Origin of the sequence: Bacteroides sp. MSK.20.12, from assembly GCF_019052435.1 — a bacterium.
Classification (GTDB): Bacteria; Bacteroidota; Bacteroidia; order Bacteroidales; family Bacteroidaceae; genus Bacteroides; species Bacteroides xylanisolvens.
On sequence record NZ_JAHQVH010000001.1, the window covers coordinates 115,344 to 173,014 of the forward strand.

The 57,671-nt window shown below is 41.6% G+C and carries 47 protein-coding genes (2 of these 47 cut by a window edge); 11 read left to right on the forward strand and 36 right to left on the reverse strand.

The genetic code is table 11. The features are described 5' to 3' along the window. Positions 1-1,075, reverse strand: the 5' portion of a protein-coding gene (locus KTR06_RS00425; RefSeq protein WP_217289840.1) for a M3 family metallopeptidase. It extends 986 nt beyond the left edge of the window; the window shows 1,075 of its 2,061 coding nt (coding positions 1-1,075); its start codon is at positions 1,073-1,075; the stop codon falls past the left edge of the window. A gap of 172 nt (positions 1,076-1,247) precedes the next feature. Continuing rightward, a complete protein-coding gene (gene gap / locus KTR06_RS00430) occupies positions 1,248-2,258 on the reverse strand; it encodes a type I glyceraldehyde-3-phosphate dehydrogenase (RefSeq protein WP_004301776.1) in 1,011 nt (336 codons plus the stop codon). A 142-nt stretch (positions 2,259-2,400) separates the two neighbouring features. On the opposite strand from gap, the gene mscL reads away from it, so the two are divergent. Together mscL and guaA are read left to right on the forward strand one after the other, a co-directional pair. Beyond that, entirely contained in the window at positions 2,401-2,847 is a 447-nt protein-coding gene (gene mscL, locus KTR06_RS00435) for a large-conductance mechanosensitive channel protein MscL (protein ID WP_117810492.1), read from the forward strand. Between the two features lie 131 nt (positions 2,848-2,978). Beyond that, positions 2,979-4,502, forward strand: coding sequence for a glutamine-hydrolyzing GMP synthase (guaA, locus tag KTR06_RS00440; RefSeq protein WP_004316174.1), 1,524 nt, complete (start codon positions 2,979-2,981; stop codon positions 4,500-4,502). A 94-nt stretch (positions 4,503-4,596) separates the two neighbouring features. Here the strand turns inward: guaA and KTR06_RS00445 are convergent, their stop codons facing one another. Beyond that, positions 4,597-5,265 carry a Crp/Fnr family transcriptional regulator gene (locus tag KTR06_RS00445; RefSeq protein WP_004316175.1) on the reverse strand — a complete coding sequence of 223 codons (669 nt, stop codon included), beginning with the start codon at positions 5,263-5,265 and terminating at the stop codon, positions 4,597-4,599. Positions 5,266-5,402: 137 nt separating this feature from the next. On the opposite strand from KTR06_RS00445, the gene KTR06_RS00450 reads away from it, so the two are divergent. After that, positions 5,403-6,002, forward strand: coding sequence for a MarC family protein (locus KTR06_RS00450; protein WP_008650877.1), 600 nt, complete (start codon positions 5,403-5,405; stop codon positions 6,000-6,002). A 140-nt stretch (positions 6,003-6,142) separates the two neighbouring features. Here the strand turns inward: KTR06_RS00450 and KTR06_RS00455 are convergent, their stop codons facing one another. Further along, positions 6,143-6,799, reverse strand: coding sequence for a rhomboid family intramembrane serine protease (locus tag KTR06_RS00455; protein ID WP_217289841.1), 657 nt, complete (start codon positions 6,797-6,799; stop codon positions 6,143-6,145). 213 nt (positions 6,800-7,012) lie between these two features. Here KTR06_RS00455 and KTR06_RS00460 point away from each other — a divergent pair, with 213 nt between their 5' ends. The 3 genes from KTR06_RS00460 to KTR06_RS00470 are packed head-to-tail and all read left to right on the forward strand — an operon-like array spanning position 7,013 to position 11,704. Beyond that, complete coding sequence (locus KTR06_RS00460) at positions 7,013-8,950, forward strand: glycogen debranching enzyme N-terminal domain-containing protein (protein ID WP_118408222.1); 1,938 nt, start codon at positions 7,013-7,015, stop codon at positions 8,948-8,950. Between the two features lie 16 nt (positions 8,951-8,966). Continuing rightward, positions 8,967-10,232: a glycosyltransferase family 4 protein gene (locus KTR06_RS00465; protein ID WP_008645642.1), complete on the forward strand. Its 1,266-nt coding sequence runs from the start codon at positions 8,967-8,969 to the stop codon at positions 10,230-10,232. A gap of 17 nt (positions 10,233-10,249) precedes the next feature. Continuing rightward, the gene (locus tag KTR06_RS00470) at positions 10,250-11,704 is read left to right on the forward strand and encodes a glycoside hydrolase family 57 protein (RefSeq protein ID WP_217289842.1); all 1,455 of its coding nucleotides are present in this window, start codon (positions 10,250-10,252) and stop codon (positions 11,702-11,704) included. A 375-nt stretch (positions 11,705-12,079) separates the two neighbouring features. On the opposite strand, the gene KTR06_RS00475 is transcribed toward KTR06_RS00470, so the two are convergent. Then, on the reverse strand, positions 12,080-13,819 hold the full coding sequence (locus KTR06_RS00475; protein ID WP_004316706.1) for a DUF4270 domain-containing protein: 1,740 nt from the start codon (positions 13,817-13,819) through the stop codon (positions 12,080-12,082). A 21-nt stretch (positions 13,820-13,840) separates the two neighbouring features. Further along, positions 13,841-14,674 (reverse strand): glycogen/starch synthase, encoded by an 834-nt coding sequence (locus KTR06_RS00480; RefSeq protein WP_008020874.1) that lies wholly within the window; start codon positions 14,672-14,674, stop codon positions 13,841-13,843. Positions 14,675-14,816: 142 nt separating this feature from the next. On the opposite strand from KTR06_RS00480, the gene panC reads away from it, so the two are divergent. Further along, a complete protein-coding gene (panC, locus tag KTR06_RS00485; protein ID WP_008020875.1) occupies positions 14,817-15,662 on the forward strand; it encodes a pantoate--beta-alanine ligase in 846 nt (281 codons plus the stop codon). An 18-nt stretch (positions 15,663-15,680) separates the two neighbouring features. Continuing rightward, a complete protein-coding gene (panD, locus tag KTR06_RS00490; protein ID WP_004316702.1) occupies positions 15,681-16,034 on the forward strand; it encodes an aspartate 1-decarboxylase in 354 nt (117 codons plus the stop codon). Between the two features lie 144 nt (positions 16,035-16,178). Here the strand turns inward: panD and KTR06_RS00495 are convergent, their stop codons facing one another. The 23 genes from KTR06_RS00495 to KTR06_RS00605 all read right to left on the reverse strand — a co-directional run bounded on the left by KTR06_RS00495 (position 16,179) and on the right by KTR06_RS00605 (position 43,953). Next, positions 16,179-18,479, reverse strand: a complete 2,301-nt coding sequence (locus tag KTR06_RS00495) for a bifunctional dihydroorotate dehydrogenase B NAD binding subunit/NADPH-dependent glutamate synthase (RefSeq protein WP_009039679.1) — start codon at positions 18,477-18,479, stop codon at positions 16,179-16,181. 158 nt (positions 18,480-18,637) lie between these two features. Further along, entirely contained in the window at positions 18,638-19,912 is a 1,275-nt protein-coding gene (serS, locus tag KTR06_RS00500) for a serine--tRNA ligase (protein ID WP_004316699.1), read from the reverse strand. A gap of 250 nt (positions 19,913-20,162) precedes the next feature. Further along, positions 20,163-20,426, reverse strand: coding sequence for a 50S ribosomal protein L27 (rpmA, locus tag KTR06_RS00505; RefSeq protein ID WP_004316697.1), 264 nt, complete (start codon positions 20,424-20,426; stop codon positions 20,163-20,165). Positions 20,427-20,447: 21 nt separating this feature from the next. Beyond that, the gene (rplU, locus tag KTR06_RS00510) at positions 20,448-20,765 is read right to left on the reverse strand and encodes a 50S ribosomal protein L21 (protein ID WP_004316691.1); all 318 of its coding nucleotides are present in this window, start codon (positions 20,763-20,765) and stop codon (positions 20,448-20,450) included. Between the two features lie 193 nt (positions 20,766-20,958). Beyond that, on the reverse strand, positions 20,959-21,597 hold the full coding sequence (locus KTR06_RS00515) for an HAD-IA family hydrolase (protein ID WP_008645652.1): 639 nt from the start codon (positions 21,595-21,597) through the stop codon (positions 20,959-20,961). Between the two features lie 38 nt (positions 21,598-21,635). Further along, complete coding sequence (locus KTR06_RS00520; protein ID WP_004316688.1) at positions 21,636-22,520, reverse strand: TraB/GumN family protein; 885 nt, start codon at positions 22,518-22,520, stop codon at positions 21,636-21,638. A 26-nt stretch (positions 22,521-22,546) separates the two neighbouring features. Then, positions 22,547-23,059: a C40 family peptidase gene (locus KTR06_RS00525; protein ID WP_085931296.1), complete on the reverse strand. Its 513-nt coding sequence runs from the start codon at positions 23,057-23,059 to the stop codon at positions 22,547-22,549. A gap of 62 nt (positions 23,060-23,121) precedes the next feature. Further along, positions 23,122-23,829 (reverse strand): ABC transporter ATP-binding protein, encoded by a 708-nt coding sequence (locus KTR06_RS00530; RefSeq protein ID WP_008645654.1) that lies wholly within the window; start codon positions 23,827-23,829, stop codon positions 23,122-23,124. 38 nt (positions 23,830-23,867) lie between these two features. Then, positions 23,868-25,361, reverse strand: coding sequence for a DUF5687 family protein (locus tag KTR06_RS00535; RefSeq protein WP_004316684.1), 1,494 nt, complete (start codon positions 25,359-25,361; stop codon positions 23,868-23,870). A gap of 24 nt (positions 25,362-25,385) precedes the next feature. After that, positions 25,386-28,223: a pitrilysin family protein gene (locus KTR06_RS00540; protein WP_074910195.1), complete on the reverse strand. Its 2,838-nt coding sequence runs from the start codon at positions 28,221-28,223 to the stop codon at positions 25,386-25,388. Positions 28,224-28,304: 81 nt separating this feature from the next. Then, on the reverse strand, positions 28,305-29,105 hold the full coding sequence (gene kdsA / locus KTR06_RS00545; protein WP_004316678.1) for a 3-deoxy-8-phosphooctulonate synthase: 801 nt from the start codon (positions 29,103-29,105) through the stop codon (positions 28,305-28,307). A gap of 117 nt (positions 29,106-29,222) precedes the next feature. Beyond that, positions 29,223-30,149, reverse strand: a complete 927-nt coding sequence (locus KTR06_RS00550) for a diacylglycerol kinase family protein (RefSeq protein ID WP_004316677.1) — start codon at positions 30,147-30,149, stop codon at positions 29,223-29,225. Positions 30,150-30,206: 57 nt separating this feature from the next. Continuing rightward, on the reverse strand, positions 30,207-31,127 hold the full coding sequence (gene miaA / locus KTR06_RS00555) for a tRNA (adenosine(37)-N6)-dimethylallyltransferase MiaA (protein ID WP_008020907.1): 921 nt from the start codon (positions 31,125-31,127) through the stop codon (positions 30,207-30,209). Positions 31,128-32,003: 876 nt separating this feature from the next. Continuing rightward, positions 32,004-34,658 (reverse strand): TonB-dependent receptor plug domain-containing protein, encoded by a 2,655-nt coding sequence (locus tag KTR06_RS00560; protein WP_217289843.1) that lies wholly within the window; start codon positions 34,656-34,658, stop codon positions 32,004-32,006. 21 nt (positions 34,659-34,679) lie between these two features. Next, entirely contained in the window at positions 34,680-35,885 is a 1,206-nt protein-coding gene (locus KTR06_RS00565) for an ABC transporter permease (protein ID WP_217289844.1), read from the reverse strand. A gap of 106 nt (positions 35,886-35,991) precedes the next feature. Continuing rightward, positions 35,992-36,636: an ATP-binding cassette domain-containing protein gene (locus tag KTR06_RS00570; protein ID WP_074707536.1), complete on the reverse strand. Its 645-nt coding sequence runs from the start codon at positions 36,634-36,636 to the stop codon at positions 35,992-35,994. A 20-nt stretch (positions 36,637-36,656) separates the two neighbouring features. Then, positions 36,657-38,204, reverse strand: a complete 1,548-nt coding sequence (locus tag KTR06_RS00575) for a DUF4836 family protein (protein WP_217289845.1) — start codon at positions 38,202-38,204, stop codon at positions 36,657-36,659. A gap of 40 nt (positions 38,205-38,244) precedes the next feature. Continuing rightward, on the reverse strand, positions 38,245-38,943 hold the full coding sequence (locus KTR06_RS00580; RefSeq protein ID WP_212134683.1) for a 16S rRNA (uracil(1498)-N(3))-methyltransferase: 699 nt from the start codon (positions 38,941-38,943) through the stop codon (positions 38,245-38,247). 8 nt (positions 38,944-38,951) lie between these two features. Next, positions 38,952-39,545, reverse strand: coding sequence for a bifunctional nuclease family protein (locus KTR06_RS00585; RefSeq protein WP_217289846.1), 594 nt, complete (start codon positions 39,543-39,545; stop codon positions 38,952-38,954). A gap of 13 nt (positions 39,546-39,558) precedes the next feature. Beyond that, positions 39,559-40,809, reverse strand: a complete 1,251-nt coding sequence (locus KTR06_RS00590) for a nucleoside permease (RefSeq protein ID WP_008020916.1) — start codon at positions 40,807-40,809, stop codon at positions 39,559-39,561. A 523-nt stretch (positions 40,810-41,332) separates the two neighbouring features. Then, on the reverse strand, positions 41,333-42,511 hold the full coding sequence (locus KTR06_RS00595; RefSeq protein ID WP_217289847.1) for a class I SAM-dependent rRNA methyltransferase: 1,179 nt from the start codon (positions 42,509-42,511) through the stop codon (positions 41,333-41,335). Positions 42,512-42,616: 105 nt separating this feature from the next. Beyond that, positions 42,617-43,285 carry a 3'-5' exonuclease gene (locus KTR06_RS00600; protein ID WP_217289848.1) on the reverse strand — a complete coding sequence of 223 codons (669 nt, stop codon included), beginning with the start codon at positions 43,283-43,285 and terminating at the stop codon, positions 42,617-42,619. An 8-nt stretch (positions 43,286-43,293) separates the two neighbouring features. Further along, the gene (locus KTR06_RS00605) at positions 43,294-43,953 is read right to left on the reverse strand and encodes a DUF5063 domain-containing protein (protein WP_008645659.1); all 660 of its coding nucleotides are present in this window, start codon (positions 43,951-43,953) and stop codon (positions 43,294-43,296) included. A 126-nt stretch (positions 43,954-44,079) separates the two neighbouring features. Between KTR06_RS00605 and KTR06_RS00610 the strand changes: the two genes are divergently transcribed. From KTR06_RS00610 to trxB, 3 genes are read left to right on the forward strand one after another with little or no spacing between them, the layout of a single operon-like run. Then, positions 44,080-46,572 (forward strand): DNA translocase FtsK, encoded by a 2,493-nt coding sequence (locus tag KTR06_RS00610; protein WP_074910188.1) that lies wholly within the window; start codon positions 44,080-44,082, stop codon positions 46,570-46,572. A 19-nt stretch (positions 46,573-46,591) separates the two neighbouring features. Further along, positions 46,592-47,239: a LolA-like putative outer membrane lipoprotein chaperone gene (locus KTR06_RS00615; RefSeq protein WP_074910184.1), complete on the forward strand. Its 648-nt coding sequence runs from the start codon at positions 46,592-46,594 to the stop codon at positions 47,237-47,239. Positions 47,240-47,275: 36 nt separating this feature from the next. Further along, entirely contained in the window at positions 47,276-48,226 is a 951-nt protein-coding gene (trxB, locus tag KTR06_RS00620) for a thioredoxin-disulfide reductase (RefSeq protein ID WP_074910180.1), read from the forward strand. 195 nt (positions 48,227-48,421) lie between these two features. Here the strand turns inward: trxB and KTR06_RS00625 are convergent, their stop codons facing one another. The 7 genes from KTR06_RS00625 to KTR06_RS00655 form a co-directional block, all read right to left on the reverse strand. Next, positions 48,422-50,851 carry a glycoside hydrolase family 20 protein gene (locus tag KTR06_RS00625; protein ID WP_217289849.1) on the reverse strand — a complete coding sequence of 810 codons (2,430 nt, stop codon included), beginning with the start codon at positions 50,849-50,851 and terminating at the stop codon, positions 48,422-48,424. Positions 50,852-51,007: 156 nt separating this feature from the next. Next, on the reverse strand, positions 51,008-52,297 hold the full coding sequence (locus tag KTR06_RS00630) for a thioredoxin domain-containing protein (RefSeq protein WP_217289850.1): 1,290 nt from the start codon (positions 52,295-52,297) through the stop codon (positions 51,008-51,010). Positions 52,298-52,317: 20 nt separating this feature from the next. After that, the gene (locus KTR06_RS00635) at positions 52,318-53,478 is read right to left on the reverse strand and encodes an aspartyl protease family protein (RefSeq protein ID WP_074910167.1); all 1,161 of its coding nucleotides are present in this window, start codon (positions 53,476-53,478) and stop codon (positions 52,318-52,320) included. A 1-nt stretch (position 53,479) separates the two neighbouring features. Next, the gene (locus KTR06_RS00640) at positions 53,480-54,619 is read right to left on the reverse strand and encodes an aspartyl protease family protein (RefSeq protein ID WP_074707512.1); all 1,140 of its coding nucleotides are present in this window, start codon (positions 54,617-54,619) and stop codon (positions 53,480-53,482) included. Positions 54,620-54,629: 10 nt separating this feature from the next. Continuing rightward, positions 54,630-56,336 (reverse strand): S8 family serine peptidase, encoded by a 1,707-nt coding sequence (locus tag KTR06_RS00645; protein ID WP_074707510.1) that lies wholly within the window; start codon positions 56,334-56,336, stop codon positions 54,630-54,632. Between the two features lie 31 nt (positions 56,337-56,367). Beyond that, entirely contained in the window at positions 56,368-57,372 is a 1,005-nt protein-coding gene (locus tag KTR06_RS00650) for a TlpA disulfide reductase family protein (protein WP_074707507.1), read from the reverse strand. Positions 57,373-57,404: 32 nt separating this feature from the next. Continuing rightward, on the reverse strand, positions 57,405-57,671 hold the 3' end of the coding sequence (locus KTR06_RS00655; RefSeq protein WP_081354168.1) for a hypothetical protein. It continues 744 nt past the right edge of the window; only the last 267 of its 1,011 coding nucleotides appear in the window; the start codon falls outside the window, past its right edge; its stop codon occupies positions 57,405-57,407.

Consider the following 57,671-nt stretch of genomic DNA (forward strand, 5'->3'; position numbering starts at 1 on the left):
TTTCTTCATTGATATTGAATTTTTTGTCTTTCAGTTTGTTTGAGTAATAACTCCAGTCCCAAGGCATTACAACGAAATCATCTCCCTGCTCTTCGCGGGCCAGTTCTTGAATTTCTTTGTATTCTTGTTGTGCGGTAGGAGCGTATGCTTCCAGCAGTTGGTTGAGCAGCTTGTATACAGACTCACTGTTTTCAGCCATTCTTTTCTTTAGCGTATATTCCGCATAATCTTTGTATCCCAATAGCTGGGCTATTTTCATACGTGTATTGGCTATATTTTTTACGATATCGATATTATTGAATTCGTTATCGTGCGTACATTTTGTATTGTAAGCCATATACAATTTCTGGCGTAAATCACGATTGTCGGAATACGTCATGAAAGGAACGTAGCTTGGAGCATGAAGCGTGAACGCCCATCCTTCTTTTTCTTCGCTCTTGGCTGTTTCAGCAGCAGCTTCTATGATAATTTCGGGTAATCCGGCGAGACTTTCCTTTTTTGTCAACAGCATCTGATAGGCATTTGTTTCTTTCAGGTTGTTTTCACTGAAAGTAAGCGTCAGTTTACTCAACTCGTTAGTCAGGCGGCGGTACTCTTCCCGCGCTTCTCCTTCCAAATTGGCACCATGACGAACAAAACTGTTGTATGCATTTTCCAGTAACTGTTTTTGTTCCTGTGTCAGTTGCAAAGTCTCTTTTTGGTTATACACTTCCTTCACACGTGCGAATAGCTTTTCGTTCAGTGTGATATTATTGCTGTGTTCACTAAGCAACGGCATAATCTTTTGAGCGAGTTCTTGTAGATCGTCATTCGTTTCTGCGCTCAACATATTACCGAAGACGGCAACTACTTTGTCCAGTAATTCCCCTGACTCTTCGAAAGCTTCTATTGTATTGGTGAAATCAGCCTTTTCCGGATTCTGTATGATAGCTTCTATTTCAGCATTTTGCAACCTGATTCCTTCCAGAATAGCAGGTTCATAATGTTCTGTTTCAATCCGGTCAAACGGCACGGTTTCGTGTGGCGTATGGTATTGCCCGTAGAAAGGATTCTGGGCATTTGTTATATTGTTCATAGTGCAAACTAGTATCAATGTTATTAATAATCTCTCCATAGAGGTACAAAGCTACTAAAATTGTAGCTTATTCAACGGATAACACGTTGCTTTTTAACAATATATAAAATGAAATGTATAAAAAAACCGCTACGGTTTCCCGCAGCGGTTTCTATATTGTTCAGACTTCTAATTAAGCGTTAACTGATGCCATGTGAGCGATCAAGTCAAGAACTTTGTTAGAGTAACCGATTTCGTTGTCATACCAAGATACAACTTTAACGAAAGTATCAGTCAAAGCGATACCTGCTTTAGCGTCGAAGATAGAAGTACGAGCGTCACCCAAGAAGTCAGAAGAAACTACTGCATCTTCAGTGTAACCCAGGATACCTTTCAATTCGCCTTCAGAAGCTTCTTTCATTGCAGCGCAGATTTCAGCGTAAGTAGCCGGTTTAGCCAAGTTAACTGTCAAGTCAACTACAGATACGTCCAAAGTCGGAACACGCATAGACATACCAGTCAATTTGCCGTTCAATGCAGGGATTACTTTACCTACAGCTTTAGCAGCACCAGTAGAAGAAGGAATGATATTGCCAGAAGCAGCACGACCACCTCTCCAGTCTTTCATAGAAGGACCGTCAACTGTTTTCTGAGTAGCAGTTGTAGAGTGAACTGTAGTCATCAAACCGTCAAGGATACCGAACTTGTCATTCAATACTTTAGCGATAGGAGCCAAACAGTTAGTAGTACAAGAAGCGTTAGATACGAATTGAGTACCTTTTACATATGTTTTTTCGTTTACACCGCAAACGAACATCGGAGTGTCATCTTTAGAAGGAGCTGACATTACAACATATTTTGCACCAGCTTCGATGTGAGCCTGAGCTTTGTCTTTGCTCAAGAACAAACCTGTAGATTCAACAACGTATTCTGCACCTACTTCATTCCATTTCAAGTCAGCCGGATTTCTTTCAGCTGTGATACGGATAGCTTGACCGTTAACGATCAGTTTGCTGTTTTCAACATCTGCTTCGATAGTACCGTTGAACTGTCCGTGCATTGTGTCATACTTCAGCATGTAAGCCAAGTAATCAACCGGGCAAAGGTCATTGATACCTACGATTTGAATATCGTTTCTCTCCATTGCAGCGCGGAAAACGAAACGTCCGATACGTCCGAATCCATTAATACCTACTTTAATCATTTTGTTTAAACTTTTAAGGGTTTTATAATATTTGTTCAAATATCTCTCGACCTGCGCACTTGTTTTATTTTCAAATGCGGTGCAAAATTACAAAAATGTTTTTATATTCGCATATTAAATTCACATTAAATATTGAAAAAAGATGGGAAAGAGTACATTTTTACAGGACTTTAAGGCGTTTGCCATGAAAGGTAACGTCATAGACATGGCTGTCGGTGTTGTTATTGGTGGTGCGTTTGGAAAAATCGTATCATCATTGGTTGCTAATGTTATTATGCCTCCGATTGGTTTATTGGTTGGCGGTGTGAACTTTACGGATTTGAAATGGGTGATGAAAGCGGCAGAGATCGGTGCTGACGGTAAGGAGATAGCTCCGGCTGTGACATTGGATTATGGTCAGTTTCTGCAGGCCACCTTTGATTTTCTGATTATCGCTTTTGCTATATTTTTATTTATACGTTTGATTACGAAACTGACAACTAAAAAACAGGCAGAAGTAGCAGCTGCTCCTCCAACTCCTCCTGCGCCAACGAAAGAAGAAGTTTTGTTGACGGAGATACGTGATTTGCTGAAAGAAAAGAATAGTTGATTCTAATTAAAATAAAGGAGATTTCGGGTGTAAACTTGTGAATCTCCTTTATTTTTCTCTTCATTATTAATATAGATTGCGTACTTTTTTCTACTTTTGCAACTCAATTTATTCAAAATCCAACCATTGATATGCAGGAAAAAATAATAATTCTTGATTTCGGTTCGCAGACAACACAGCTCATAGGCCGCCGTGTACGTGAATTGGATACGTATTGTGAAATCGTTCCTTATAACAAATTTCCTAAAGAAGACCCGACTATTAAAGGAGTCATTCTCTCCGGAAGCCCTTTTTCGGTTTACGATAAAGATGCTTTCAAAGTAGATTTGAGTGAAATTCGTGGTAAATATCCGATATTGGGTATTTGTTATGGTGCACAGTATCTGTCATACACCAATGGCGGAAAAGTGGAACCGGCCGGAACGCGTGAGTATGGACGTGCTCATTTGGCTTCTTTCTGCAAAGATAATGTACTGTTTAAAGGAGTGCGTGAGGAGTCGCAGGTGTGGATGAGTCATGGAGATACGATTACTGCTATTCCTGATAATTTCAAGAAAATAGCTTCAACAGATAAAGTAGAGATTGCTGCTTATCAGATAGAAGGGGAGCAGGTATGGGGTGTCCAGTTCCATCCGGAAGTATTCCATAGTGAAGACGGAACTCAAATCCTGAAGAACTTTGTGGTAGATGTTTGCGGCTGCAAGCAAGATTGGTCGCCGGCTTCTTTTATTGAGAGTACGGTTGCCGAACTGAAAGAACAGTTGGGTGATGATAAGGTTGTTCTCGGTTTGAGTGGTGGAGTCGATTCATCGGTTGCGGCAGTGCTGCTGAATAAAGCTATCGGCAAGAACTTGACTTGTATCTTTGTAGATCATGGTATGCTGCGTAAGAATGAGTTTAAGAATGTGATGAAAGACTACGAATGTCTTGGTTTGAATGTGATTGGCGTTGATGCCAGCGAAAAGTTCTTTACGGAACTGGCTGGTGTGGCCGAACCGGAAGCTAAACGTAAGATTATAGGTAAGGGTTTCATCGATGTGTTCGATGTAGAAGCTCATAAGATCAAAGACGTGAAATGGTTGGCTCAAGGTACAATCTATCCGGATTGCATCGAGTCATTGTCTATCACGGGTACAGTGATAAAGAGCCATCATAATGTAGGTGGACTTCCTGAAAAGATGAATCTGAAATTATGTGAGCCACTTCGTTTGTTGTTTAAGGATGAAGTTCGTCGGGTAGGTCGTGAGTTGGGTATGCCGGAACATCTGATTACCCGCCATCCGTTCCCGGGACCGGGGCTGGCAGTGCGTATTCTGGGTGATATTACTCCTGAAAAAGTACGTATCCTGCAGGATGCTGACGATATTTTTATTCAGGGATTGCGTGACTGGGGATTGTATGATAAAGTATGGCAGGCAGGAGTTATCTTGTTGCCAGTACAGTCTGTAGGCGTGATGGGAGATGAACGTACGTACGAAAGAGCAGTTGCTTTACGTGCTGTGACATCTACAGATGCCATGACAGCCGACTGGGCGCATCTGCCTTATGAATTTATGGGTAAGGTATCGAATGATATTATTAATAAGGTGAAGGGAGTGAACCGTGTAACCTATGATATCAGTTCTAAACCACCAGCAACCATTGAGTGGGAATAATAACACTTTATAATCTAAAAATAGCCTCAATAGGAATTCCTGTTGAGGCTATTTTTATGATGAATAGGTCTTTTTATAATGAGCCAGTCCGTATCTATTCGCTTACCAGCTTCTGTGCATCCGGAATAAGAATCTCTTTCCGACGTAATTCTAATAATCCTTTGTCTTGTAGCTCATTGAGCGCTTTTGAAGTATTCAGCCGGGTGTCATCTAAGTAGCGGGCAAGATCGTCCATCTTCATTTTGAATATCTTTTCTCCCTGAATCTTTTCACAATGCAACAGAAAAAAGCGAATGATTTTCTCTGTTAAATCCTGTGTCGGCTCTTCCCATAAGCGGGAGTAAAGATTTTGTGCCCGGTTACTTACGATATTCATATAGTTGAGCCGGAATATTTCATATTTGAACAGATCGCTAAGTACAAATGCTTTGCTGATACTGACAGTATGCGCTTCTGTATGTGCCACATAAGCAGAAGTGTAATGGGTGTTCATGCCAAACAGCGACTGTGGTTCCAGCAGGTAAGGTGCTTCCATCTGTTCAATGACGGTGTATATATTTTCTTTGGAATTTGTGACGATAGAAACTTCGCCTTTTAACAGGAAGCAGAGTTGTTTACACGGACTACCACTCTCAATGATAGTTTCTCCTACTTTATGCTTGATAAAGTGTAGCTTGACCTTATCCAGAATACTTGTGAAATCTTCATGACAAAGACCTTGAAATAAAGGCAATTGGAGCAAAGTGTCGAACATTGTTTCCATATGTTGTAATCTCTTGTTAATCGTACAAATTTACTCATAATACAACACTGCTGTCAACATCTGACCGTTCTTTTTGTTTTTTTTATTGTTTGAATGCATAAAAATAGAGTATATTTGCAGAAAAAAAGGAGGAAATTATGTTCGCAGGCTTCAATTGGCAACAGATGATTAGTGCGTTTATCGTACTTTTTGCCGTGATAGACATTATCGGCTCTATACCTATTATAATTAACCTGAAAGAAAAGGGGAAAGATGTGAATGCAATGAAAGCTACCGTCATCTCTTTTGCTTTGCTGATCGGATTTTTCTATGCGGGAGATATGATGCTGAAACTCTTCCATGTAGATATCGAATCGTTTGCAGTTGCCGGTGCGTTTGTTATCTTCCTCATGTCTTTGGAGATGATTTTGGATATTGAGATTTTCAAAAATCAGGGTCCTATCAAAGAAGCTACTTTGGTGCCGCTTGTCTTTCCTTTGTTGGCAGGTGCCGGAGCTTTCACTACTTTGCTTTCTCTTCGGGCGGAATATGCCAGTATCAATATCATTATAGCTTTAGTATTGAACATGATCTGGGTTTACTTTGTAGTGAGTATGACTGGTCGTGTAGAACGTTTCTTGGGAAAAGGTGGTATCTATATTATTCGTAAGTTTTTTGGTATCATCTTATTGGCTATTTCTGTAAGGTTGTTTACGGCCAATATAACCTTATTGATTGAAGCGTTGCATCGGTCTTGATTAGGCTTAATCCTTCTTGTTAAATTGAATACTATTGTATCGGTTGTGCCATCGTGTTGGCACAACTGTGACATGCCTCTGTCACAAGCGTGCCACTTCGATGGCACAAGTCTGCCAATATGGGTGACATGAGTTGGCATTTATAGCGTTTCTTCTGCTGCTGTTGCAGTTGTTACTTCTTCTTCTGTATTTTCTTCCTCTTCCATTTCATCTGCAAAAGGTTCCGGCCGTTGCGGTCCGTGATTTACGAAAACGAAAGCGCAGAGCGTTCCCATAATTCCTCCGCTAAGATGTCCTTCCCACGACATATTGGTAGGGGAGAAATAAGGAAACATATGCCATATAATTCCTCCATATAAAAAGGTGACAAGTAAAGAGATGGCAATGAGTGGAACATATTTGCGGAGAATACCACTGAAAAAGAGAAAGAAGGCAAAGCCATAGATCAGTCCGCTGGCACCGATGTGCCATCCCGGTTTTCCGATCAGAAAAGTAAGTAGTCCGCTTCCGAGCCAAATGAGAATAAAAATTTTACCGGCTATTCCCCGGTAAAAGTAAAAAAGACACCATGACAAGAAGAATAAAGGGATTGTATTTGCTAATAAATGACTGAACCCGCTGTGTATCAGCGGATGGGTTAAAATGCCGGTCAGTCCCCGTTTCTCCATAGGATATACCCCCAAGCGAGAGAAGTCCCAGTCCATTCCGACTTCCATAATCTTGAGTATATAGAGAATAAAAATAAGGAACAAAGGCTTTGCTGCAGCCAGCATGATACGCTGAATATCTTGCTTCATGACATTCTTTTCTTTAGATATTTTACGCAATACTACGAATATTTGCACAAAATCTGAAAATAAAAAGCCTTTTTATTTTTGTTTTTATCTATAATTTGTACATTTGGGCGTTATACCTATTGTATATGCTGCTACAGCCAATATATACGGTATGTAACAATAAATAGATATACGATATAATGACCAATAATTAACCTTTAATAATGCACAACTATGAGTTATTTACGATTTGACAAGACCCTCATGACGAATCTGGAAGAATCTCTTCAGAGAGAAATCCTCCGGACGAACAAAGCAGGAGCTTATCATTGTACGACGATTGTTGATTGTAACACACGCAAATATCACGGCCTGTTGGTAATTCCAGTTCCCAATCTCGACGATGAAAATCATGTGCTGCTATCTTCTCTTGATGAAACGGTAATTCAACACGGTGCGGAGTTTAACTTGGGGTTGCACAAATATCAGGGAAACAACTTTAGTCCTAACGGACACAAGTATATCCGTGAGTTTGACTGTGAGCATATCCCGGCAACGACTTACCGTGTCGGAGGTGTAGTCCTCCGCAAAGAAAAAATCTTTGTACATCATGAAAATAGAATCCTGATTCGTTATACTTTACTTGATGCGCATTCGGCTACAACCCTGCGCTTCCGGCCGTTCCTTGCTTTCAGAAGTGTACGTGAGTACACTCACGAAAACCCGCAGGCAAGCCGCGAGTATCAACTGGTGGAAAATGGTATTAAAACCTGTATGTATCCCGGTTATCCGGAACTTTATATGCAGTTGAATAAGAAGTGTGAGTTTCATTTCACGCCCGACTGGTATCGGGGGATTGAATATCCGAAAGAACAGGAACGTGGATATGACTTCAATGAAGACCTTTATGTTCCCGGCTATTTCGAAGTGGATATAAAGAAAGGAGAGAGTATTGTATTCTCTGCCGGAACTTCAGAAGTAACTCCTCGTAGACTGAAACAAACATTTGAGGCTGAAGTAGCTGATCGTACCCCACGTGATAGCTTTTACCACTGTCTGAAAAATTCCGCTCATCAGTTCCATAACCAACAGGAAGACGAACATTATATTCTTGCCGGTTATCCGTGGTTTAAATGCCGTGCTCGTGATATGTTTATCGCCTTGCCTGGATTGACGCTTGCACTTGATGAGATTGACCAGTTTGAGGATGTGATGAAAACGGCGGAAAAGGCGATTCGTAATTTTATTAATGAAGAACCTGTAGGATACAAAATTTATGAAATGGAGCATCCTGACGTTTTGCTTTGGGCTGTCTGGGCTATGCAGCAATATGCCAAAGAGACTTCCCGCGAACAATGCCGTCAGAAATATGGAGAACTTCTGAAAGATATTATGGAGTTTATCCGTCAGCGAAGACATGAGAATCTTTTCTTGCATGACAATGGATTACTTTTTGCCAATGGTACGGATAAAGCGATTACATGGATGAATTCTACTGTGAACGGGCATCCGGTGATTCCTCGTACTGGATATATTGTTGAATTTAATGCGTTATGGTATAATGCACTGCGTTTTATCGCTGATTTGGTGCGTGAAGGTGGTGATGTGTACTTGGCAGATGAACTTGATGCACAGGCAGAAGTGACAGGAAAATCTTTTGTCGAGGTATTCCGTAATGAATATGGTTATTTGCTTGATTACGTAGACGGTAATATGATGGACTGGAGTGTACGTCCTAATATGATATTTACCGTAGCGTTTGATTATTCTCCTTTGGATCGTGCGCAAAAGAAACAGGTGCTCGATATTGTGACCAAAGAGCTGCTCACTCCGAAAGGAATTCGTTCGTTGAGTCCGAAGAGCGGTGGATATAATCCGAACTATGTAGGTCCGCAGATACAACGGGATTATGCTTATCATCAGGGAACTGCTTGGCCTTGGTTGATGGGATTCTATCTGGAAGCTTATCTTCGAATTTATAAGATGAGCGGGTTGTCATTCGTTGAACGTCAGCTGATTAGTTATGATGATGAGATGACAAGCCACTGCGTTGGTTCCATTCCCGAGTTGTTTGATGGGAACCCGCCCTTCAAAGGACGTGGCGCAGTATCGTTCGCGATGAATGTAGCAGAAATACTGCGTGTCTTAAAGCTACTGTCTAAGTATTATTAAAAAAGGAGGAACGAAGATGAAAGTTTTAATGTTTGGATGGGAATTCCCTCCCAAAATATATGGTGGTCTTGCGGTTGCTTCTTATGGAATAACTAAAGGATTGAGTCTGCAAGGTGATATGGAGACGATTTTCTGTATGCCTAAACCTAGCGGCGAAGAAGAGAAGTTCTTGAAAATAATCGGTATGAATCAAGTACCCATCGTGTGGCGTGATGTTCACTATGACTACTTGAAATCACGTTTGTTGGAGATGACACCGGAAGAATATTACTCTTTCCGCGACCATATCTATGCCGATTTTTCTTATATGCATGTGAATGATTTGGGATGTATGGAATTTGCAGGTGGTTATCCCGGGAACTTGCACGAAGAAATTAATAATTTCTCGATCATTGCCGGAGTAGTAGCCCGTCAGCAGGAGTTTGATATCATTCATGCGCATGACTGGCTGACTTACCCTGCCGGAGTACATGCCAAAATGGTTAGCGGAAAGCCGCTTTGCATCCATGTGCATGCTACGGATTTTGACCGTTCTCGTGGCAAAGTCAATCCTACTGTTTATTCGATTGAGAAGAATGGTATGGATCATGCCGATTGTATCATGTGCGTATCCGAGCTTACTCGTCGCACTGTTATTAACGAGTATCATCAGGACCCCAGAAAGGTATTTGCAATGCATAATGCTGTTTATCCATTGTCGCAGGAACTGCTGGATATTCCGCGTCCCGATCACTCAAAAGAAAAGGTGGTCACTTTCCTCGGACGTATTACGATGCAGAAAGGACCGGAATATTTTGTAGAAGCTGCTGCGCTTGTATTGCAGCGTACTCGTAATATTCGTTTTGTAATGGCGGGGTCGGGCGATATGTTGAATGCCATGATTAACCTGGTGGCCGAACGTGGTATTGCCGATCGATTCCACTTCCCGGGCTTCATGAAAGGCAAACAGGTATATGAGGTTTATAAGAACAGTGATGTATTTGTCATGCCGTCTGTCTCTGAACCTTTCGGTATCGCTCCGCTGGAAGCTATGCAGTGTGGAACACCTTCCATCATTTCTAAGCAATCTGGATGTGGCGAGATTCTTGATAAGGTGATAAAAACTGACTATTGGGATATTCATGCGATGGCTGACGCTATCCATTCTCTGTGTACCAATCCGTCTCTTTTCGAATATCTCAAAGAAGAGGGAAAGAAGGAAGTAGATGGGATTACGTGGGAAAAAGTCGGCTTGAGAATCCGTGCTCTCTACGAGTCTGTGTTAAGAAACTATGGTAAATAACAAAACAATAAATAAAAATGAGAACTATCTGTCTTTATTTTGAAATACATCAAATTATCCATTTGAAACGTTATCGTTTCTTCGATATTGGTAATGACCATTATTATTATGATGATTATGCCAACGAAACGGGTATGAATGAGGTCGCTGAACGTTCGTATATTCCTGCTCTCAATACATTGATTGAGATGGCGAAAAACTCGGGGGGGGCTTTTAAAGTAGCGCTTTCTATCTCGGGAGTAGCCTTGGAACAATTGGAAATTCATGCTCCGGCAGTCATTGATTTATTGCACCAGTTGAATGAAACTGGGTGTTGCGAGTTCTTATGTGAGCCTTATTCTCATGGCTTGTCTTCACTGGCCAACGAGGATTGCTTCCGTGAAGAAGTACTTCGTCAACGTGATAAGATGAAACAGATGTTTGGTAAAGAACCGAAAGTGTTCCGCAATTCTAGTCTGATTTATTCTGATGAAATTGGTGGATTGGTAGCTTCTATGGGCTTCAAAGGGATGTTGACGGAAGGTGCTAAACATGTGTTGGGATGGAAGAGCCCGCATTATGTTTATCACTGTAATCAGGCTCCAAGTCTTAAGCTCTTGTTGCGGGATTTCAAACTCTCTGACGACATCAGTTTGCGTTTCTCTAATTCAGATTGGGCGGAATATCCTTTGTTTGCCGATAAGTATATTAATTGGATCGATGTATTGCCACAAGAAGAACAAGTCATCAATATCTTTATGGAATTGAGTGCACTTGGTATGGCTCAACCGTTATCTTCCAATATTCTTGAATTTATGAAGGCACTGCCTGAATGTGCAAAAGCTAAGGGAATCACGTTCTCTACACCGACGGAAATCGTAACGAAGCTGAAATCAGTGTCGCAGCTTGATGTTGCCTATCCGATGTCATGGGTAGATGAAGAAAGAGATACTAGTTGTTGGCTGGGTAATGTTATGCAACGTGAGGCTTTCAATAAACTGTATAGTGTAGCCGAACGTGTTCATTTATGTGATGATCGTCGTATTAAGCAGGATTGGGATTACTTGCAGGCCAGCAATAACTTCCGTTTTATGACAACGAAGAACAATGGGATGTGGTTGAACCGTGGTATCTATGATTCTCCTTATGATGCTTTCACCAACTATATGAATATTTTGGGTGACTTTATCAAACGGGTAGATGCACTGTATCCTGTTGATGTAGACAGTGAAGAACTAAATTCTTTGTTGACTACCATTAAGAATCAGGGGGATGAGATTACTGAATTGGAAAAGGTATTGGCTAAATTACAGGCAAAAGTAGAAGCGGCAAAGAAAACAGCGGTCAAAAAGGCTACTAATGCTAAAGAGCCGGTAGTGAAAGAGGCCCCTGCTACTAAATCAAAACCTGCTGCAAAGAAAGCTGAAGTAAAGAAAGCAACAGCCGAGTCGAAGAAGTCTACGGGGAAAGCTAAAAAGGCTGCTGTTAAATAAGAAGTATAAGAATCTATTATATGGAACCGTGAGTGAGATAAAATCAAACTCACGGTTTTTATTATGGATTAAGTTAAGATCTTTGTAGGAGAATATACTTTTGTAAGATAGTAATAACGCTATCCGATAGAAATAGTGACGCTATATGGTGACGATACCGTTAATATCCTAAGCATATACCGTCACTATTTCTTCTATATTAATCAGGAATCTTAGGCTTATTTATAACTATAACGTACGCTAGCAAAGATTGCTGTTTGAGCGGTTTTATTATGGAATTATTTTATCTGACTTCTCTATAAATATATTATAAAGCAATAGCGCAAGTTACATTGAGTAACCTGCGCTATTGCTTTATAATATTTCAACTATTTCTTATTTTGATTTTGTTCCAAAGTTTGTAGAAACAACTTCAAGCTTGAGCACATACTCTGGATATACAGGGTTACCTTTGGCATCTTGTATAGTTCCTTTCTTGCCTCCTTTTAAACGTGCATAGCCAGGTTTTAAATCATGTTGTATACTAATAACATTGCTGGAACCATAGTAGCTATTACTTGAAGAAGAATCTGTGGTCACAAGTACTGGGATAAGTACGAATTTGTTCCATTCGCTTAAGTCTTCCCAATCTTTAATATTATTGACGGTTTCATCTTTACTATTTCCATCTAAATCGGTTATTTTGATTGTTATAGACCCCTTTTCATGTATTTCTTTCTCTGCTTTTTCCCTATCTGCTAAACAATCATTAATCATTTGAGTGATATTGTTGAATGTGTATTGAGTAAAGCTAGTTGTGGTGGGTCTAAATAGAGATGAAGTTATTTCATCACTAAGCTGGTTTTTTTCAAAGAAACTGTCTTTGTACTTTTTACGTATTAATAAAACATTGCTAGGAGTCGACATACCAAACTTTTTGTCACTGGTTTCATTATAGATAGGTATTCCTAGTTTAACAGCATTTAGTATATCACTTTGACGCTTTTCTGCAGTTTGGTTAAGAAGTGAATCTGCTATTTGGCTAATAGGAAGAGTTATTTGAGTGAAAATCCCTGCTGGACTCTTTAAATAAGTCCACGTATCCTCATTAATGCATTTTTGAATGGCATCCTTATCATTGTCTAACTGATTAGCTTGAATTACTTCACGAGTAGTGGCAAAGGTACGATATCCATAATAAGTAGAGTCTTTAGACTCTCCTTCTTTTACTACTTTCTTTTCCAGTTTAACACCTGTAAGTGTATCAACTGCATAGCATTTATATACTACGTTCATTTGAGCTTGGTCTATGTAAAGCACAGTACCATCGCCGTAATCACTCTTTACATAAATTCCCTTAAAAATCTTTCTAAACTCCTTATTGTCAAAATTGACACCTAACTCGTTGGCTCTTTTAATAATTTCTTTTCCAATTTCTTTAGCAGCTTTATCTCTGAAAGAAACGTGTACGCTGGGAACATATGTACTAAGTTTACGAATGGAGTCTTTTACTGAAAGATCAACAGCTGTATAAGCTTTCGTTCCTAATAGACTGTTATCAGTATTTGCATCGTAATAATCCTCTGGAGTAATATCTGTATAATAGGCGTTCTTTGTATCTAAATTTTCATTTAATGCATAGACACTTAAACGGCAAGCTGTTAATGAGTCTCCAAAGTAACTGCTATACCACAAATAAAGCTCAATAGTATGAATGTTGCCTATGAGTTTTCTTTTTGGATCATTTATATTATCTGTATTGTATATTCCAATAGCGTCGTCTCCAAGCCCAGCTTCGTCTACCATTATATTGGTAGCTTTCTTTTTATCGTTAAGAGCAGTACCATTGTATACTCCAGGGAATGTCATTCCTGACGGACAGTTGAGTTCTGCTAAGAAACCTGCCTGATAAGTTCCGAATGTTTCATCAGTGAACTTACCTACATACCCCACATTAGTCATTGCATATATCTTACCGGCATGAACGGATTCTGTAGTCACATCAAAGGTAGATAGCTTTCCATTGATATTCTGGTCGCTTCCCGGAAACATTCCCAATCCCAGTCCGGCAGTGTTATCATCACAACCCCAAAAAGTGATTGCCAGTAAAGCTATTAAGGCGTATTTTGCTTTCATGATCGTCGTATCTTGATTTTTTTATTCTTCTTCGTTTGCAGTAGCATCCCATACCTGATCGTAGAACTCGTTGCAGGCATCTGCATAGTTTTCCGGGTTCTGGTAGTCAAGTACCAATTTGCCAGATTGGCGGGCATATTCAATAATAGACTCGTCTACTTTTTCGCTGTTTTGTATGACTCCATCCGAATAATCAACGGCGAGTTTGCACAGAGCAGCATAGTCTACCGGCTCTTTCAAATCACCTAAATCTTTTTTGGAAATACCTTTCAGCATCAATTTGGCTGCGAAATCATCGCTAAGTGTATTCTTGAAGTCATCTTCATAAACAGAGAATACCACTTTGGCATCGCGGAAAGAAGGTTCGTCTTTATAGGCTTTCTTTATATAAAGAGGAGCTAGAGCTGTCATCCAGCCATGACAGTGAATGACATCAGGACACCAGCGAAGTTTTTTCACTGTTTCCAATACGCCGCGTGCGTAGAAAACGGCACGACTATCATTATCTTCATATTCTACACCATTTTCGTCCGCTGTCTGCATACGATTCTGGAAATAATCATCGTTATCGATGAAATATACCTGCATGCGTGCGGATTGGATAGATGCAACTTTTATAATCAAGGGGTGGTCAGTATCGTCGATGATCAGGTTCATACCCGAGAGGCGGATCACTTCGTGCAGCTGGTTTCTGCGCTCATTGATATTTCCCCATTTAGGCATAAAGGTTCTGATTTCACGGCCTTTTTCTTGTATCGCCTGTGGAAGGTTTCTACCTATATTGGCCATTTCGGATTCTGAAACGTAAGGTGTAATCTCTTGAGTAATAAATAAAACTTTATTCGCCTTTGTCATAATAACAATAGTTCACTATAATATTCTGCAAAGATACGAAAAAAAAGACACATTAAATAAGATATTCTTTCTTTATGTGGCAAATATTAGTTTATTTTGCAGAGTTTTTGCAAACGAGTAAAACATAAACCAATTGACGAAAATGAAAGTAGTGCACACTATCAAGGACTTACAGGCAGAATTGACTGCCTTGAGAGCCCAAGGTAAAAAGGTGGGACTGGTTCCTACAATGGGTGCTTTACATGCGGGACATGCATCTCTGGTAAAGCGCAGCGTAAGTGAGAATGGTGTAACTGTTGTGAGTGTTTTTGTGAATCCCACACAGTTTAACGATAAAAACGATTTGGAGAAATATCCGCGTACATTGGATGCAGATTGCCGTTTGTTGGAAGAATGCGGGGCGGATTTCGCTTTTGCTCCTTCGGTAAGCGAAATGTACCCGGAACCGGATACCCGTCAATTTAGCTATGCACCATTAGATACGGTGATGGAAGGTGCTTTCCGTCCGGGGCATTTTAACGGTGTTTGCCAGATTGTCAGCAAACTGTTTGATGCCGTACAGCCGGACCGCGCATATTTCGGAGAGAAAGATTTTCAGCAGTTAGCAATTATTCGTGAGATGGTTCGACAATTGAAATATAACCTTGAAATTGTAGGTTGTTCAATTGTGCGTGAGGAAGATGGACTGGCATTGAGTAGCCGGAATAAACGTTTATCGGCAGAAGAACGTGAAAATGCTTTAAATATTTCCCGGACTTTATTTAAAAGTCGTAACTTTGCAGCCACTCACACGGTGAGCGAGACGCAAAAGATGGTAGAAGATGCAATCGAAGCTGCTCCGGGCTTGCGCATGGAGTATTTTGAGATTGTAGACGGAAACACATTGCAGAAAATTAGTAATTGGGAAGATACTTCCTATGCAGTTGGATGCATCACAGTATTCTGTGGAGAAGTCCGGCTGATTGATAATATTAAATATAAAGAATAACTAAAAAGACGAAACCTTATGATGATTGAAGTGTTGAAGTCGAAAATTCATTGTGCACGTGTCACAGAGGCCAATCTGAACTACATGGGTAGTATCACGATTGATGAAGACCTGTTGGATGCTGCAAACATGATTGCGGGAGAGAAAGTGTATATCGCTGATAATAACAATGGTGAACGCTTTGAAACCTACATTATCAAAGGTGAACGCGGTTCGGGTAAAATTTGCCTGAATGGTGCTGCTGCCCGCAAGGTGCAACCGGATGATATTGTTATAATCATGTCCTATGCATTGATGGATTTTGAGGAAGCCAAGTCGTTTAAACCGGCTGTAATCTTCCCCGATCCTGCGACGAACAAAGTGGTAAAGTAGAAAGTATCTTTGATATTTGAAATAAGAAAAGCCCCGTCTACAAAATGTAAACGGGGCTTTTCTTATTTTATTTTTATGCCGGGGGACGAGCGATGTTCCGCCCACGTGTGAGTTGGTTTTAGCCCACCTGCTAATAAGCGGCAATTAGTTACCGGCGTTTGCCTTCAATTGTTCATTCATGGCGGCAGCGGCTTTACGGCCATCGCCCATTGCCAGAATAACAGTAGCTCCACCGCGAACGATATCGCCTCCTGCATAAATCATAGGGATGGAAGATTCCATGTTGTCATCCACAGTGATGGTTCCTTTTCGTCCTAGTTCCAGTCCTTTGATGGAGCTTGGAACAATTGGGTTAGGGGATACTCCGACGCTGACAATTGCCAAGTCGATATCAATTGTTTCTGTTGCTCCCGGGATGGCTACAGGACTACGACGTCCGGAAGCATCCGGCTCGCCTAATTCCATCTTTTGCAAAATAACCTGTTTTACGCAACCTTGTTCATCAGCAATATATTCGATCGGATTATGTAGTGTAAGGAATTCAACTCCTTCTTCTTTAGCATGTTTTACTTCCTCGATACGTGCAGGCATTTCCTCTTCCGAACGGCGATAGATAATGATAGCGCGCTCTGCACCAAGACGTTTGGCAGTACGAACAGAGTCCATCGCTGTATTACCACCACCGATTACTGCTACGTTTTTACCGAAAGCTACCGGAGTGTCCGAATCTTCACTGGCAGCGTCCATCAGATTAACGCGAGTGAGGTATTCGTTGGACGACATGATATTGATGGAATTCTCTCCCGGGATATTCATAAAGTTAGGCAGCCCGGCGCCGGAAGCCACAAATATTCCTTTGAAACCTTCAGCTTTCAAGTCCTCTACGCCGATTGTTTTTCCTACGATACAGTCTTTGATGAAGTTAACCCCCATCTTGCTAAGGTTATCGATTTCTACGTCTACAATCTTGTTTGGCAAACGGAATTCGGGAATACCATATTTCAACACACCACCAATCTCATGCAATGCTTCGAATACAGTTACATCATATCCATATTTAGCCATATCTCCGGCAAATGCCAATCCTGCAGGTCCCGAACCGATCACAGCTATTTTGATGCCGTTCTTCTCTGCAATGACAGGTACGGAGATTTGCCCGCTTTCACGTTCGTAATCAGCTGCGAAACGTTCCAGATAACCGATAGCGACGGGCTTTTCATTCATTTTCAAATGAATACATTTTGATTCGCATTGTTTTTCTTGTGGACACACACGACCGCAAACAGCCGGAAGCGCACTTGTTTCTTTCAATGTTTTAGCAGCTTCAAGAAACTCTCCACGTTCGATATTCTTAATGAAGCGAGGAATATCAATACCTACCGGACAGCCTTCCATACATCCCGGATTAGCACAGTCAAGACAGCGTTTAGCTTCTGTAACAGCCTGTTCTGCTGTTAATCCTTGATTTACTTCCTCTTTACGGCTGTGTGAACGATATTCAGCGTCAAGCTCGTTCATTTCTACACGGGGAATGGCCGTACGTTCTTTCGGTTTCATTGATTTGCGTAATTCCTGTCTCCAGGCTGCATTACGGCTTTTCTCGTCGATTTCTTTGGTTGCTTCACATTCCGGTTGCAGTTTATGCATTTCTTCGCGCTCGATATTTTTGAACGCGCCCATACGTTTCAGCATTTCATCAAAATTCACTTGGTGACCGTCGAATTCGGGACCGTCTACACAAACGAATTTAGTTTTTCCTCCCACAGTGATACGGCAAGCACCACACATACCTGTTCCATCCACCATGATGGTGTTCAATGAAACATCAGTCGGAATTTCATATTTCTTAGTCAGCAAGCAAACGAACTTCATCATGATGGCAGGACCGATAGCGAAGCATTTGTCCACTTTCTCGCGTTTGATAACTTCTTCTACGCCTTCTGTCACCAGACCTTTACGACCGTAAGAGCCGTCATCTGTCATGATAATTACTTCGTCAGAGCTTTCACGCATTTCTTTTTCTAAAATAATCAGGTCTTTGTTGCGTCCGGCCAGTACAGTGATAACACGGTTGCCGGCTGCTTTCAAAGCCTGTACGATAGGAAGCATCGGAGCTACGCCTACACCACCACCAGCGCAGACTACTGTTCCGAATTTCTCTATATGGGTAGCTTGTCCGAGCGGGCCTACTACGTCAGTGATGTAATCGCCTTCATTCAGTTCACAGAGACGGGTAGAAGAAAGCCCGACTTCCTGCACTACCAGAGTAATGGTACCTTTTTTGAGGTCAGAACCTGCGATAGTCAATGGCATACGTTCTCCTTTTTCACCTACACGCACGATGACAAAGTGTCCGGCCTTACGGGATTTAGCAATTAAAGGAGCTTCAATTTCAAATTTGAATACTTTTTCAGAAAAGCGTTCCTTGCTAATGATTTTGTTCATTATCTAATTAATTTGTTGTTTTTATTACGTAACTGCTATCAGAATGATATAAATTTTGGCAAAGATACAGCTAATTTACGAAATATAAAAGAAAAGCCACTCTTTTGATGAGTGGCTCTCTGTATATGGGTACTTTTATTAGTCTGTCATGCCAAGTCTTAGTCTATCATGTCAAAGCCGCAATACGGAACCAATGCTTTCGGAATTCTGATACCTTCCGGAGTCTGGTTGTTTTCGAGTAGGGCAGCAACGATGCGTGGCAGTGCTAATGCTGAACCGTTCAGTGTGTGGCAGAGTTCGGTTTTCTTTTCTGCATTACGGTAACGGCATTTCAGGCGGTTGGCCTGATAAGTGTCGAAATTGGATACGGAACTTACTTCCAACCAACGCTTCTGTGCTTCAGAATATACTTCGAAGTCGAAACAAAGAGCAGCAGTGAAACTCATATCTCCACCGCAAAGACGGAGAATGCGATAGGGGAGTTCCAGTTTTTGCAACAGTCCTTCTACATGGTCCAGCATTTCCTGATGAGATTGTTTAGAATGCTCCGGTTTGTCGATACGAACCAATTCCACTTTGGAGAACTCGTGCAGACGATTCAGGCCACGTACATCTTTACCATAAGAACCTGCTTCACGACGGAAACATTGTGTATACGCACAATTCATTATAGGTAATTGTTTCTCTTCCAGAATCACATCACGGTAGATATTAGTAACGGGAACTTCCGCTGTCGGGATCAGGTATAAATCATCTACTTCACAATGATACATCTGTCCTTCTTTGTCCGGAAGCTGTCCGGTGCCATAGCCGGAAGCGGCGTTGACTACTGTCGGCGGCATGATTTCGGTATATCCGGATTTGCGTGCTTCATCCAGGAAGAAGTTGATAAGGGCGCGTTGAAGTTGTGCTCCTTTGCCTTTGTATACTGGGAAACCCGCACCTGTGATTTTTACGCCCAGGTCGAAGTCTATTAAATCATATTTCTTTGCCAGTTCCCAGTGGGGGAGTGCATCTTTAGGAAGTTCGGTTTCCATACCTCCCATTTTTTCTACGACGTTATCTTCGGCACCTACGCCTTCCGGTACGCTGTCATAAGGTATGTTTGGGATGGTATAAAGTACATTCTGCATATCAGTTGCAGCCTGTGTCATGGCAGCATCCAGCTCTTTGTTGCCTTCTTTTAGTTCGGCAACGCGGGCACGTGCAGTTTCTGCTTCCTCTTTTTTCCCTTCTTTCATCAGTTGACCGATGGTGCGCGAAAGTGAGTTAACCTCTGCCAGGTTTTTATCTAATTCATTTTGTGTGCTACGTCTCTTGTTGTTAAGAGCGATCACCTGATCGATCGTTTCCTTTGCATTCTTGAAATGCTTCTTTTCCAGTCCGCGGAGTACCGCCTCTGTGTTTTCTGTAATTTGTTTAATGGTAAGCATATCTATACTTTTTATGAAAAACCTTTTTTTAAGTCTACAAAGATAGATAAAAAAATAAACGATATTACACTTCTGTAATATTTTGGCAATAATAAGGATGGAAAAAATGAAAAATATCCATGAGGTGAATATTTGAATGTTAAAAAGGCGTATACTTGTCAGGCGATAAAGTATGTTTTGATATAAAAAGAAAGGAGATACAATCTTGTGGATTGCATCTCCTTGTCTTAACTATTTTCAGTCCGGATAATTATGCTTCTGTTGCAGGAACGATAGAAACATATCTTCTATCTTCTTTACCTACTTTGAAATTAACTGTTCCGTCTACTAAAGCGAAAAGAGTGTGGTCTTTACCCATTCCGATGTTTTCACCCGGGTGGAATTCAGTACCTCTTTGACGAACGATGATGTTACCTGCTTTGCAAGCTTCGCCACCAAATATCTTAACGCCTAATCTCTTGCTCTGTGATTCGCGGCCGTTCTTAGAACTACCGACACCTTTCTTATGTGCCATTTCTTCTTACTTTTTAATTGATTAAGCTACTACTTCTGTAATTGTTAATTCAGTGAACTGTTGACGGTGACCGTTCAGTTTTCTGTGTCCTTTTCTTCTTTTCTTGTGGAAAACAAGAACTTTGTCGCCTTTAACCAAGTTTGAAACAACCTGGCAAACAACTTTAGCGCCTTCTACGGTAGGAGCACCTACTGTAACGTTTCCGTCTTTGTCTACCAAAAGAACTTTTTCAAATTCTACTGTTGAACCGTTTTCTGCACCTTCGATGTGGTGAACGAACAACTTTTGACCAGCTTCTGCTTTAAACTGCTGACCGTTAATTTCTACAATTGCGTACATCTTATATATAATGTATAAGTTAGCTCCGGCGGGTGGTCTTTAATCACTTAAAGAGCTCTTTATCGAACCCGTTGCGGAATAATCGGGCACAAAAGTACTATTTTTATTCGTTCCCGACAAATATTTCTTTTATTTTTTGCAGGAGATAAAATGATTACAGCAAATAAATGAGCATTTTAACTCTCATTGCAGCTTATTGGACCAACTCTCCCAAATTCTGCATAATGATTTTGTGTGGATAGTCACGGAGTTCCTCGGCTGTTGTCATTCCATTCAATACGCCGGCAAAATCTACTCCTGCATTTCGGGCCGTTTCGGCATCTACCGTGCTATCTCCGATATACAAAGTTTCTTCGGGTGTACTTCCCAAATGTTCCAAAGCAAATAGTACCCCTTCCGGTGAAGGTTTCGGTGCTTTTACATCTTCTCCTCCCACAACTATATCGAGAAAATCCTTTGGCAGATATTCTTCCAGATAACTCAATATCCGGAAGCGATACTTGGTAGAGATAATTCCGACGCGGGCACCCCGTTTCTTTAATTCTTTCAGTGTAGATAATGTATCAGGGAAAAGACGGGTATTTACATTCATGTGTACATCAGCTTCCAGTCTGTATTCCTGCCGGAAAGATTCTAACTGTTCCGGGTCGGTAATTCCGGTAAGGATACTGAATGATTCTTCCAGTGTTTTGCCAATCGTGCGCTTGATAGCTTCATCGGTAACGGTTAAATACTGGTGCCGGGTGAGCACAATTCTGAAACATTTAACGATACCACGCGACGAATCGGCTAATGTGTAGTCGAAATCGAATAAATAGGTTTTGTAGTTCATTGGGGAAAACTTTTCCGCAAAAGTACTAAATACTTTTCTTATTTCACAGGTTCTACTGTGTATCCTTGGCTTTTTAGCAACTTTAATAATCCTTTTTCTCCAGGAAGGTGTAGGGCGCCTACCGCAACAAAAGTCGGAGCGGCTTTCATGATAGCCGGTAATTTTTCAGCCCATATTTTATTACGGTTGTAAATAAGGGCATCTTCTTCGCTGGGAAGTGCGTCGCATTGATTACCTTTGCGCTCTTCGCTGATTTTGAACATAGTGTTCAAATCCTGTTTCATGTAAGCGTTCGTGAGCTTTTTCAGGTTTTCTACTTCTGCTTCTATATTATTAAGAGTGCACATGAGTAGCTGTGCTTGTCGTTGTAGTGAACTACCGTTGAAAAGCAGGTTGAATTGGAATTCGGCAGTTTCCAGACCGTCCACCTTTTTTCCGTTTTGGGCGGCTTGGCTTTGAAAGAACGTGTCGAGTTGCTCTTGCGGGTTGAACTTTCCTACATGTTTTACGTAAGCCATTACCACTACATTATTCAACAGGAAGGCAGGTTTTAGTTTTGGAGCCATATTTAAGTCTACCATCAGGTTTTCTTTGCAGAATTTGTTAGCAGTCTCAAAGTCTTCCGGAGAAAGGAGGGAGGTCAGTGTGGTATCACTTTCAATCATCATTGCTTTTTGCATCTTTCCCATGGTGGCGGGCGACTGCATTTCCGACATTTTCAGTTCCCCATATACCTGTTGTGTTTCATTCATCGCTTTTTGAAGTCCGGCAATGCTGTCCATGATGCTGAATGGTGCCAGGTGATGAGTACCTATGATGTAGGAAGGTTGGGTTAGTCCGTTACCGGACACTTTCCATAAAAGTTGTGCATTGGCACTGAATGCCACACAGATAAATATAACTGCTCCGATGAATGATTTCATAATTTTATATCATTAGAAGTTGATAATTAACGTATCCTGCCTCCGCTTATCCAGTGTTTGGTATAATAACTCTCGTTCAAGTTGCTGACGATCACTCCTTTACTGGTACTGGAATGAATGAACTTTCCGTTTTTCAGATAAATACCTACATGAGCTACTTTCTTTTTTGAACGGCTACTGGTAAAGAATACCAAGTCTCCTTCCCGAAGGTTTCGCTTAGCGACCTTATTACTTTCTTTTTTCAAGTCCTCTGTATTGCGTGGCACTTGGGTGCGGTATACTTTTCGATACACTTGATAAACCAGCCCCGAACAATCTGTTCCTCGTTTAGAATCACCCCCACCACGATAAGGAACCCCTATCCAATCGGCTGCTTCGAGATAGAGCTTATGATTATCTTCCAGATTGACATCTACACCTAATAAAATAGAAGCTCGTGCCAATGCTTGATAGTCCAGCCGGGGAGCGGAAGTGCGACAGGAACTAAATGTAGCAGCCAGCCCAACTAATAGATAGATAAATCTTAATTTTGCCTTCATCAACTGTATCTCAATCGTCAATCATAAATCACAACTCATAACTCATAACTCATAAATCTCCCTCACTCTTCTGCTACATTAAAATAATCCTCCAGTTCTTTTTCTGCGGAGTTATCTTCGTTGATAATATCCCGGATGATGACCCCGTGTTCCAGTAAAGCGATCCGTGGACATACATCTACGGTATGATTGAGGTTGTGACTGGATATGATAACCGTAGCCTGATGCTCCTCGTTGTATTTCTTAAGCAGATGTTTAATGATAGACTGCGAACTTGGATCAAGGAAATTGAACGGTTCATCCAAGATTAATAATTGCGGATAATGAAGCATGGCGGAGATTATTCCGATCTTTTGCTTGTTACCGGCAGAGTAGTTGCGAATTAATTTTTTGTGTCCGATTACTTCTCCGCTCATAAAGCGTTCGAAAGGGACAAGTCGTTCGTCTACTTCTTCTTTCTTGAGCCCATACATTTTCCCGATGAAATAGAAATATTCTTCCGGAGTGAGATAATCGATCAGGAAGCCATCGTCGATGAAAGCACCGGTAATGCTTTTCCAGTCTTCACTCTGGCTGACATCAATATCATTTATAATCACTTTTCCATCGTCTGCTTTCAGCAGATCTAACATCAATCGGAAAAGAGTTGTTTTACCGGCACCGTTGTTACCCACCAATCCGAGCATGTCGCCTTGATTGATTTCGTAATGTTCTATGTCTACGGCAACCTTTTCACCGAAATTCTTTTTAAGTTTATCAATGGTAATCATGATCTTCAATGTTTATATAGTTAATGATTCATGAACGTTTATTGGCGGCTGTCTCTGAAGCCTTCCATATTTTCGTACCGCCGTTTCATGAAGCGATGATATACATTTTTTATCCATAAAGGAGAGGTCAGGGTAAATCCGAGACCAATCACTAACAGGATTGTGTAAGTGATTGTTTCTCCCAAAAGTGCATTTAACAGGCTGTATAAGATAAGCGGTACGCCGAAAGCACCGAAATTGACCAGCATCTGTATGGCGCTATTGTTTTGTCGGCTTGTCACTTTTTCGTTCAGAGGTACTGTCTGTTTGTTGTAAACAGCCAGTTGGAAGAAGCAGAAATAGATAAAGCCAATGGTATAGAAAAACCAGGCAAAAGCACCCAGTAAGGTAAGTTTGTTCATGATGATAGCGGGGATCATCAGTATGAAAGGTATAATCTCACCAATACTATATGTGTAATATTTAGCTTTCAGCAAACTCATAATCGATTCTTTGCGAGACATCAGACCATCAATGTAGTTGCCCTCGAATGACATAATCTGTGAAAGGATAATCATTCCGAATACGGCAAAGTTATACACACAAATAAAAGAGGTCATGAAATTACCGTCATAGACACTGGAAAAGCTAAGTGCAACGGAGAAAGCTACAATTACGATAGAGATATTGCGTAGTGCACCTTTGCAGCGGCGGTTGCGTAGGAGCATTTTTAGTTCCAGCCGCATATATTCGCCCACTTCTCCGTAGCGTTCGAAGAATTTATATTCGGAGACGTGTTTTATTTGGGTATCATCCACTTTGGCTAGCTCTGCATAAATAAGCCCGGACATGATTTTGCGGTTAATCAGCCATAAAAGCACAATTACAAGTATGGTGCCGAGAAAATAGAAAATGTTTCCCTGTATATATCCGTCTCCCAGATCCATGAAGAAATAGAAGAGGGGACTATCTTCGGGAATAAAAAGAAGGCAGCCTATTCCACCGTAGAAAGCGATAGGTAATAGAATCCACCAAATACGTTCGTTGATAAGAGTGCGGCAAAGCAAGTACCAGTAATTGTTGGCAATAATTAATAGCAGGATACCGATAAGATAGGTGATAACACCGGAGATACCGAAAAACTTGGTAATAGTGATGAAGGAAAAAGGGACAAACAGAAACAACCAGAACAGGTTGAACAGACTTAGTCCCGAGCGGATCAGTAAAAAGTCGATGACACGAATTCGTTTAACCGGCAACAGGAGGTAAGGTTTTACCTCCTGTGTCGGTGTTTTTTGTAACGGAACACGCAACAGGAAGTCCAGTGCCAGGATAAAGATCAGAACCACTGCGTTCATTACATGATATGGTTCCCGGTTGGGAACCATATCTGAAAAACCGAACGCGAATGTCGTACCGAAGAATATCAGGTAACCGGCCCAAAATGCGCCCATGACATAACCGAGTATTTTAGCAACTTTGTTCTTTTCATACATCGGATGCCGTTTGGCGGCGAGCCTTCCATGTTTACGTAATTCGTTGAATATCATCATTCAGTAGATATACTAGAGAAATATTTATTTGTTTTCTTCCGGTACAGTCATAATGACTTGAATTTCGTTGTTCTGTTTCAGCAACTTGGCAAGGAAGTCTTGTACTTCTTTAGCAGTGATGCTGTTGACCAACTTTTCATAGTCTTTTGTATTATCGATACCGGTGTAGAAGTATTCGTCCATGTTATTGAGCCAGTAGCCATTTTCTTTTTGGGCGTCTTTATACTTCTTCAGCATATATTCTCTGATCTTCTGCATGTGTTCGGCAGACGGACCTTCTTTGGCCATTTTGTGGAGTTGTTCCACAACGATAGCAGAAAGGTGGTCTTTCTTGGCAGGATCAGTCTGGAATACGATTTGAAGAACTAATTCTTCTTTCGGATATTTACCCAGGCTACCGTTACAGCTTACACCGTATGTACCACCTTCTTTTTCACGGATTTCTGCTGTGTAAACCAAATCCAGAGCCTGATCTAAGAAGCTAAGCAGGACATTGTTGCGCAAGTCGTATTTGCAACTACCGCTATAAAGGAACATGATGGTAGCCATCGGAGTTTCCTGTGCTTTTGCGAATACATTCTTGATCTGTCCTTTACGGATATCCATGTGATTGTCCTTGAAAGTCTCTTTACGGTTGATAGATGGCAGGCTACCCAGATATTTGGCGATCAACGGTTTCATCGTTGCCAAGTCTACATTTCCCACCAGGTAGAAAGTAAAGTCGCTTGCGTCTTTGTAGCGGTCTTTGTACATTTCGAGAATACGGTCGTAGTTGATCTGGTCTACCATATATTCTTTCATTCGGATAGCACGTGGATGATGACCATATAATACACTTGTAATAGTGTCACTGAAAGCAGTCATCGGGTTGGCATCCGCATTTTGAAGTTCGGCTTTCAAACGATTCTTGTAAGATTCGAATGCTTCATTGTCCTTGCGTGGAGAAGTGAAAGTCAGATAAGTGAGCTGCATCATTGTCTCAAAATCTTTCGGTGCACAGCTACCGGAAACCGTTTCTGTTGTATTGCCGATACCGGCAGCCACGTTTGCACGTTTACCGGCAAGAGCTTTACCCAAGTCAACCTTGCTGAAATTACCGATACCACCCACCAGGGCTACTCCGTTTAATTGAGCAATATTGATGATCTCTTCGTTCGGGAATATGCTCGTACCACCGAAACTTACCCCTTTCATAACAATTTGGTCAGCTTTGAAATCAGTAGGCTTCACATATACAGTTACACCGTTGGAAAGCACTAACTTAGTCGTACCATAAATGTCTCCGGCTTTTTCAGAAACAATTTTGCCACCTTTCAGTTCTTCCGAGATCAGCGGTTCGTTAGAGACTTTGTCCTCATAAGGCTTCAAGTCAAATGACTTCATTTGTTTCAGCAGAGCGGCAATCTCTTCTTTGGTAGGATATTTCACTCCTTCTTTTTCCGGACCGGCCAACAGAACTACCTGGTTATTATCAGTAATCAGTTGTTGCATGATCTGGTTAACAGCTTCTACCGGAATATTCGGAGCCAGTTTGTTCAGGAGCGTATATTCAACTTCGATTCCCGGAATCGGTTCTTTATCAAGGAAGTTGTTAACGTATTCGTTGACATAAGAGCCGCTTTTGGTTTTTTCGCGTTCGTTGTAAGCAGATTCTACGGCTTGCAGATAGTTGGCGCGTGCGCGGTCATATTCTGTTGGTGTAAATCCGAAGCGGCGTGCGCGTTCTGCTTCTTCCAGAATAGTCTTCGTAGCTAAATCGATTCCGTCGATTTTGCTGCTTGCGCTGATACTGAATGCTTCTTTAGTTTTGGCAAGGAAATATTCTCCATATTCTGCACCGGCACTTGTGAAAGGAGGATTAGCAGTCTGGCGAAGTTCGTTCAAACGGTTGTTCAGCATATTCATAGCCATGCTGACCATATAGCTCGTTGCGTAATAAGCGATGGTATTTTTCAATGAATCCGGAGTCGCATCTTGTTTGAAGAAGATGTTGACAGAAGGATTTTTCACTTCTTTGTCAGTGCCGATATAGATAAGCGGTTCCTGATTGTCTGCTACCGGATAGTAGATACGTTCGGCCGGATTTACCGGAGCTTTTACGTCTGCGAATACTTTTTTAAGTTTGGCTTCAATTTCATCTACGTTGATGTCACCTACAATAACGATACCTTGCAGGTCCGGACGATACCATTTGGCGTAATAATCGCGGATATCCTGATACGGGAAGTTGTTGATAACGTCAATGCTTCCGATAGGCATACAGTCTGAATATTTAGAATCCGGATACATCGTAGACTGTGCATTGGTCATGATACGGAGCATACCGCTGTTACGACTTCTCCATTCTTCGCGGATTACGCCACGTTCTTTGTCTATTTCCTTGTCAGCAAGGTCGATGGCACTCGACCAGTCGTGAAGGATAAGCAAGCATGAATCTACTACATTAATGTTTTCAGTCGGCACGTTGCTGATATTATATACCGTCTGATCGACGCTGGTATATGCATTCAGGTTTGTACCGAATTTGATACCTTTCGTTTCGCACCAAGGTATAATGCCAAGACCTGTCTCATCACCCGGGAAGTTTTTGGTTCCATTGAAAGCCATGTGCTCCAGGAAGTGAGCCAAACCACGTTGTTGCGGTTCTTCAAGGATGGAACCTACTTTCTGTGCGATGTAGAATTCTACTCGTTTTTCAGGAAGTGCATTGTGTCGAATGTAATAGGTAAGCCCGTTGTCCAGTTTACCGATGCGGACATTTTTGTCCACAGGCAGTTCTTGCATGGGTTGTGCAAGTACGAGCTGGAAATTGCAGCATATAAAAAGGACTGCAATAAATAATCCACGTAATAAATGTTTCATGTTCTATTTAGTTTAAATAAATATTTCTTTGTTATTTGTCGTCTTGTTTGGTTGTAAATCACAAATAGACAGGGAAAAGAGTTATTTTATAGCTTCCCGTATCCTGACTAACTTCGTTAACAGCCCTTCCAGGAGGTCTAACTTTAGCATATTGGCACCGTCACTTTTTGCTACCGCAGGATTCTCATGTGTCTCAATGAATATCCCGTCAGCACCCACAGCGATACCTGCTTTAGCTACAGTCTCTATCAGTTGCGGCATTCCACCGGTTACTCCACTGGTCTGGTTGGGCTGCTGTAGGGAATGGGTAACATCCAGAATAACCGGATAACCGAATGATTGCATTTCAGGGATGCCGCGATAGTCTACAACAAGGTCCTGATAACCGAAAGTCGTTCCGCGTTCGGTAAGCATCACATTTTTATTTCCGGCTTCCACCACTTTATCGGCAGCAAACTGCATTGCCAGCGGAGAAAGGAACTGTCCTTTTTTGATGTTAATTGTTTTTCCGGTTTTCGCTGCTGCAACCAACAAATCGGTCTGGCGGCAAAGGAAAGCCGGGATTTGAAGTACATCTACATATTCGGCTGCCATAGCTGCTTCATCTGCACTGTGAATATCTGTCACAGTCGGAACTCCGAAAGTTTCATGTACCTTTCTTAATACTTTGAGTGCTTTTTCGTCACCGATACCTGTAAACGAATCCAGGCGTGAGCGGTTAGCCTTGCGGTAAGAGCCTTTGAATACGTATGGAATTTGTAGAGCTTCGGTGATTTTTACTACTCGTTCGGCAATGCGCATTGCCATCTCTTCACCTTCTATAACGCATGGACCTGCCAACAGAAAGAAGTTACCGGCAGGATTGTTCTTAAGTTCTATCATTTTTCTTAATCTAATTAAAAGTTTATGTTTCGGGCACGGATTACGCGAACTATACGGCTTTTGCAGATGTAGATTTACTAAAAAACGTGTAATCCGCGTAATCCGTGCCTGAATTTATCAATTTGGAATAATAAGTGTTGTTTTTTCCGAAAGCACCCCTACTTCCAGCGGGAAATGTCTGGGCAACAACCGCCCGTCCAAATCCACAGCGGCGTTTTGTGCCCGGAGTACTTTTACTTTCTTCGTCCGGTAGCTTTTCACTACCTTATGATTCAGGATTCTTCCCTGAATCAGCATCCATAGTCCGGAAATGATTTGCAGGAATTCCGGGCGGTAGATAACGGAGACATCCAGCCATCCGTTATAAGGAACGGCGCTAGGCGTCTGTCCCCATCCCCAGGCACTGCCTATGCATACGGTCATGATGCGTCCGCGGATATGCTCGTCGTTGATGCGGAGGTGCATCCGATAGAGTTTCCGTTCAAATATAAGAGAAAACAGGGCGGCCACGTAGGAAAGGAATTTCACCCCCCAGAAGCGTTTGGTCTGATCGGTGATTTTAACGATTCGTGCCCCCAGTCCGATATTAACAGCATTGAGGAAGTAGCGGCGTTGGTGTTCTTTTCCATCGTAGAAATTGCAGTACCCCACATCTATTTTCTTCAGCCGGTGATTGATGATACAGTCGACAGCCGGTTTATATTCGGTACTAAGCCCCCAATATTTGGCGAAGTCGTTTCCGATACCATTGGGAATCATGCCGAGAGCGATGTTTTCTTTATCTTCGGCATCGGATAGCATAATGCCGTTGATGGCATCATTTAATGCCCCATCACCGCCCACAATGACAATCGTGCGATAACCATTGTTGGCTAAAATCTTGGCAAGACGTTCCACCGAACCGAAACCCTCGGATTGTACATAGTCATAGTCTACGCCTTTGCTGTCCATGTACTCCTTAATTTCTTTCCAGCGCTTTTTTACCTTTCGGGTACCAGCTTTCGGGTTGTAAATCACTCCCCATTTTTTTGGTTCTACACTCATATTCGTATATCTATCCTATTGTGTATTAAAAATCACACTATATAACTGACAAAGATACTAAATCCCTTCCAGTTTCTCTTTTACAAAAGCTATCTTTTCTTCCATCGGCAGCTCCGCATTCATCCAATGGATGGTAAATCCTCTTCTTTCCATGCCGCGAAACCAGGTCATTTGTCGTTTGGCAAACTGATGGATCGCAATTTCCAGACCGTTGAACATCTCTTCATAGGTTAGTTTTCCAATAACATACAATGTCAGGTATTTATATTCCAACCCATAATAGATTAAATCATCCGGCGCAATTCCTTGCTCGATCAATTGCCGCACTTCATCTACCATTCCTTCGTCCAACCGTTGTTTCAATCGGCGGGTGATCTTTTCACGACGCAGTTCCCGGTCAATATCCACTCCGATAATGAGGCTGTTCAATTCAGGAAACTCCCGTTCGGGAACCGGATGGGCAGCATAATATTCTTCAATCTCTATCGCACGGATAGCACGTTTCACGGTATCTACGTCGGTAGAATTGTGTAATGTTTTGTACCGGCCTAATATTTCCGTCAACTCTTCGAGCGAATGATTTGCCAAACGAATACGTAATTCAGGGTTTTCCGGCACGGGCATCAGCTTATATCCTTTCAATACGGATTCCAGATACATGCCTGTCCCTCCACATAAAACGGGGAGACAGCCTTTTTGTTTGATTGATTCGTAAGAAATCAGGAAATCGCGTTGATATTCGAATACATTATATTTATATCCGGGATCTGCAATATCGATTAAGTGGTAGGGGATTGTACGTCCGTTTACTGTATAGTCTGCCAAGTCTTTTCCCGTACCGAGATCCATCCCTCTGTATATCTGACGAGAGTCGGCACTGATAATTTCTGTATTGAGTTCATAGGCCAAGGCCGCGGCAAAGGGAGTTTTACCCGAGGCTGTAGGTCCGAGTATGGCGATTAAATCATAGTCCGGCATAGCTTCATTCTTTTATATCTGCAAAATTACGAAATAATTTTAACCTGTTTGATATTCAATCACTTTTTTATCAAGATAAGGAGAGGGAGAAGGATTCTTTATGTTTTCGTTCTTGTACAAAATGAATTCCCACCTCCACGCACTGAAAAAGAATTTTTCATTTCATTTCTCATATTCTCATTGTTTTTGATAAACGAAAGATAATCAGATAGATATTTTATGAGAAATACTTTTTAAAACGGCATTTCTCATAAGTTTACCCGTATTTTGGCTCAAAATCGACCTTATTCTCATAGCGTTTCAGGGTATTTCTCATAGTCAAAAGCCATTCGTCTTTCCTTTTTTCTTTCGACTTACCTTATTTTTATCAGGAAATGAAGCTACTATTTAGATAAAATAGTGGCTTTTTGCTTGAAGATGCTCATTAGTTCCGATTGTCCCATATATTGTGGGAAAGTATTCCCATATATTGAAGGAAAACTTTCCCACAAAATGAGGGAATCCTTTCCCAAATTGTTGGGAATCTTTTCCCACAATATATGGGACTAAGGCACTGTATATGGAAACAAGCAAAAGGAATACATCGTTCTATTTATTCAATGCCGGCTTCCGGCACATTACACTATGAGAAATACCTTGAAACACTATGAGAATAAGGTCTATTTAGAGCTAAAATACGGATAAACTTATGAGAAATACCGTTTTAAAAAGTATTTCTCATAAGATATTAATCTGATTATCTTCCGTTTATCTAAAAACAATGAGAATATGAGAAATGAAAATGAAAAATCGTTTGCAGGGAGCACGGAATAGATTGTATTTAGTTCATTTTTTGTACCAATAATGAGTCTATTCATATCTCAAATTCAGTTTCATTTATTTTTTGTTGATCGTTTGTATCGTCCGGCATATCTTTCCGTTTTTATCCACGCCTTCTATGATGATATCTTCCGGTGCAGTGCTGTCCGGAGTATAATATTCTATAGTTGCTTTTCCGTCTGCATTCAGTTGTAAGGATGGATTCCAGTAGATAGTGCTTCGTAAATCCGAACGTTGGTCATTCTTTTTCTCGGGAGTGTCATAAGTCGGCTGATAGAACTCTACTGAATCGCTATATCCCAATGGAGTACATGTAATAATGCCCTGTGCCGGTCTTGCCGGGAGATCCTTGCCGTCTTTCAGGGTAATGACAATAGCGCCTGCCGAACCGCGGGAACCTAAAATTGCTGCATCAGCACCACGAAGAAGGCTCAAACTGGACATGTCGCTGGTTTGAATCATGGTCAGTATGTCGTTGTCGTCTTCATAGACAACATCATCAATGACGATAACGGGCTGTTCAGGATTATTACGGATATGTATTTCGTTTCCGTTTGTCACACTGACCCCCGGAAGCCTGCTGACTGCATCGAAGGCCGTCTGTGCGCCGAATCCTTCGAGTCTGTCTCCTTCGATAGTGTAGGTGTTGATGCCTCCTGTATAAATACTTTCCGAACTGGCTTTCTTGCGGCTTCCTGTAACCACTACTTCTTTTAGGTTGTATACTCTCATTCCACCCTCCATATAATACTGGTCGCGGGTATTTAGCAAATAATCTTCCATAAAGGAGGTTGATGTTCCATCATGAAAAGGAGATTTAGGAGAAGCTACCGGGTATTGGGGAGCATCGATCACGATGTCTACTCCGGCGAATCCTCTTTTGGTACGTGCCTGAACGAGGAAAGTTGTGCTGTCTCTGAATGATGTATTGACGATGAATTCTCCTTTATCATCTGTGGTAGTAGTGGCAACGATGTTCTGTTTGGGAGCTAAAATACAAATAGGTCCTTTTTTGACGTTGCCGCCGAAGAAACCCTTGATACGTCCGCTGATCGTTTGTCCTTTTTCCATATAGTTGGTGAGGTTCAATGAAGGCGAAGTCAGTACATTTTGGATATGATGCCTGCGCCATCCGTGCGTCATCATCAAGAAATCTATTGTGCGAAGTGTACGCAGGTCTTGCTGAAGAACATAATACCCCGGATTTTCTACATATCCTTTCAAATCTGAAGTTAGTAAAAGGTTCGATAAGATATTATCTGCAAGTGAGTCCGGCTGGATACTTCTTCTGTCTGTAATGCTGACGGAGAAACTACCTTCTACCGGAGTTCCGTTATCATCCTTTGCTGAAATTTGCAAGGAAACCTTTTCTCTTTTTCCGTATGTAGGCTTATCCGCAAGGATTTGCCATTGATGCGGGTTCCGGTCGGGTACGAAAACTAAACGTTCGCTAAGTGCGTTTCCCTGTTGGTCGATTAACATAAAATGGGTGATACCTGCGTTGAATAAACTGTCATTCATTCTTCCAAAAGTCCTGTCGGCACTGACCGGTTGCAAGATTGCCAGCTTTCCACGAGTGTGTGCAATCAAGAATAACTTTTGAGGCCACTGGGTAGCTTCTGTTTTTTGGATTTCGTAGCGTATTTCCTTTTTGTAATGCGTCATGGAAAGAGCGATTCCTTTTTCTTCTGCGGCCGGAAGATCGAATCGCTTGGTAATGCCGTCACTAGACTTGGCAATCACATAATAGGAATTCCCTGCAATCGGGTTCAAGGTGAAAACTCCCATACCATCATGCTCCGAACGAAAAGCAGTTAATGTGTCTCCTTTTGCATCGAACAGAAATCCTTCTATTTCTGTGGAGAAACCATCTGATCCTTGAGCTTTGAAAGCTATGTTTTGATGAGCAACGGTCAAGAGAGCTCCACCTTCCGGGAAGAACTTAACGTCAAAGTCTTTTGTAAACGAAGGCAGATAGAACGTTCTCTTATAAATATATTGAGGATCGTCAAATTCTACTTCAATCTGGCGTGTGGCAATAGGCTTCAGATCCGGCAGAGAAATAGAAATCAAACCACTTTCGTCTGTCTTTCTTTTACCTTTATCTTTTATCTTTCCGTTTTCGATGGTGCGATAGCGGATGGTTGTATTTCCGAAAGCCTCTTGTGTGTTGCTGGTAAATCTGACCCTGGCTGTATAATGTGATTCGTCTTCTTGTTGATACTCAATAGTTGAAACAATCGTGTTATCAATCGAATTACCAATTTTCAGATTACGTGAATAAAAGAATTCCGGTTCCTGATTAAGCATCCAGTTGCTATATCCTCGCAAATAATAGTCACCTGCAGGGAGAGTGGGAGGGAGCGTGAAAGCATTATGGAAACCTAACGAATCTCTGCGAATCTTCTTGCGTTCCACGATAGAGTCGGAACGATTGACAAGCTCCGTAATGATGAAGTTACTTTGCGTATTGTCTTGATGGGTGACAGAATTTACGAGATACCCCTTGAACCAGATTTTTTCTCCTGCTCCATAGAAAGGCTTATCCAAATGCAGATACAATTTTTCTTGCGGAACTTTCTCCAGCAGATTGAAATACGCAAGAATTGTATCTTGTGTGTTTTGTCCGGATAATGAGGTAAAACAGAATAACATTCCGAAAAAGAAAGCCATTGAACCTCTATTCATTGAAAATGTAGTTTTGCTTTTCATACGATATATCTTTGAATACATTTATGATTTATGCATCCAGATAGAAAGTACTTTCCTCTTTACTGCCAGTATGTTAATCACCGATACGACAATGAATAACACAACGCCCATGCTGATAGCTGCCCATAATGACCCGGTTTCCAGTTGTGGAAACAATAATCGGATGCTGTCTATGTAATAACTGCGTAGCCAGAAGACTAATCCGATGGATAATACAAGTACGATAACATTCAGTCCTACCGTGAGTAACTGATAAGGCAATGCTACCTTGTTGGGACTGTACCCGATTAATAACAAACTCTCCAACTTAGTCGTATTTTTTTGCAAGAGCAAGAAAATGCTCAACATCAGGATATAGAATGAAAGAATACTGATAAATAAACCTACCCCCAATACAATGCCTACGATAAGACGGAGGAAATAAGTCGTTTTTCCGGCATCCAGTTTGCCGTCTTCCGTTTCATATCCTTTCTTTTGAAAATAGCTGGCGATAGCGGAATCCGCCGGATTGCTCACTTCGATAATCAACCGCGCCGGTTGTGCTTCTGCATTCGGTGCGAAATTCTCATTCGCCCATTTCATAAAAGACTGGGGAACAAGAATCGTATTCAGACGATTGGAGAAGCCGACAATGTTTCCTTTGTATTGTTCCACCCGTCCGTTTCCACGCATCATGATATCCATTTGAATCAGCCCCATCAATCCTTCCGAGAGCTTGGGAAGACTACGGCTCTGTGCAAAACCGAAGTTATAAAGGTTCAGATAGTTGCGGGGAATGATAATGGGGATGGTATGCGTGCTTTCGTCGAAGTGCCACTTGTCGAGTTTGATGTCGACAAACTCATCAGGAACAGACTCAAAAAACATATCCGTGGAAAGATGAATACCAGCTTCCTGCATACCCAATCCTGCCGATACTTTGAATTGAGAAGGAGTGAAAGCCCCTATTGTTTTGGTAAACGGTTGTTTCTTCAAATCCGCAATATCTTCGGCAGAGAACGTATTACTCTTTCCTGCAAAAGAACCGAGTGTGCTGATTTTCTTTGTAGCTATGATGAAATCCTTTTTCATAAAGCTGTCTCCCTCGGTGAATACCGGAATGACATCTTTATAAAACTGCACACTAAGCAATACAATCATCATGCCGAATAGATTGGCTAAAAAGAAACCGGCCAGTTGACCGATACTGATATGTTGGCGGAGGAGCTTCCAGACAAGAGTTGGCATTTTATTTATGATTTTACGATTTACGATTTGAAATGTTGCGGTGGAGGGAGATGGATGATTTTTTCACTTACTATTTCCCACTCATTTTTTTGTTATTTATTACTCGTTACAGTTGAAGTATATGGTTGTAAGGCAACTCGATATGCTTACCGATGGAGGTTGCGATTACACCGGCTCCTTGTGCCTTCGCTTCGGCAATGATAAGTTCGCCCATGATGCGGCTGTTATCATCATCCAGATGGCTGATCGGTTCATCCAGAAATAAAAAGTCGAACGGCTGGCAGAGTGCCCGGATAAAGGCAACACGTTGCTGCTGTCCGAAAGATAGTTTGCCGGCTTTCACATTTATTTTATCTGCGATACCCAGTTGCTCGAAGAATGATAAGATTTCTTTTTTCTTTTTGCATCCGGTAAGGTTATTCTTCAATTGCACATTTTCAAGAGCGGTCAGTTCGGTGAAGATGCGTAAATCTTGAAAAAGCATACTTAGTGAATGCTTTCTTAGGTCGACCCATTGCTTCACGGAGTATGCTTTGATATTGGTTTCATCGAAATTAATAATCCCCTGATAGTCGTTGCGATAACCATAGATATAGCTGCACAACGAAGATTTGCCGGTGCCGGAAGCTGCTTCAATCAGATACATTTCTTCTTTCCGGAAGATCAGATCCTGGTGCCATACATCCGAAGTCACCGAATTACGGTCAGCAAACACTTGGGGAAGTGTTTGCTGCAGGTGAATACTATTCATACCGTTTGTTTACAAATTAATTACATGCCGGCAAATTGCTTGGCAAAGTCTACGATTTGTTTGAGAGCGTTGACGTCTTTGTCTTTCAGGCAAAGGTCGATCTCGCTGATTTCTCCTTCTGAACTCATTGACAGATAAGAAACCTTATTGGCTAACTCAATATATGTTTTAACTTCCTGTCCTCCGAAACCTGCTACCATTTTAACAACAGGCAAGTCCAGTATTGCTTCAGCGTTGATTGCTACAAAGATGTTTTTACCCTTCATATCTGATGCGTAAGGAGCTTCTTTTATCGATTTGTCGGCAACTTTACCCACGTTCTTGTAGAGTAACTCATCATTGGTAGCATACATTTGTTTATCCTTGATACCAAAGAATATATTCATGCCTTTTGTTTTGTAGACATATTCGTCCTTGCCAAGTTGAATGATATCTTCCCCTCTTTTCAGTCCCAATGATTGCTTGTTCTTATAAATTGTTTCGAGGGCATTACCATTCTTAACATCCGCATATATCATGAAAGTAGGAGCACTGTTCATCGTTACGTTGATTAATCCCGCAGAAATATCACCATTGAACGAGCCGAACAACTCTTTTACTTCGTCTGCTTTAGCAATAGATACTGTATTGCGGAATTCCTTATTCTCGCTCAACAGATTATAAAGCCCTTCTCCTTTCACACCTACATTGAAGAACATCAGCGTGGAAGACGGGAAGTATTTAACGAAAGTGTTGTTTGCTTTTCCAAATGACTCCATTTGTTTTTTTATAAGCGCTTTCACGGCTTCGTTTTCAGTGTAGTTTTCTGTTTTGAGGGCAATCTTGCCTTTCTCAAAATTCAGTCCTCCTACAAGAGTGATGTCCTCTGCTTTCACCTCGGTTGGTAACCCCATGCTTATCTGGTTGCGATAGGTTGCAGGGATAGCTTCCATAGAAGCAAGGAAGTTGATATCGCTTTTCTGCTTTTCCATTTTTTGGAAAGCTCCTGATTTTACGATACTGTTATCGGCCGTCTGTTTCAACAGATTAGTGATGGCTTCTTTGGCTTTTTCAGTTTGAGTGGTTCCGCTTACATTGACTATCAATACAGTAGAATTGTTGAAAGCGAGCAGGCCGCCATTCATTGTTGTAAAACTGTAGCCGTCAGCTTCGCTTATCGGCTGGCAGATTTGTTCTTTAGCCATCACGTCGAGTGAAGCATGGAGATTGTCCTCATTGTTCACTTTACCTACAACAGTAGGGTAAGGGAAAGAAGAGGATGAGAATACATAGAATGGAGATTCGACATCGATTCCCGATTCACCCGGATTCTTCATGACCTTTTCCAGTTGTTGGAAGGTAGCGGCATTCATTCCGCTTTTCAGTGCTTCCAGTACTTTTTGTTTCGCAGCTTCATTCTCTTTATCATCCAATCCCGCTTTACTTGCAAGGGATTTGAGGTTGATAGAGGCAACTACCGAGGCGTCAGCCGGTATCACATTGGTATACTCCGATGTTTTGGAACATGCTGCCAGAAAAACAATCAGTACTGCCAGTACCGAGAGTCGTGAAATCGTTTTCTTTGCCATACTTATGTTATTTAAAAGTTGTATAATCATTGATTCAGAATTATTGATTTTGTAGATTCAGCGTATGGCAGGCCACCAGTGCCGCTGTTTCCGTACGGAGTCGTGATTTGCCCAAACTGATCGGAACAAATCCCTGTTCGATGGCTTTCTTGACTTCTTCTTCACTGAAATCCCCTTCGGGACCTATCAGGACAAGGGCGTCTTCTCCGGGTTTCAGGACATTCTTTAATAAAGGTTTTTCACCTTCATAACAGTGGGCGATAAACTTCTGTCCTTTGAACTCTTGTCTGATGAACGGATCGAACTCAACCATCTCATTCAATTTAGGCAACCGTGCCTTGAGAGATTGTTTGATTGCTGATACAAGAATCTTTTCAATCCGTTCGGTCTTGATGACTTTACGTTCCGAGAAACGGCAGTTGAGGAAAGTCAGTTCGTCAAATCCGATTTCGGTAGCTTTCTCTGCAAACCATTCGTTACGGTCCATGTTCTTCGTCGGTGCCATGGCAATGTGTAAATGGCACGGCCATAACGGTTCCTGAAAAATCGTTTCTTTGATCGTTACAAAACAACGTTTGTTGGTCGCAACAGTAATTTCAGCTTTGTAGAAGTTCCCCTTACCGTCCGTAAGAGTGATTTCATCTCCGATACCTAATCGCAGAACGCGGGTACAATGTTGTGCTTCCTCTTCGGGAAGTTCGTTGCTTTTCTGTATATCGGGAGTATAAAAAACGTGCATAATGTTACTTACTGGTTTTTATTTCTTGAGTTGATTTGGTCACGTATCCGGGCGGCTAATTCATAATTCTCATCTTTGATAGCCTGTTCCAGTGCCTCCTCAAGCGTTCTGGAAGTAGCAGCTGGCAAATCATGTTCTTCTTCAGTCTCTTCGTCGTTGTCCGTTTCTTCAGAACGGGTTCTTTCTTCCGACGACATGTGAAGGCATTCCTGTTCAAGAATAGATTCATAAATAAGAATTGGACAGTCGGCACGCACTGCCAAGGCAATGGCGTCTGAAGTCCGTGCGTCAATACGTATAATCTCTTCGTCTTTCTTAAGGTAAATATAGGAGTAAAAAATACCATCCTTTGCTTTGTAAATTAACACACGTATCAGACTGGCTCCCAGTATGGTGAGGCTTGTTGTAAACAGATCGTGTGTCAATGGACGGGGTGTCTTTACTCCCTTCAGATATAAAGCGGTAGCCTGGGCTTCCGCGGGACCGATGATGATAGGCAGTTGCCGTTCACCGTCCACTTCGCCTAATAGCATAGCAAACGCGCCTACTTGCGCCTGGCTGTTCGTGATATTTATAACTTGTAATTCTACCTTTTTGTCCATCGTTCTCTTTTACTTAATTTGTTTTACTCTCCTGCTGGTGTTTGTACTTGAATACCAAGGCAAACAGGATGCCGATCACCAGCGCGTATGCTGCGAATATCAGCCAGATATCCATCCATTCGCGACTCACCAGTCTGCCGTCAGCATACACAGAGAATGCATCTACTACCGCACCGCTGGCATATCCGCCAATGATGGCTCCCAGTCCGTTGGTCATCATAAAGAACAACCCTTGTGCACTGGCACGGATGGAGGAATTGGCTTCTTGTTCAACAAACAATGAACCGGAAATGTTGAAGAAATCAAAGGCCATACCATAAACGATCATGGAAAGGATCAGCATCCATAGTCCCGATCCCGGATCTCCAAAACCGAACAGCCCAAACCGGAACACCCAGGCAAACATACTGATTAGCATGACTTGCTTGATTCCGAAATGGCGCAGGAAGAAAGGTATGGCAAGAATAAACAGTGTTTCCGACATCTGCGAGATGGACAGCAGGATTACCGAATGTTTCACTCCGAATGATTCTGCATATTCGGGGATGCTGGCAAAGCTACTTAAGAAAAGATCACCGTAAGTATTTGTAATCTGCAATGCCGCACCTAAAAGCATGGAGAAAAGGAAGAAAATAGCCATCTTCTTTTTCTTGAATAACACCAGCGCATCCAGACCGAAAGCGGAGAGCCATGATTTGTTTTCTGATTTAGCCGGTCGGCAAGCGGGAAGGGTAAAAGAATAAAGCCCGAGCAGTAACGCGGAAGCACCGCCTACATAAAGCTGTGCACTTGAATTCTTAAACCCGGTAAGGTCGACCGCCCACATGGCACAGATAAAACCGATCGTTCCCCATACACGGATGGGAGGGAAGTCTTTAATCAGGTCACATTTATATTGTTCCAGTGCATTGTACGATACAGTGTTAGCGAGGGATAGCGTGGGCATGTATACCAACAAGTTGAGTAACATGGCCCAATACATCTGATCGTATCCTGTTGCGGTAGAAGCGTAGAAGAGGCATCCGGCTCCTGCGATATGGCAAAGCCCGTATAAACGTTCTGCATTAAACCATTTATCGGCAATAATACCAATAATACCCGGCATTACCAAAGAGGCAATCCCCATAGTAGCGAAAATGGCTCCGATCTGTCCTCCTTCGAAATGAAGTTCTCTTCCCATATAGCCACCTAGTGATATTAACCAGGACCCCCATACAAAGAATTGCAGGAAGTTCATAATAATCAAACGAACTTTTATACTCATGACTTTTTTAATTTGTGTTTCTCTTCACGTTCATAAACCTTGCAAATATAATATTTTCATTGAATAGGTAGACTAGTAATTTGATAAAAAGGGGATAAAAATGGCATAAATGCGAAGAAAAGAAGAGATTTGGTCGTGAAAAAACAAATGAAGGGGGTATAAAAAAAAGAAGGCTATCTATCCCAGACAGCCAATCTTTGTTAACCTTAAATCTAATACCATGAAAAACACAGTGCAAAGATAGACGGTTTATGTTATACAACATAATGTTTTCTCGAAAATCTTCTATTTGTTAACTCTAATTAACTTTGAATCCTCCATTTTTCTGTTATTGCCCTTCTGTTTCACCACAGATTACACGGATTAACACAGATTTTTATCAATCAATCATCATATCCGGATTCTCTGTTTTCACCTTAGAAAAGGAAAAGGACTCCGTGAAGCCCTGTGCCACCCTGTGGAACCCCTGCATGACTTTGTGATAACAATCTGTGTTAATCCGTGTAATCCGTGGTGAATCCGGTTATTCTACATAGAGTACCAGGCCTTTCAGGTATTCTCCTTCAGGATGGTAGATATTTACCGGATGGTCGGCGGGTTGAGTCAGTTGATGCAGGATGCGTACGCTACGTCCTGATATGGCTGCTGCGGTAAACACGGCAGTACGGAAATTGTCCTTGCTTACTACTTGCGAACAAGAGAAAGTAAACAGGATGCCGCCCGGTTTGATTTTCTCGAATGCTTTGGCATTCAGTTTGCGATAACCTTGTAAAGCATTCCGCAGGGCATCTTTGTGTTTGGCAAATGCGGGCGGGTCGAGAATGATTAAATCATACTGGTCGCCCATGCGGTCGAGATATTTGAAAGCGTCCTCGGCAAAAGCCTCGTGGCGGGAATCACCGGGGAAGTTCAGTTCTACATTTTTATTAGTCAGATCAATTGCTTTGGCAGAGCTGTCGACAGAGTGGACGAGCTTTGCACCTCCGCGCATGGCATAGAATGAGAATCCGCCGGTATAGCAGAACATATTCAGTACCGAGCGGTCTTTGGCATAACGTTCCAGTAAAGAACGATTTTCGCGCTGGTCTACAAAAAATCCGGTCTTTTGACCTTTCAGCCAGTCTACATGGAATTGCAAACCATATTCTTGCGCGATATTATCACTGCTTCCTCCTTTCAGGAAACCGTTTTCAGGGAAAAGATCTGCTTTAAATGGAAGAGTTGTTTCTGATTTATAATAGATATTCTCGATCTTGTCGCCCATTACTTCGGATAAAGCTTCGGCAATTGTCATGCGGTCTACGTGCATTCCTGCAGAGTGTGCCTGCATGACTGCAGTTTTGGCATAAACGTCAATAACCAGTCCGGGGAGATTGTCTCCTTCACCATGAACAAGCCGGTAAGTGTTGTTGGTCGGATTGGTGGCGATGCCGATACTGCGACGCATATCGTATGCTATTTCCAGTTTGCGTTTCCAAAAATCGTGATCGATAGGTTCCTGATGGAAAGACAGTACGCGCACAGCAATACTTCCGATCTGGAAATGTCCTTCGGCAATAAATTCTTTTTTGGAGGTGTATACTTCTACAACTTCACCTTCATCGGGCTCTCCGTCAAAACGGGCGATAGCACCGGAAAAAATCCAGGGGTGGAATCTCTTGAGAGAATCTTCTTTACCGGGTTTGAGATATACTTTATGCATAATATAGCCTTTCCCTAACCCTCTCCCAGGGAGAGGAGGATTGAGATAGTTTTGTTATTGGTTATTAATTACTTATTTTATTATTTATCACTTATCATTTATCGTCTATGACTGCTGGTTGCTTATAGGGCCGATAGTGACTTCTTCCCTTTCCTTGGGAGCAGGTGGGAGAGCAGCTATTTCCCAATCTCCTGTCTGTTTCAGCTCTTGCAACAGATTATAGATGTTGAGGCAAGCCCATGCATCCGTGGCGGCATATTGTTTCTGCCCGTCGCTCAATACATCAGCTTCCCAGTTGGACAAGCGCTGTGATTTGGATATTTTTTCTTTGAATAAGATGGCATAAATCTTTTGCAGACTTTTGTCCTGTATACCGAATTGGCGCACATAGTCCTGCAACTCGATACAACTTTGTTGAGTGAAAGGTGCGCGTTTGTGCAGCATCATAAAGTCATCTTTCAGTGAAAGGCCCACTTTGATTACAACCGGGTTTTCTAATAAGTCAACCAATGGCTGGGTCAATCCCGTCATGTTGAGCCGGAATAGGAAACAACATTCTTCAGAAGAAATCTGGAGGAGTGCTACTTTGTGCGATTGCCCTTTGGTAAAGGAAGGACGCGTTTCACTGTCAATGCCTATCACAGATCTGGATTGGAGGTAAGCTACTGCTCTTTCCGTTTCAGCTTCCGACTGGATAACGTAAATTCGTCCCGGAAAAACAGTTTTCGGGAGTTCTTTTAGTTCATCTTTATCTATGGTTCTTCTTACAATCATTTCTATTTTTATTCATCATCGTGGCAATGGCAACCGTCTTCGTGACAGTGGCAATCATCGTCGTGGCAATGACAGCCTTCTTCTTCACAACAATCGTTGTCGTCGCTTGGTTCGTAAAATCCTTCTTCATTACCATTCTCTTCCTCTTCTTCCAGCTGGTTGTATTTCACGTCATGAAGGGCGCGTAGCGTGTTTACCAGTTTCTGTCCCCATAGTGTACCGAAGTTTTCCTGGCAGATAGCCAATGAATCATTCATTGTTTCGTTCAGTCCCAGTTGGAAGACAAATATGAAATCTTTAATATCCTGATAAATGTCAGCCAGATCTTCCGATATTGATTTTTTGATAGGTTGGTCGCTATAAACCATATCTTGCACGAATACGTCCAGATAATCATCCTTGTCACCCATCAATCCTGAAAGATTGATACGCAGAATTTCGTAAATCTCTTCTGTGACATACGTTTCGGGTGCCTCGTCCCCAATCGTCTCACATTTGGGTAGCATAGATGCTTTGAGATAGAGCAGGGGGAGTATTTTTAATGATGTGTCAACGAAAGTACTACGCTTCATGCGTTCGGCACGTTCGAGAAATGCACAAAATTCGGCGGCTACTGTAACGAACTCAATTACGTTCTTATCAAATATCGTTTGGCTTTCTTTTTCCATGATCTATATTGATTTGAAACGCAAAGGTAAGAAAAAGGATTGAATGAGCGTAGTGCTCGTTATTTTTTTATTATTTTTGCGGCTTAGAATCTCATTCCAGTTTTATAAAAATAGAATAAAAGACTCATGGCAAAGAAGAAATTAGATAAGGAGGCAGAAAGCACTCCCTCTTCCCCCAGTAAAATTGTGGCTGTATGTAAGAATGAAACTGTTCATTTTGTGATTGGATTGATGCTGGTCATCTTTTCCGTTTACCTGTTGTTGGCTTTTTCTTCCTTCTTCTTTACGGGGGCTGCCGATCAAAGTATTATTGATAGCGGTAGTTCGGCGGATTTGGCGGCTGTTAATAATCAGGTGAAGAATTATGCCGGTTCACGTGGAGCGCAGTTGGCAAGCTATCTGATAAACGACTGTTTCGGCATTTCCTCTTTCTTTATACTTGTTTTTCTGGCAGTGGCAGGATTGAAGTTGATGCGTGTACGTGTGGTCCGCTTGTGGAAGTGGTTTATTGGTTGCACGCTTTTATTAGTCTGGTTCTCCATATTCTTCGGATTTGCTTTTATGGATCATTATCAGGATTCTTTCATTTATCTGGGCGGTATGCATGGATACAATGTCAGTCGTTGGTTAATCTCACAAGTAGGAGTACCTGGTGTATGGATGATCCTGTTGATAACTGCTATCTGTTTCTTCATATATATAAGTGCGCGTACTGTTATTTGGTTGCGTAAACTTTTTGCGTTGAGCTTCCTAAAACGCGAAAAGAAAGAGAAGGAAGAAGTCATCCCGGAAGGGGAAGGCGATCAGGAATTCACGACTTCCCAACCGCAGGAAGTGGAGTTCAATTTGAAACGGACGTATAAACAGACACCTCCTCCGGCACCTGTGATGGATATACAGGCTGAAGAACCCGAAGATGAATTCCCGGTCAACCAGCCGGATCCGGAAGAATCTCCTTTGTCTGATGAAAGTGAAGGAGTGACGATGGTGTTTGAACCGACTGTTCCTAATCCTGTTCCCGCTGTGCAGGACGAACCTTTGGAAGAGGCGGAACCCGGGTTTGAAGTGGAACCTGCGACTTCTGAAGAAGAATATGAGGGACCGGAACTTGAACCTTATAATCCTACTAAGGATTTGGAAAACTACCGCTTCCCGACTATCGACCTGATGAAGCATTTCGAAAATGATGATCCGACGATTGACATGGACGAACAAAATGCAAACAAAGATCGTATCATCAATACATTGCGCAGTTTCGGAATCGAAATCAGTACGATTAAAGCAACGGTAGGACCTACGGTAACTCTATACGAAATCACTCCGGAGCAAGGAGTACGTATTTCTAAAATCCGTGGTTTGGAGGATGATATTGCATTAAGCCTTTCTGCTGACGGTATCCGTATCATCGCTCCGATACCGGGTAAAGGAACAATCGGTATTGAAGTGCCGAACAAGAATCCGAAGATCGTTTCCGGACAAAGTGTGATCGGAAGTAAGAAATTCCAGGAATCCAAATATGATCTGCCTATTGTATTGGGTAAGACCATCACGAATGAAGTCTTTATGTTCGACCTTTGCAAGATGCCGCACGTATTGGTGGCGGGTGCAACCGGTCAGGGTAAGTCAGTAGGTTTGAATGCTATTATTACTTCCTTATTATATAAGAAGCATCCGGCAGAATTGAAATTTGTACTGGTCGACCCGAAGAAAGTAGAATTCAGCATCTATTCGGTGATTGAAAATCATTTCCTGGCCAAACTTCCTGATGGAGGCGAACCGATTATTACAGACGTAACAAAGGTTGTGCAAACCCTGAACTCTGTTTGTGTAGAGATGGATACCCGTTATGACCTGCTGAAGATGGCGCATGTACGTAATGTAAGAGAATATAATGAGAAGTTTATCAACCGTCGTCTGAATCCGGAAAAGGGGCATAAGTTTATGCCGTATATCGTAGTGGTTATTGACGAGTTCGGAGATTTGATTATGACTGCCGGTAAGGAAGTGGAACTTCCGATTGCCCGTATTGCGCAGTTGGCACGTGCTGTCGGTATTCACATGATTATTGCTACACAGCGTCCGACTACCAATATCATTACGGGTACGATTAAAGCCAACTTCCCGGCGCGTATCGCTTTCCGTGTATCTGCCATGATGGACTCTCGTACTATTCTTGACCGTCCGGGTGCTAACCGTCTGATTGGTAAGGGGGATATGCTCTTCTTGCAGGGAGCTGATCCGGTACGTGTACAGTGTGCCTTTATCGATACGCCGGAAGTAGAAGAGATTACAAAATTCATTGCCCGTCAGCAAGGTTATCCTACTCCGTTCTTCTTGCCCGAATATGTGAGTGAAGATAGTAATAGTGAAGTAGGGGATATTGATATGGGACGTCTCGATCCGTTGTTTGAAGATGCGGCCCGGTTGGTTGTTATTCATCAGCAAGGTTCCACTTCATTGATTCAGCGTAAATTTGCGATTGGCTATAATCGTGCCGGTCGTATAATGGACCAATTGGAGAAAGCCGGAATTGTTGGGCCTACGCAAGGTAGTAAGGCGCGTGACGTATTGTGTATTGACGATAATGATCTTGAAATGCGATTGAACAATTTACAGTAACAGTTCGTTTATTAATCAAATGAGAAAGTACATTTTTAGTGTTTTAATAGCTTTACTGTCTTTGCCTGTGATTGCTCAACAACAGCAGTCCCAGGCTAAAGTCATTCTTGACAAAACGGCAGAGGCGTTTCGTAAAGCTGGTGGCGTGAAGGCTGATTTTACTGTAAAGGCTGTGGCAAACGGCTTGGTAGAAGGTGCTGAAAACGGAACAATTCAGTTGAAAGGAGAGAAATTCGTACTGAAAACATCTGATATCATCACTTGGTTTGACGGAAAAACGCAATGGAGTTATGTGACAAAGAATGATGAAGTGAATGTCAGTAATCCGACGCAGGAAGAGTTGCAGCAGATAAATCCGTATACCTTTCTGTATATGTATCAGAAAGGATTCTCTTATAAGTTGGGGGCAACCAAAACGTTTCGTGGAAAATCCGTTTGGGAAGTCGTTCTGACTGCCAGGGATAAGAAACAGGAGTTGGAACGTATCACTCTTTTTGTGACGAAGGACACTTATGAACCTCTATATATTTTGCTTCAGCAGCGTGGACAGCAGACACGTAATGAGATAACCGTTACAAGTTATCAGACGGGGCAGAATTATACGGATCGTGTTTTTACTTTTGATAAAAAACAATATCCCAATGCAGAGGTGATAGATTTGAGATAACATGTTTTTATAACAAAACAATAAAGATAAATTAAAATGGCAGAAATAGAAAAAGTGAAATGCCTGATTATAGGTTCAGGACCTGCCGGATATACGGCAGCGATTTATGCTGGACGTGCAAATTTATGTCCGGTACTATATGAAGGATTGCAGCCGGGCGGCCAGTTGACTACTACGACAGATGTAGAAAACTTTCCCGGTTATCCGGAAGGTATCAGTGGTCCGCAGTTGATGGAAGATTTGCGTGCACAGGCAAGCCGTTTCGGAACAGATATTCGTTTTGGTATCGCTACGGCAGCAGATTTAAGCAAAGCTCCTTATAAAATAACAATTGACGGTGATAAAGTGATTGAAACGGAATCATTGATTATTGCTACCGGGGCAACTGCTAAATATCTGGGACTGGAGGATGAAAAGAAATATGCCGGAATGGGTGTAAGCGCTTGTGCTACTTGTGACGGATTTTTCTATCGTAAGAAAGTGGTTGCTGTAGTTGGTGGAGGTGATACTGCTTGTGAAGAAGCGGTTTATCTTGCCGGTCTTGCATCCAAGGTATATCTGATCGTTCGTAAACCTTTCCTGCGTGCATCGAAGATTATGCAGGAACGTGTCATGAACCACGAGAAGATTGAAGTTCTTTTTGAACACAATGCAGTTGGTTTGTTTGGTGACAATGGCGTAGAGGGTGTAAACTTGGTGAAACGTTGGGGTGAACCGGACGAAGAACGTTATAATTTACCTATCGACGGTTTCTTCCTGGCTATCGGACATCAACCGAATACTGAAATATTTAAAGAGTATATCGATACGGACGAAGTAGGTTATATTATTACAGACGGTGATAGTCCTCGTACGAAAGTGCCCGGAGTTTTTGCAGCGGGAGATGTGGCCGATCCGCATTATCGTCAGGCTATTACAGCCGCGGGAAGTGGATGTAAGGCTGCCTTGGAGGCAGAACGTTACCTTTCTTCCAAAGGGCTTGTGTGATAAATATATCTTCGGTGTAAACGAATGAATGATAATTATGCCTTTTGGGGTGTGATTGATTATAAATAAAACGGTGAACATTAGTATTAAACTAGCGTTCACCGTTTTGTTATTCAGGTACGGAATAAATGATGCGGATTCCACGTGCTGTTGGGTCAGCACCGTGAAATCCGCATAAAATATAGTTAGCTTTGTTTAATAAGCTTCTATTTCATCAATCCATAATTCGGCAGGAATAACTTCCGGACCATTGTTCTTTTCAAAGTTAACTCCATTGCGTAGTGTACCGCCATTCTTAATCTTAACTTTCAGGAAGGTAGCCTGTGTTGGCTCAAATTCAATGGAATCAGTGAATGCAATTCGTCCTGTTTCCGGATAATCGTGTTTCAAGGCTTTTTCAGCTACCGGAGTGTATTGTTTGCCATCTGCTGATACTTCTACGGCAACTCCTCCTGCAGGAAGAATTCTCATAGCCGGATTGAATAAAGAACCGAAAATTATTTTGCTGATTTGTGTCGGCTTATCCAAATTAACGATAAATTCCAAGTCTTTACCTTCAACAATGCCAAAGCTGCACCACGGAGTATAAGAAGCGTTATTTCCTCGTTTACCGTTGGTCAGTCCGAAGGTTGTCTTGTCAGCTCCTAATACATCGTTTTCATCAAATATATCGCCTGTCCATCCCATCTTATAATTAACAGTATAGGGCTTTCCTGTCAATAAATTACCGTATAATGGCTTGTGAGCTACTTTACCCAGCATTTTTCCATCTTTGAAAGCAGCTGCTTTCAGGTCGATATTACCTTCCAGAACGAAAGGATTTTCGTACAGTGTGGATGTTTTACTAGGTTCACTGCCGTCCGTAGTATATCGGATTTCTGCATTCGGATAGAAACTTTCCAGCATTACCATTAAAGGAGCGTTTTCACCCGCGTGCGTATTTACGTTTACATCAAAGAAGTTGAGACAAGGTTTGGTGTTCATTACTTCCAAACGTTCAAATTCAGTTACCATTCGTTCGCAGAAATTCTTCCAGTCTTTGTTTGCGTTTTGTGTCCAGGCCGTTTCGGCGATAGCCATTGCACGCGGGAAGGCCTGATAGTCTGTACGTTCGGAAGTCTGCATATATTCTCTCCATATATTGCCTTGTATTCCGATGATATGCTTCTTGGCAAGCTCGTCTGCATCGTCCGGAACAGGGTTATAGCTATATGTTTTCTTCAGTGTGTTGTATCCGCCGATAGTCGTCGGAGCAATTTCCGGTTCTTCCTGGTAGTAGTCCAGATATACATAAGGGTTCGGAGTCATAATCGCATTATGTCCGGCTTTGGCAGCGTTCATTCCTCCTTCTACACCACGCCATGACATAACAGTCGCATTTGGAGCCAGACCACCTTCGAGGATTTCATCCCAACCAATGATGTTCCTGCCTTTGCTATTCAGATATTTCTCCATGCGGGTAACAAAATAGCTCTGCAACTTATCTTCTTTACTATGCTTTATTCCGTCCGTCTTGCTGGGAGTCGTATCATCCTTCAGTCCTAACTGGCGGATTAGCTGCTGGCAGAAAGCACTGTTCTTCCACGCTGTTTTGGGACATTCGTCGCCACCAATGTGAATGTATTCGCTAGGGAATAATTCAATTACTTCATCCATCACTCCTTCAAAGAATTTGAAAGTTGTTTCACTCGGACAGAATACCTGTTCGAATACACCCCATGTAGGAGATACTTTATAAGTCTGTGTAGAATCACATGACAGTTCCGGATAGGCAGCCAGTGCAGCCAACGCATGTCCCGGCATTTCTATTTCGGGAACAACGTTGATATATTTACTTGCAGCATAAGCTACTACATCTTTTATTTGTTCCTGTGTGTAATACCCTCCGTGTTCTTTTCCGTCGAATACTTGCGGATAATTTACATAGTAATAGTCTACCAATGTCTTTTCACGTTTAGAACCGATTTCTGTCAATTTAGGATATTTCTTGATTTCGATTCTCCATCCCTGATCGTCTGTCAAATGCCAATGGAAAACATTCATCTTGTTCATTGCCAGCAAGTCGATAAACTTGTAAATATAGTCAATCGGTACATAATGGCGGCAAACATCCAGCATCAGTCCGCGGTGAACAAAACGGGGCGAATCTTCTATTTCTACAGCAGGGACCGACCAGTTTGCTTTCTTATCCAACTGGTTTCCGTAAACCGCCGGAGGGAGTAACTGATAAAGTGTCTGTACGCCGTAGAAGAACCCGTTCGGTTGAGAAGCGGTAAGCGTGATGAGACTGGGAGTAACGGATAATTTATATCCTTCCTTCGGCATACCTTCTTGTACAACAAAGCAGATTGCTGATTTTCCATCTGCACTTTCTGCCTCTTTCAACGAGATTCCTGCTGTCTGTTTTAAACGTTCGGCCAGGCTGTCGGCAATACCTTTAACTTCCGGAGCATTGGCAGGAATTACCAGACTGACTTTGCTGTTTAGTTCAAAACGTCCTTCCTGTGGGAGAATTTGATTGGGTTTGGGAACGATGTTGTACTCGTTCACCGCTTCTTTTGTCTTTTGGCAACTGGGGGCAATCATAAGCAGAGACAAAAGAAGAAGAGAAATACTTTTCTTCATGATCAAAATGTGTGTTAAGTTATAAATAGATTTGACAGGGCAAATGTACTTGTTTTAATGATAAGTTCCAATGATATGGAAATAAAAAAGCCGGAACGGATTCCGGCTCTTAGCTAAAGTTTTAGATTTACATAGTTATATATTAAGAGAGATGTTTTATTTCAGAAGTTGTTCTTCAATGATTTGCACATACTTTTCCGGCGTAGCACCAACCTCGATTATCGGTTTGCCGCCTACCGGGATGAAGAATAACGTAGGTAATGCCTGTACACTAAAATGGCTACATAAATCTTTTTCTTTATCAGCATTTACCTTATAGAATATAACTTTTCCTTTATATTTTTCAGCTAGTTTCTCCATTTCCGGAAGTAGACGCATACATGGACCGCACCATGTAGCCCAAAAATCGATAACTATCGGTTTGTCTCCATTATAGATGAAATCATTTCCTTTTCGGTAGTCGAAAATGTGTTCGAGGAAGAACCGGCGGGTAATTGGATTCAATTTACCATCTTCAACTTTTGTTTCCGTCACTTTAGCTTCCGCTTCCGGTATAGGAACCATATCGAATGGTTGAAAGTAAATTTTCTGATGAATATAGTCAATAGATATAATTCCGTAGTCCAGTATCTTTTTGCCTAATACGGAACGTTTCAAGAATGGGTTTTTCACTGCTATGGCATCTTCAATCTTTGTTTTTACAAACATCGTTTCAGGTAGGATGAGGCTTTCCTCTTCTTTCCTTGTTTCTTTATATCCATTGGAGACTTTTTGGTTACTTCCTTTGGTATATTGTGTGTTCCATGTATTGAAATCTGCTTCAGTAAGATTCACTAATCCTTCACTCCATGTATCCAGGACAAAAGATATCGGCTTTCCCTGAATGTTTATCGGACATACTACTCCTAATCCTGTTATCAGGTTAAAATTTTCCCGATAGTTAAGTTTCATATAAGAAGGACGGTAGGGTTGTGTAATCGTAATTTTCTTCCGTTGCATGTCAATGGTTAATACAGAAGTGCGGAAAACAGCACCACTTAATACACCCATAACCCCTAGCTTGCGTAGATAAGGTTCGTCTTCTAATGTGAAAGCCGGAAGATCGTTTGCAAATGTATTTTTACCAATAGCTACTGTTCCCATTTCATATACCTTTCCAACAGGTACCTGTTTAAATACAAAATCTTGGTAAGAACTAAAAGTTCCTCTCTTTTCTGTATTGATGTGTAACTTTTTGAGAGCTTCAGGAAGTAGAGCGTTATGTCCCGATAAATCAAGGACAAAGTCAGCTGCTTCACCATTTATAGTGGCTTCCACGATAATTTTTCCATCAATAGTTTTGAATGGAATGACCTCTGTCATACTGTTTTGTGTTTGTGCACTGATGCCTCCTGTGATACAAAATGCAAGCAAACAGAGATACATTTTAGTTATTATTCGTTTCATATATTCTTTCTGTTTAAAGTTTATTTCTCTTTCCTGATTTCAATTCTTTTCTCTTGATTATCTTTTTTGATGATAATATAGCCGGTATCACCAGGTATAGCATTCATAATTTCTTCTACGGCCATCTGGCTCATGGGGCAATCTTTAAGAGAAGTTCCGTTGATATTAATCACTTCGTCGCCGAAAGCAACTGTATCTTTCATGCTATCCCATATAGTTGTAATTTCGAATCTTTCGTTGCGCGGTAATATGCTTACGTTCCAAAGAGAGGGAACACCTCCCATGTCGGTTTTTCCTTCTTCAAATGGGAGGAAGTAAAAACGTCTCCGCATATAATCAATAATTACTTTACCATATTTCAGTAGATCCACCCCGATGATAGTTCCATTCATGACAGTTGTTGTACTACCTACGTTTGTGAATTCTTTTCCCATGATATTGATAGAAGGTACAGATACTTTTTTAATATCTACCGGCTTGCCCAACCCTGTTATTCCGGCAGCTACGATACCATATCCATGATTGGTAACTTGCGAAATGTCAGCCAACCTGTTGTAATCTTCCGTACAATAAAGCAGAAAGCCTCCTGCACCTGTGTCGAATAGAACTTTTAAATCATTGTTTCCTAAGCGAACGTTGACAATGGAATGATGTTCAGTTTCATCTAACAGCGGAATTCCATCTGTAACCTTTAACTTTTCGGGACGATAAGGATAGTTGATTACCATTATTTTAGAACGGGAATCGAATGTTACTACCGACTGTGCAAAGGCATCTCCTCCCAGAATTCCGACAACTCCCAGTTCTGTGAAGAATGGATTCTTAGGTAGTACCATCGTTTTCAACTGTTTGATTTTGTAGTTCTTTCCGATGGAAATATTTTGTACGTGGGCTTCCTGATAGTTGGAGCCTTGTGCATTCACATCGGAAATGCGCATATATCCTGCGGCAGTAGCTTTCATTTCAGTTGCGGCGTCATACATAGTCCCGGTTCTTCCTCCTGTATCGACGATGTATTTTACATTTACGCCATTAACAGTAACGGGTATAATGATTTTCTCCTGAATGAATTCATAAGGAATGGTATCGCAAACTTTATTCTGGATTTGCGCTATCGTTTCTTGTCCGCAGTTTAGAAATAATAGCAGCCATAAGCCGGTCAGTATTCCTATTCTTTTCATGTCATTCTTTTTTGTAGATAATATTTTTTATTCCGGAAGCAGTTTCAATCGTTAGCTTCGTCTGTTTTTTCTCTTTCAATTCCGGTATTCCGTTCAGAATACTTTCGCAGAAGTCATATTTTTTAGCAGGTTTGCCATTAATCTTAATCACTTTGTCTCCTACTTCTATCTTACCTTTCGTGCTGCTCCAGACGGTGGATACATATAAGTCTCCGTCTTTGACCGTCAAATCGAAGTTGTTGCATTGATTGTTGATTTCATTATCCGGTTGGAAAGCTTCAAAATAGAATCTTCCACGTGGATAGTCGATAGTCACTTTTCCGTATTGTAATAACTTTACACCTAGTAATGTGTAAGGGTGTTTGTCTGTATGGGTCGTTAAGTTGCGGAATTTGGTGGCTCCTACTGATAATAAGGGAATATGTACTCTATATGAAGATGCTTTATCTGCTTGTCCGGCTACTCCGATGCTTCCTTCCCCATATCCTTCAGAAACGACTTCCATAGATGCCTCCGGTTTAATTCTCTCAAAATCACTTTCAATAAGAGATAACAGACTGGGACTGCCTGTATCAAATAATACGGTGATGTTGCTGACCGGAGCGATCTGTACATTGACAATTGGCATTCCTCCTTCTTTGGTGAAATTCAGCATTTTTCGTAAAGATACTGTGGAAGGCTTTTCGGCAGATGTGACTATGATATTTTTAGTCTGCGAATCAATGCTTACAATAGTACTTGCAAATAAATCGCTTCCGATGATACCATCTACTCCAAAACATTCCCAGCCTTTTACTTCATTGATGATTAGCGACGGGGCATTTTTAAAGTTAATAACATCATCGGGAGTCGTCAGATTTTCTATTCGCGTAGTTTTGTAATAGCTTTCCACGTTATTCACATCTGTCACCTTCATAGAGTCTGTTGCTGTTATTTGTAGTGCTTGACAGGCTTTAGTGGTAAGTGCGGTGCGCCCTCCGGTATCAAAGATAAAAGGGCGTGCATTGCCGTTCACTTTCATTTCGATAACCATTTTTTCGCCTACTATCCGATAAGGTATAGTTGCTTTATATTGTTGGGCGAATAAAGGGACCGCCATGCAAAAGGCAATGACGGTTCCTATTAGACGAGTATATTTCATAGACTAATCTTTATTTGCTGACTTTTTCTGCTTCCAAGATTGCTTGGTAAGCATTAACGATACCTCCGGAAATACATAGGTCATCAAAAAGGAATAAATCTTGTGAAGGGCTATCGTTCACGCGGATTCCTTTTTCTACTTCTACACCTTTGCGTGAAGTGACGCTTTTTAATAATATGTCACGGATTTGAGAGCCGGTCAGTTTAGGGAAATAAGACTTCACAAGAGCAGCTACGCCAGCTACAGTAGCCGAAGCCATTCCTTCTCCAGTTCCTTTTTGATAAGTGTCACCCATATAAGATGAATAAATGTCTGTTCCCGGAGCATAAATATCGAGAGCAGTTGCACCGTAATTGGTGTTCAATACCGGATTTCCATTCTTGTCTGAAGAAGCAACTACCATAAAATTAGTAAGTTCTCCCTCTTTATTCATCTTACGATTGGGAAAGAATTCGTCTTTATCCATATCCATTGATAGATCCCAAACCGGAACTATAACTAATGCCCCTTTCTTCTCTGCCTCTTTCAATGCTTCTGACACCCATTGTTTCTGCTCTTCCGGATATATGGAGTTTTGTTCCGGTAATACGATTACATCTGCACCGTGGTTTACTGCATAGCGGATGGCCAATGCCATATCTTTCAGGTACGGTTCTCCTTCTCCCGGGTGGATGCGTAAGGTCATGATTTCTGCATTGTCTGCAATACCGTTACTTCCGATACCGTTGTCACGTTTAGCTGCGATAACGCCGGCCTTCATTACGCCTGTTGCCGCATCAGATGTCAACAGTACATTATTACCATAATGCGTATCGTTAATATCCAGAGGATTATCACCTACAATTTCTTTTCGATTATCACTTCCGTATCTCTTTAAAGCCTCTTCATAAGACGCTTTACCTGTTTCTACACTTTTCTTTCCCATATTCTGATAAACAGGTTCCCATTTATCCGTATTATAGATGCTGAAATAGTAGGCAGTAAATACAAAAGCGACTTCAGAAAGACTGTCTCTTTCAGCTTTGGGATCATAACAACTTTGGAAGTCCTCAACGGTCAGCTCTTTTCCGGGAAAACGTTTTTTCATGTCTTTATCGAACTTTTCAACATATTCTTCTATAACATAAGATAGTTGAAGACCGCCGTAAGCTCCACCGATTCTTGATTCCGGCATGACTTTATAGCGATAGTAATTATACTCTTCTATGTTTTCCGGTGCGGGGACTTCCTGGCGTTTTCCATTGACTATTTTATAATACTTCTTTCCGTCAAAGATATAATCAGCGTATTTATCTTTGAGACGGAAGAATTCACGTTCTCCTTCGCGTGTCAAAGCTTCCATTACTTGGCCGTCTTTACCACCGATGAAGTTCCAGCCATTGATGTCGTCAACAAGCCCGTTTTTATCATCATCTTTTTGGTTTGACTTTTCTTTTGGGTTGATCCAGATTGCGTGTTTCAGGTCTTCGTGTTCTACGTCCATTCCGGTTCCGATCAGTGCAACAACCGGTCTTTTCTTTGCTTTCTTTTTGTTGGCTTTCAAGTAATCATAAGCTTTGTTTACTTCAGCTCCGTATACACTGTCGTGATCGAAAGAACAGTTAAACCAGTCCAGTTCGGATTGTTTTTTTTGTGTTTCTGCCTTTTGTTTGATTAACTGGGCTGATACAGTAACGCTGATAAAACAGCATACGATTGGAAATATAAGTTTCTTCATTGTCAAAAGAGTTATAATTTATATAGTTTGTTTATTGTCTTATTTTTAAAATGGCTTCGCGTACTTGTTCACCCCGAACGTTGCGTGCAGCAAGTTTGCCTTCTTTGTCAATGACTACAAGGAAAGGGATGGAGTAGAAGCCGTAAGCAGTCTGGATAGCACTTGGAGTCTTGCTGTTTTTAGGGAATCCTGTTTTATCCCATAGCATCACCCACGGCAATTTTTCTTCATCCAGCATTTTTCTCCATTTTGCTTCGCTGTCATCCAGCGAGACACTGATGAATTCCAGATCGTCAGCCTTCAATTCATTGTATATGGTTAGCATACTACGCATCTCTTTACGACAAGGACCACACCAGGAGGCACAGAAGTCAAGTACGACAATTTTCCCACGGAAGTCTTTCAGACTTATGTTTTTTCCGTTGGCATCTATGAAAGTAAAGTCGGGACATTCTGCACCGATAATTTGGTGGGAGAGGATTTCTACCCTGTTTACCAACCATTTGGCAGATAAGGAGTTTCTGTCTTGCTCCGGTATCATGTCCAATAGCATTTTATTGGATTGGTAATCATTTACATTTGCCAGATAGGCCAATGCAGATGCCATGGCAGGAGTCAGTTTTCCTTTGACAGAAGTAGAAATCGTTGCTATATCCGGGTCTTTTTCTGCTGGCATATAATTTTGTAAAGTCAGAAACGGATCGATGCCGGTGAATGAAAGCGAACTTTGTTCAGGGTTCTTTTCGTCGAAGTAGCCATTGATTGTTACCGGGTTATTTTCCAGATAAATATTCTGTTCGGTTTCTCCTAAATAGAGTTTGTAGACATCAGGAATGATGTTTATTTCATCGGTACTGAATGTGTTATTAGTACCGATGATGCAGCTTAATACAACGCCTTCATTCATATCTTTTATTTGTAAAGTCGTTGGCTTTAATACCTTTATTCTTCCTGATATTTTCAGTCCGTTATTTCCCCATACAGTGGCACCGCATACGAGTAATATAGTTAATAATAGATTTTTTGTTTTTGTCATTATTATTAGTTTATAGTTCATTATCAGAGTTGTTATTCTTCATCGGGAGTCTCTGGTATTGGAGGTAAAGGTAAATTCCAGTCTTCCGGTCCGTTGGCTATTGCTTCCAGGTCGATCTGGTATTTATCTTTTAAATATTTCTGTACGAAAGCAAACTTTTCGGTGAGAAAAGGATATTTATCAGCCGGATATACCTCTGCTAGTCGTGCTTGATTATAGTACATGGAAAGATGCATATATCCTATAAAAGTCTCTTCATTGGTTGGAGGATAAGAGTTGTTGGCTGGTTCGCTGGTACT

Coding starts and splice junctions, on each gene's coding strand:
- KTR06_RS00525 (WP_085931296.1), bottom strand. CDS start 23,059: ATGAAGGCAAAATTAAGATTTATCTATCTATTAGTTGGGCTGGCTGCT.
- KTR06_RS00595 (WP_217289847.1), bottom strand. CDS start 42,511: ATGCATAAAGTATATCTCAAACCCGGTAAAGAAGATTCTCTCAAGAGA.
- panC (WP_008020875.1), top strand. CDS start 14,817: ATGAAAGTAGTGCACACTATCAAGGACTTACAGGCAGAATTGACTGCC.
- KTR06_RS00625 (WP_217289849.1), bottom strand. CDS start 50,851: ATGAAGAAAAGTATTTCTCTTCTTCTTTTGTCTCTGCTTATGATTGCC.
- KTR06_RS00610 (WP_074910188.1), top strand. CDS start 44,080: ATGGCAAAGAAGAAATTAGATAAGGAGGCAGAAAGCACTCCCTCTTCC.
- KTR06_RS00535 (WP_004316684.1), bottom strand. CDS start 25,361: ATGATGATATTCAACGAATTACGTAAACATGGAAGGCTCGCCGCCAAA.
- miaA (WP_008020907.1), bottom strand. CDS start 31,127: ATGCCGGACTATGATTTAATCGCCATACTCGGACCTACAGCCTCGGGT.
- kdsA (WP_004316678.1), bottom strand. CDS start 29,105: ATGATAGAACTTAAGAACAATCCTGCCGGTAACTTCTTTCTGTTGGCA.
- KTR06_RS00645 (WP_074707510.1), bottom strand. CDS start 56,336: ATGAAGAAACTTATATTTCCAATCGTATGCTGTTTTATCAGCGTTACT.
- KTR06_RS00515 (WP_008645652.1), bottom strand. CDS start 21,597: ATGAACTACAAAACCTATTTATTCGATTTCGACTACACATTAGCCGAT.
- KTR06_RS00460 (WP_118408222.1), top strand. CDS start 7,013: ATGAGTTATTTACGATTTGACAAGACCCTCATGACGAATCTGGAAGAA.
- KTR06_RS00550 (WP_004316677.1), bottom strand. CDS start 30,149: ATGAGTGTAGAACCAAAAAAATGGGGAGTGATTTACAACCCGAAAGCT.
- KTR06_RS00455 (WP_217289841.1), bottom strand. CDS start 6,799: ATGAAGCAAGATATTCAGCGTATCATGCTGGCTGCAGCAAAGCCTTTG.
- KTR06_RS00565 (WP_217289844.1), bottom strand. CDS start 35,885: ATGCCAACTCTTGTCTGGAAGCTCCTCCGCCAACATATCAGTATCGGT.
- KTR06_RS00465 (WP_008645642.1), top strand. CDS start 8,967: ATGAAAGTTTTAATGTTTGGATGGGAATTCCCTCCCAAAATATATGGT.
- KTR06_RS00650 (WP_074707507.1), bottom strand. CDS start 57,372: ATGACAAAAACAAAAAATCTATTATTAACTATATTACTCGTATGCGGT.
- rpmA (WP_004316697.1), bottom strand. CDS start 20,426: ATGGCACATAAGAAAGGTGTCGGTAGTTCTAAGAACGGCCGCGAATCA.
- KTR06_RS00575 (WP_217289845.1), bottom strand. CDS start 38,204: ATGGCAAAGAAAACGATTTCACGACTCTCGGTACTGGCAGTACTGATT.
- KTR06_RS00445 (WP_004316175.1), bottom strand. CDS start 5,265: ATGGAAACAATGTTCGACACTTTGCTCCAATTGCCTTTATTTCAAGGT.
- KTR06_RS00570 (WP_074707536.1), bottom strand. CDS start 36,636: ATGAATAGTATTCACCTGCAGCAAACACTTCCCCAAGTGTTTGCTGAC.
- KTR06_RS00640 (WP_074707512.1), bottom strand. CDS start 54,619: ATGAAATATACTCGTCTAATAGGAACCGTCATTGCCTTTTGCATGGCG.
- panD (WP_004316702.1), top strand. CDS start 15,681: ATGATGATTGAAGTGTTGAAGTCGAAAATTCATTGTGCACGTGTCACA.
- KTR06_RS00600 (WP_217289848.1), bottom strand. CDS start 43,285: ATGATTGTAAGAAGAACCATAGATAAAGATGAACTAAAAGAACTCCCG.
- rplU (WP_004316691.1), bottom strand. CDS start 20,765: ATGTACGCAATTGTAGAAATTAACGGTCAGCAGTTTAAAGCAGAAGCT.
- gap (WP_004301776.1), bottom strand. CDS start 2,258: ATGATTAAAGTAGGTATTAATGGATTCGGACGTATCGGACGTTTCGTT.
- trxB (WP_074910180.1), top strand. CDS start 47,276: ATGGCAGAAATAGAAAAAGTGAAATGCCTGATTATAGGTTCAGGACCT.
- KTR06_RS00480 (WP_008020874.1), bottom strand. CDS start 14,674: ATGACAAAGGCGAATAAAGTTTTATTTATTACTCAAGAGATTACACCT.
- KTR06_RS00630 (WP_217289850.1), bottom strand. CDS start 52,297: ATGAAACGAATAATAACTAAAATGTATCTCTGTTTGCTTGCATTTTGT.
- KTR06_RS00470 (WP_217289842.1), top strand. CDS start 10,250: ATGAGAACTATCTGTCTTTATTTTGAAATACATCAAATTATCCATTTG.
- KTR06_RS00530 (WP_008645654.1), bottom strand. CDS start 23,829: ATGATTACCATTGATAAACTTAAAAAGAATTTCGGTGAAAAGGTTGCC.
- KTR06_RS00605 (WP_008645659.1), bottom strand. CDS start 43,953: ATGGAAAAAGAAAGCCAAACGATATTTGATAAGAACGTAATTGAGTTC.
- KTR06_RS00635 (WP_074910167.1), bottom strand. CDS start 53,478: ATGAAAAGAATAGGAATACTGACCGGCTTATGGCTGCTATTATTTCTA.
- serS (WP_004316699.1), bottom strand. CDS start 19,912: ATGCTTACCATTAAACAAATTACAGAAAACACAGAGGCGGTACTCCGC.
- guaA (WP_004316174.1), top strand. CDS start 2,979: ATGCAGGAAAAAATAATAATTCTTGATTTCGGTTCGCAGACAACACAG.
- KTR06_RS00450 (WP_008650877.1), top strand. CDS start 5,403: ATGTTCGCAGGCTTCAATTGGCAACAGATGATTAGTGCGTTTATCGTA.
- KTR06_RS00540 (WP_074910195.1), bottom strand. CDS start 28,223: ATGAAACATTTATTACGTGGATTATTTATTGCAGTCCTTTTTATATGC.
- KTR06_RS00475 (WP_004316706.1), bottom strand. CDS start 13,819: ATGAAAGCAAAATACGCCTTAATAGCTTTACTGGCAATCACTTTTTGG.
- KTR06_RS00520 (WP_004316688.1), bottom strand. CDS start 22,520: ATGAAATCATTCATCGGAGCAGTTATATTTATCTGTGTGGCATTCAGT.
- KTR06_RS00495 (WP_009039679.1), bottom strand. CDS start 18,479: ATGAACAAAATCATTAGCAAGGAACGCTTTTCTGAAAAAGTATTCAAA.
- KTR06_RS00560 (WP_217289843.1), bottom strand. CDS start 34,658: ATGAAAAGCAAAACTACATTTTCAATGAATAGAGGTTCAATGGCTTTC.
- KTR06_RS00590 (WP_008020916.1), bottom strand. CDS start 40,809: ATGAGTATAAAAGTTCGTTTGATTATTATGAACTTCCTGCAATTCTTT.
- KTR06_RS00585 (WP_217289846.1), bottom strand. CDS start 39,545: ATGGACAAAAAGGTAGAATTACAAGTTATAAATATCACGAACAGCCAG.
- KTR06_RS00615 (WP_074910184.1), top strand. CDS start 46,592: ATGAGAAAGTACATTTTTAGTGTTTTAATAGCTTTACTGTCTTTGCCT.
- KTR06_RS00580 (WP_212134683.1), bottom strand. CDS start 38,943: ATGCACGTTTTTTATACTCCCGATATACAGAAAAGCAACGAACTTCCC.
- mscL (WP_117810492.1), top strand. CDS start 2,401: ATGGGAAAGAGTACATTTTTACAGGACTTTAAGGCGTTTGCCATGAAA.